The organism is Flavobacterium rakeshii, from assembly GCF_009741375.1.
GTDB classification, from domain to species: domain Bacteria; phylum Bacteroidota; class Bacteroidia; order Flavobacteriales; family Flavobacteriaceae; genus Flavobacterium; species Flavobacterium rakeshii.
This window is the reverse complement of the sequence record NZ_WOWP01000001.1, coordinates 1-57,671: the sequence shown is the minus strand read 5'-3', so window position 1 is coordinate 57,671 and position 57,671 is coordinate 1. Positions and strand designations below refer to the sequence as shown.

Annotated in this window: 57 protein-coding genes and 1 tRNA gene; 25 read left to right on the top strand and 33 right to left on the bottom strand. The window is 37.0% G+C overall.

All coding sequences use genetic code 11. The annotated features are described in order from the left end of the window. Entirely contained in the window at positions 1-504 is a 504-nt protein-coding gene (locus GN157_RS00290) for a hypothetical protein (protein ID WP_157481102.1), read from the bottom strand. A 106-nt stretch (positions 505-610) separates the two neighbouring features. Between GN157_RS00290 and GN157_RS00285 the strand changes: the two genes are divergently transcribed. The 3 genes from GN157_RS00285 to GN157_RS00275 all read left to right on the top strand — a co-directional run bounded on the left by GN157_RS00285 (position 611) and on the right by GN157_RS00275 (position 1,887). Next, the gene (locus GN157_RS00285) at positions 611-1,408 is read left to right on the top strand and encodes a polysaccharide deacetylase family protein (protein WP_231749015.1); all 798 of its coding nucleotides are present in this window, start codon (positions 611-613) and stop codon (positions 1,406-1,408) included. A 25-nt stretch (positions 1,409-1,433) separates the two neighbouring features. After that, positions 1,434-1,628 carry a hypothetical protein gene (locus tag GN157_RS00280; RefSeq protein ID WP_157481100.1) on the top strand — a complete coding sequence of 65 codons (195 nt, stop codon included), beginning with the start codon at positions 1,434-1,436 and terminating at the stop codon, positions 1,626-1,628. Between the two features lie 76 nt (positions 1,629-1,704). Beyond that, positions 1,705-1,887 carry a hypothetical protein gene (locus GN157_RS00275; RefSeq protein WP_157481098.1) on the top strand — a complete coding sequence of 61 codons (183 nt, stop codon included), beginning with the start codon at positions 1,705-1,707 and terminating at the stop codon, positions 1,885-1,887. Between the two features lie 144 nt (positions 1,888-2,031). On the opposite strand, the gene GN157_RS00270 is transcribed toward GN157_RS00275, so the two are convergent. The 6 genes from GN157_RS00270 to GN157_RS00245 all read right to left on the bottom strand — a co-directional run bounded on the left by GN157_RS00270 (position 2,032) and on the right by GN157_RS00245 (position 9,874). Then, positions 2,032-2,550, bottom strand: coding sequence for a hypothetical protein (locus tag GN157_RS00270; RefSeq protein WP_157481096.1), 519 nt, complete (start codon positions 2,548-2,550; stop codon positions 2,032-2,034). Between the two features lie 532 nt (positions 2,551-3,082). Next, entirely contained in the window at positions 3,083-3,646 is a 564-nt protein-coding gene (locus GN157_RS00265; RefSeq protein ID WP_157481094.1) for a hypothetical protein, read from the bottom strand. A gap of 239 nt (positions 3,647-3,885) precedes the next feature. Further along, the gene (locus GN157_RS00260; RefSeq protein WP_157481092.1) at positions 3,886-4,851 is read right to left on the bottom strand and encodes an HNH endonuclease; all 966 of its coding nucleotides are present in this window, start codon (positions 4,849-4,851) and stop codon (positions 3,886-3,888) included. Positions 4,852-4,943: 92 nt separating this feature from the next. After that, entirely contained in the window at positions 4,944-8,603 is a 3,660-nt protein-coding gene (gene purL, locus GN157_RS00255; protein WP_157481090.1) for a phosphoribosylformylglycinamidine synthase, read from the bottom strand. Positions 8,604-8,749: 146 nt separating this feature from the next. Continuing rightward, entirely contained in the window at positions 8,750-9,253 is a 504-nt protein-coding gene (locus GN157_RS00250) for a hypothetical protein (RefSeq protein WP_157481089.1), read from the bottom strand. Positions 9,254-9,400: 147 nt separating this feature from the next. After that, positions 9,401-9,874 carry a hypothetical protein gene (locus GN157_RS00245; protein WP_035132732.1) on the bottom strand — a complete coding sequence of 158 codons (474 nt, stop codon included), beginning with the start codon at positions 9,872-9,874 and terminating at the stop codon, positions 9,401-9,403. Positions 9,875-10,001: 127 nt separating this feature from the next. On the opposite strand from GN157_RS00245, the gene GN157_RS00240 reads away from it, so the two are divergent. Both GN157_RS00240 and GN157_RS00235 read left to right on the top strand, forming a co-directional pair. Then, positions 10,002-10,775: a hypothetical protein gene (locus GN157_RS00240; protein WP_157481087.1), complete on the top strand. Its 774-nt coding sequence runs from the start codon at positions 10,002-10,004 to the stop codon at positions 10,773-10,775. A 67-nt stretch (positions 10,776-10,842) separates the two neighbouring features. Next, entirely contained in the window at positions 10,843-11,619 is a 777-nt protein-coding gene (locus tag GN157_RS00235) for a hypothetical protein (RefSeq protein WP_157481085.1), read from the top strand. A gap of 18 nt (positions 11,620-11,637) precedes the next feature. Here the strand turns inward: GN157_RS00235 and lpxD are convergent, their stop codons facing one another. The 4 genes from lpxD to GN157_RS00215 all read right to left on the bottom strand — a co-directional run bounded on the left by lpxD (position 11,638) and on the right by GN157_RS00215 (position 15,734). After that, the gene (gene lpxD, locus GN157_RS00230; RefSeq protein WP_157481083.1) at positions 11,638-12,627 is read right to left on the bottom strand and encodes a UDP-3-O-(3-hydroxymyristoyl)glucosamine N-acyltransferase; all 990 of its coding nucleotides are present in this window, start codon (positions 12,625-12,627) and stop codon (positions 11,638-11,640) included. A 265-nt stretch (positions 12,628-12,892) separates the two neighbouring features. Then, complete coding sequence (locus GN157_RS00225) at positions 12,893-13,240, bottom strand: hypothetical protein (RefSeq protein WP_157481081.1); 348 nt, start codon at positions 13,238-13,240, stop codon at positions 12,893-12,895. Between the two features lie 226 nt (positions 13,241-13,466). Next, on the bottom strand, positions 13,467-14,111 hold the full coding sequence (locus tag GN157_RS00220; protein WP_157481079.1) for a DUF1579 domain-containing protein: 645 nt from the start codon (positions 14,109-14,111) through the stop codon (positions 13,467-13,469). Positions 14,112-14,177: 66 nt separating this feature from the next. Then, positions 14,178-15,734, bottom strand: a complete 1,557-nt coding sequence (locus GN157_RS00215; protein ID WP_157481077.1) for a hypothetical protein — start codon at positions 15,732-15,734, stop codon at positions 14,178-14,180. 205 nt (positions 15,735-15,939) lie between these two features. Here GN157_RS00215 and GN157_RS00210 point away from each other — a divergent pair, with 205 nt between their 5' ends. The 7 genes from GN157_RS00210 to GN157_RS00180 all read left to right on the top strand — a co-directional run bounded on the left by GN157_RS00210 (position 15,940) and on the right by GN157_RS00180 (position 21,742). Continuing rightward, on the top strand, positions 15,940-16,365 hold the full coding sequence (locus GN157_RS00210) for a PaaI family thioesterase (RefSeq protein ID WP_157481075.1): 426 nt from the start codon (positions 15,940-15,942) through the stop codon (positions 16,363-16,365). 108 nt (positions 16,366-16,473) lie between these two features. Then, positions 16,474-17,535 (top strand): chorismate-binding protein, encoded by a 1,062-nt coding sequence (locus tag GN157_RS00205; protein WP_157481074.1) that lies wholly within the window; start codon positions 16,474-16,476, stop codon positions 17,533-17,535. Between the two features lie 855 nt (positions 17,536-18,390). Then, the gene (gene bshB1 / locus GN157_RS00200) at positions 18,391-19,107 is read left to right on the top strand and encodes a bacillithiol biosynthesis deacetylase BshB1 (RefSeq protein ID WP_157481072.1); all 717 of its coding nucleotides are present in this window, start codon (positions 18,391-18,393) and stop codon (positions 19,105-19,107) included. Between the two features lie 75 nt (positions 19,108-19,182). Continuing rightward, positions 19,183-19,258, top strand: a tRNA-His gene (locus tag GN157_RS00195). Between the two features lie 110 nt (positions 19,259-19,368). Continuing rightward, positions 19,369-19,929 (top strand): hypothetical protein, encoded by a 561-nt coding sequence (locus GN157_RS00190; RefSeq protein WP_157481070.1) that lies wholly within the window; start codon positions 19,369-19,371, stop codon positions 19,927-19,929. A gap of 288 nt (positions 19,930-20,217) precedes the next feature. Further along, the gene (locus GN157_RS00185) at positions 20,218-20,568 is read left to right on the top strand and encodes a hypothetical protein (RefSeq protein WP_157481068.1); all 351 of its coding nucleotides are present in this window, start codon (positions 20,218-20,220) and stop codon (positions 20,566-20,568) included. Positions 20,569-21,241: 673 nt separating this feature from the next. Further along, positions 21,242-21,742: a hypothetical protein gene (locus tag GN157_RS00180; protein WP_157481066.1), complete on the top strand. Its 501-nt coding sequence runs from the start codon at positions 21,242-21,244 to the stop codon at positions 21,740-21,742. Between the two features lie 36 nt (positions 21,743-21,778). Here the strand turns inward: GN157_RS00180 and GN157_RS00175 are convergent, their stop codons facing one another. From GN157_RS00175 to GN157_RS00160, 4 genes are all read right to left on the bottom strand, one after another. Then, positions 21,779-23,371: a hypothetical protein gene (locus GN157_RS00175; RefSeq protein WP_157481064.1), complete on the bottom strand. Its 1,593-nt coding sequence runs from the start codon at positions 23,369-23,371 to the stop codon at positions 21,779-21,781. Beyond that, positions 23,368-23,856 (bottom strand): hypothetical protein, encoded by a 489-nt coding sequence (locus GN157_RS00170; protein WP_157481062.1) that lies wholly within the window; start codon positions 23,854-23,856, stop codon positions 23,368-23,370. The genes GN157_RS00175 and GN157_RS00170 overlap by 4 nt, the downstream gene beginning before the upstream one ends. A 592-nt stretch (positions 23,857-24,448) precedes the next feature. Continuing rightward, a complete protein-coding gene (locus tag GN157_RS00165) occupies positions 24,449-25,327 on the bottom strand; it encodes a hypothetical protein (RefSeq protein ID WP_157481061.1) in 879 nt (292 codons plus the stop codon). Positions 25,328-25,845: 518 nt separating this feature from the next. Continuing rightward, positions 25,846-26,778 carry a hypothetical protein gene (locus GN157_RS00160; protein WP_157481060.1) on the bottom strand — a complete coding sequence of 311 codons (933 nt, stop codon included), beginning with the start codon at positions 26,776-26,778 and terminating at the stop codon, positions 25,846-25,848. Between the two features lie 346 nt (positions 26,779-27,124). Here GN157_RS00160 and GN157_RS00155 point away from each other — a divergent pair, with 346 nt between their 5' ends. The 5 genes from GN157_RS00155 to GN157_RS00135 all read left to right on the top strand — a co-directional run bounded on the left by GN157_RS00155 (position 27,125) and on the right by GN157_RS00135 (position 30,114). Beyond that, positions 27,125-27,640: a lipocalin-like domain-containing protein gene (locus GN157_RS00155; RefSeq protein ID WP_157481059.1), complete on the top strand. Its 516-nt coding sequence runs from the start codon at positions 27,125-27,127 to the stop codon at positions 27,638-27,640. A 172-nt stretch (positions 27,641-27,812) separates the two neighbouring features. Further along, positions 27,813-28,088 (top strand): hypothetical protein, encoded by a 276-nt coding sequence (locus GN157_RS00150; protein ID WP_157481058.1) that lies wholly within the window; start codon positions 27,813-27,815, stop codon positions 28,086-28,088. A gap of 215 nt (positions 28,089-28,303) precedes the next feature. After that, complete coding sequence (locus GN157_RS00145) at positions 28,304-28,492, top strand: hypothetical protein (RefSeq protein WP_157481057.1); 189 nt, start codon at positions 28,304-28,306, stop codon at positions 28,490-28,492. A 454-nt stretch (positions 28,493-28,946) separates the two neighbouring features. Next, on the top strand, positions 28,947-29,405 hold the full coding sequence (locus GN157_RS00140) for a hypothetical protein (protein WP_157481056.1): 459 nt from the start codon (positions 28,947-28,949) through the stop codon (positions 29,403-29,405). Between the two features lie 127 nt (positions 29,406-29,532). Beyond that, a complete protein-coding gene (locus GN157_RS00135) occupies positions 29,533-30,114 on the top strand; it encodes a hypothetical protein (protein ID WP_157481055.1) in 582 nt (193 codons plus the stop codon). A gap of 7 nt (positions 30,115-30,121) precedes the next feature. Here GN157_RS00135 and GN157_RS00130 read toward each other — a convergent pair whose 3' ends face one another. The 10 genes from GN157_RS00130 to GN157_RS00085 form a co-directional block, all read right to left on the bottom strand. After that, positions 30,122-30,763: a DUF6549 family protein gene (locus GN157_RS00130; RefSeq protein ID WP_157481054.1), complete on the bottom strand. Its 642-nt coding sequence runs from the start codon at positions 30,761-30,763 to the stop codon at positions 30,122-30,124. Continuing rightward, a complete protein-coding gene (locus GN157_RS00125; RefSeq protein WP_157481052.1) occupies positions 30,757-31,131 on the bottom strand; it encodes a YcbK family protein in 375 nt (124 codons plus the stop codon). The genes GN157_RS00130 and GN157_RS00125 overlap by 7 nt, the downstream gene beginning before the upstream one ends. A gap of 3 nt (positions 31,132-31,134) precedes the next feature. Further along, positions 31,135-31,602, bottom strand: coding sequence for a hypothetical protein (locus tag GN157_RS00120; RefSeq protein WP_157481050.1), 468 nt, complete (start codon positions 31,600-31,602; stop codon positions 31,135-31,137). 33 nt (positions 31,603-31,635) lie between these two features. Continuing rightward, positions 31,636-35,064 (bottom strand): pyocin knob domain-containing protein, encoded by a 3,429-nt coding sequence (locus GN157_RS00115; RefSeq protein WP_157481048.1) that lies wholly within the window; start codon positions 35,062-35,064, stop codon positions 31,636-31,638. A gap of 3 nt (positions 35,065-35,067) precedes the next feature. Next, positions 35,068-35,565, bottom strand: a complete 498-nt coding sequence (locus GN157_RS00110; protein ID WP_157481046.1) for a DUF6712 family protein — start codon at positions 35,563-35,565, stop codon at positions 35,068-35,070. Then, the gene (locus GN157_RS00105) at positions 35,540-36,697 is read right to left on the bottom strand and encodes a hypothetical protein (protein ID WP_157481044.1); all 1,158 of its coding nucleotides are present in this window, start codon (positions 36,695-36,697) and stop codon (positions 35,540-35,542) included. Before GN157_RS00105 ends, GN157_RS00110 begins: the two co-directional genes overlap by 26 nt. After that, positions 36,697-37,113: a hypothetical protein gene (locus GN157_RS00100; RefSeq protein ID WP_157481043.1), complete on the bottom strand. Its 417-nt coding sequence runs from the start codon at positions 37,111-37,113 to the stop codon at positions 36,697-36,699. The genes GN157_RS00105 and GN157_RS00100 overlap by 1 nt, the downstream gene beginning before the upstream one ends. After that, entirely contained in the window at positions 37,113-37,712 is a 600-nt protein-coding gene (locus GN157_RS00095; protein WP_157481042.1) for a hypothetical protein, read from the bottom strand. Before GN157_RS00095 ends, GN157_RS00100 begins: the two co-directional genes overlap by 1 nt. A gap of 385 nt (positions 37,713-38,097) precedes the next feature. Next, on the bottom strand, positions 38,098-39,156 hold the full coding sequence (locus GN157_RS00090; protein WP_157481040.1) for a hypothetical protein: 1,059 nt from the start codon (positions 39,154-39,156) through the stop codon (positions 38,098-38,100). Continuing rightward, positions 39,156-40,181, bottom strand: a complete 1,026-nt coding sequence (locus tag GN157_RS00085) for a head maturation protease, ClpP-related (RefSeq protein WP_157481038.1) — start codon at positions 40,179-40,181, stop codon at positions 39,156-39,158. Before GN157_RS00085 ends, GN157_RS00090 begins: the two co-directional genes overlap by 1 nt. 529 nt (positions 40,182-40,710) lie before the next feature. On the opposite strand from GN157_RS00085, the gene GN157_RS00080 reads away from it, so the two are divergent. From GN157_RS00080 to GN157_RS00060, 5 genes are all read left to right on the top strand, one after another. Beyond that, on the top strand, positions 40,711-41,157 hold the full coding sequence (locus GN157_RS00080) for a hypothetical protein (RefSeq protein ID WP_157481036.1): 447 nt from the start codon (positions 40,711-40,713) through the stop codon (positions 41,155-41,157). A 33-nt stretch (positions 41,158-41,190) separates the two neighbouring features. After that, the gene (locus GN157_RS00075; RefSeq protein WP_157481034.1) at positions 41,191-41,484 is read left to right on the top strand and encodes a hypothetical protein; all 294 of its coding nucleotides are present in this window, start codon (positions 41,191-41,193) and stop codon (positions 41,482-41,484) included. Positions 41,485-41,486: 2 nt separating this feature from the next. Next, positions 41,487-41,795, top strand: a complete 309-nt coding sequence (locus tag GN157_RS00070; RefSeq protein WP_157481032.1) for a hypothetical protein — start codon at positions 41,487-41,489, stop codon at positions 41,793-41,795. 117 nt (positions 41,796-41,912) lie between these two features. After that, on the top strand, positions 41,913-43,010 hold the full coding sequence (locus GN157_RS00065) for a hypothetical protein (protein WP_157481031.1): 1,098 nt from the start codon (positions 41,913-41,915) through the stop codon (positions 43,008-43,010). Positions 43,011-43,015: 5 nt separating this feature from the next. After that, positions 43,016-44,779 carry a hypothetical protein gene (locus GN157_RS00060; protein ID WP_157481029.1) on the top strand — a complete coding sequence of 588 codons (1,764 nt, stop codon included), beginning with the start codon at positions 43,016-43,018 and terminating at the stop codon, positions 44,777-44,779. A 29-nt stretch (positions 44,780-44,808) separates the two neighbouring features. Here the strand turns inward: GN157_RS00060 and GN157_RS00055 are convergent, their stop codons facing one another. Beyond that, entirely contained in the window at positions 44,809-45,051 is a 243-nt protein-coding gene (locus GN157_RS00055) for a hypothetical protein (protein WP_157481027.1), read from the bottom strand. Next, positions 45,052-45,291 carry a hypothetical protein gene (locus tag GN157_RS00050; protein WP_157481026.1) on the bottom strand — a complete coding sequence of 80 codons (240 nt, stop codon included), beginning with the start codon at positions 45,289-45,291 and terminating at the stop codon, positions 45,052-45,054. Between the two features lie 113 nt (positions 45,292-45,404). Between GN157_RS00050 and GN157_RS00045 the strand changes: the two genes are divergently transcribed. Next, complete coding sequence (locus GN157_RS00045; protein WP_157481024.1) at positions 45,405-46,199, top strand: hypothetical protein; 795 nt, start codon at positions 45,405-45,407, stop codon at positions 46,197-46,199. A gap of 113 nt (positions 46,200-46,312) precedes the next feature. After that, entirely contained in the window at positions 46,313-47,152 is an 840-nt protein-coding gene (locus GN157_RS00040) for a hypothetical protein (RefSeq protein WP_157481022.1), read from the top strand. A gap of 65 nt (positions 47,153-47,217) precedes the next feature. Here GN157_RS00040 and GN157_RS00035 read toward each other — a convergent pair whose 3' ends face one another. Further along, the gene (locus tag GN157_RS00035; protein ID WP_157481020.1) at positions 47,218-50,046 is read right to left on the bottom strand and encodes a hypothetical protein; all 2,829 of its coding nucleotides are present in this window, start codon (positions 50,044-50,046) and stop codon (positions 47,218-47,220) included. 9 nt (positions 50,047-50,055) lie between these two features. Continuing rightward, entirely contained in the window at positions 50,056-52,248 is a 2,193-nt protein-coding gene (locus tag GN157_RS00030) for a hypothetical protein (RefSeq protein WP_157481018.1), read from the bottom strand. A 458-nt stretch (positions 52,249-52,706) separates the two neighbouring features. Here GN157_RS00030 and GN157_RS00025 point away from each other — a divergent pair, with 458 nt between their 5' ends. Then, positions 52,707-53,252, top strand: coding sequence for a hypothetical protein (locus GN157_RS00025; protein ID WP_157481016.1), 546 nt, complete (start codon positions 52,707-52,709; stop codon positions 53,250-53,252). Positions 53,253-53,615: 363 nt separating this feature from the next. On the opposite strand, the gene GN157_RS00020 is transcribed toward GN157_RS00025, so the two are convergent. The 4 genes from GN157_RS00020 to GN157_RS00005 form a co-directional block, all read right to left on the bottom strand. Beyond that, positions 53,616-54,758, bottom strand: coding sequence for a hypothetical protein (locus tag GN157_RS00020; protein WP_157481014.1), 1,143 nt, complete (start codon positions 54,756-54,758; stop codon positions 53,616-53,618). Next, positions 54,745-55,221, bottom strand: a complete 477-nt coding sequence (locus tag GN157_RS00015) for a hypothetical protein (RefSeq protein ID WP_157481012.1) — start codon at positions 55,219-55,221, stop codon at positions 54,745-54,747. Before GN157_RS00015 ends, GN157_RS00020 begins: the two co-directional genes overlap by 14 nt. After that, positions 55,211-55,660 (bottom strand): hypothetical protein, encoded by a 450-nt coding sequence (locus GN157_RS00010; RefSeq protein WP_157481010.1) that lies wholly within the window; start codon positions 55,658-55,660, stop codon positions 55,211-55,213. Before GN157_RS00010 ends, GN157_RS00015 begins: the two co-directional genes overlap by 11 nt. Before the next feature lie 275 nt (positions 55,661-55,935). Then, entirely contained in the window at positions 55,936-56,475 is a 540-nt protein-coding gene (locus tag GN157_RS00005; RefSeq protein WP_157481008.1) for a hypothetical protein, read from the bottom strand. Positions 56,476-57,671 lie beyond the last annotated feature (1,196 nt).

Below are 57,671 nucleotides of genomic sequence, written 5' to 3'. Positions count from 1 at the left end.
TTAAGGCATAAAAACAGATGACGATTTGATGCATTTATTTTCTTCGGTAACCTCAGCAACACATGCTAAACTAGTACCACAAGTCCAGCCTTTTTCACCGTCTATCACAAAAAGATGAGGTTTACAGTCTTCCACTCCCTCGCAACTTGTATAGCTGTATTGATAGGGCTCGGTTTCATTAACAGGATCAATATAAAGTTTACCGTTATAATTAAACAGGTATTTTACCAATGTTTTGTTAGTGATAGAGGTGGTGAATTTTAGATAGTAAAACTCCTCTTCTTTTTCTCCCATTGTAACTCCCTTTACTATTTTACACTTTTCAAGTTTTGTTACATTACTGCCAAAATTATTATTTATTTCGGTAACAAGAGTAGATTCTTCAATAAGCAAAACAGGTCCGTTTGGTGTAACTTCACCCATTAATGTTTTACTGTTAAAATCAATTTGTGCCTGGCATAATGCAGTAACCAGTAATGCAATGGTAAGTAATAGCTTTTTCATTAGGCGTGATTGAAATTGGTTATTGTAAAAATAATCATTTTACCAGTTCGTTTAACAGTAGCTGTAAAAACCTTACATTTATGGTTCCATCTTTTAATAGTGTACCTTGAAAAAAATAAGCTTTAAGAATATGGTTTTGGCTATCGCCTTAACCATTAACGGTATTGGTTTTGCACAAACCGACTGGAACGGAAAAAAATGTGCCGTTGTACTAACTTACGACGATGCATTAAACGAGCATCTTGATAATGTAGTACCTGCTCTTAACGATTACGGACTTAAAGGTACGTTTTACCTTATAGGAGCTTCGCCTGTTGTGGCAAAGAGGCTGGATGAATGGCGCAAGGCTGCAAAGCGGGGACATGAGTTGGGTAACCATACCTTAAACCACCCGTGTGATGGTTCGCTGGAAAACAGGGAATGGGTGCCAACCGAAGCCGATTTGTCCCGATACACTGTTGCCCGTGCCGTAAACGAGATAAAGGCTACAAACGCCCTACTTAAGGCTATAGACGGAAAGGATAAGCGCACTTTTGCTTACCCGTGTGGTGATCTTACCATAAACGATACCCTGTTTTACAAAGAGGTGAAAAACGAATTTGTAGCAGCAAGAGGAGTAGCATCGGTTTATGCATCAATAAAGGAAATTAACCTCAACAATGTGTGCGCATTTGGGGAGTCGGGGACTACAGCCGGGCACATGATTGCCGAAATTGAAGAAGCCGAGAAAAAAGGGAGTTGCATTGTATTTATTTTTCACGGAGTAGGAGGTGGGCATCCGCTTAACATTGACCTTGAAGAACACCGTAAATTACTGGAGTACCTTAAAAAACATAAAAAGGACATTTGGGTTCCTACCATGCTGCAACTTGGTGAATATGTAAGGGGAAAACAAGGTAAATAATTCTTTAATTAGTATCTTTAAAGTTATGAAAAAACAAATAGCCATCGCTACACTAGTATTAGTGGTTTTAAAATTTACCTATAATATTTACAGTGTTGTTTACAATGTACAGCAACCATTACTGGAACGCTACTTTAATTTAGCAATACTGTTTATATTATTTTACTATGCCTTTACCGGTGTTAAAAAACGTAAAGTAAAAGCTAATTATAAAAACTAAACATTGTTTTATAAATTACTGAGGTAATTTTTGAATGTTATTTTTACAAACCTGAAATTTTAAAAATAATCACACCATGAAGCCATGTTTAAGCTGTGGTAATATGCTTACTCAGGAAGCCTCTTATTGTTATGTATGTAATACTAATCAAGCACAAGGTTTTGAGCAATTTGAAATAAAACCCAAAAAGAATAATACATTTCTTGTAGCGATGTATGTGGTGGTTATACTAATACTGCTTTTTATATTTTTTGGATAACCTATCATCGACGATAAGAAGAATTTTTTTCCATTTCGACCGAAACGCAGTGTAGTGGAGAAATCTCAAATTGTGTTTTGTCCTTTTGCCCTGAAACAAAAGAACGAAAAATTCAAGACTCGAACCATCAGGACTAAGTAAATACTAATTTGATGCTTTACGTTTCTTTTTAACTTTTGTCAATTTATAGTTTGCAAAAGTAATATGACTATCGTATATGACTAATGTATCATTCACTAAATTATATATTATTCCATATTTAATTTTATTTTGAAGTTTAGCTTCTTTTGAATTAATAGCGACGGGAGGTAAACATGAATTTTTGTAATCCGGAATTATGATATACGAATCGGGAATGCTATCTGCCAGATTTTGCATAGTCAGCTTCCTGAATTTAATCCTTTTCTTTTTGAAGTTTTCGTTATATCCTATAGCCTTCTTTAGTGAGCTAACAGAATATTTACACATGAAGGTTGTGTTTTGATATTTTTCGGGAATCTTATCACAATAAAAAACCTGATTTACTTCGCATAAACTATCATTTTTAAAATCAATAGATATTAACCTTTCATTGTTTTTAAAAGAGTATTTCCCGTTTATCTTTTTTGTTGAACTACAACTTGTAATGAAGAGAATGAAAAGTATATAAATTAATTTTTTCATTAGGTAAAAGGTGTGAGTTTCTATCAAATATAAGCAAAACATTTGTTCTCAGGTGGACCGCAAAGCAATCTTCTTTCAATTGTCATTGCGAGGAGGGACGACATGGCAATCTCTATGAAGTTTGAATGGTTTGTCATCCTGACGTTAGGAAGGATCTCTTAGTGTAATTGTCCTTTTGTCTTGAAACAAAAGAACGAAAAGTTCAAGGCTCTAACTCCTTAGGCTACAAATTACGGCACTCGGCTAAACCATCCGAACTCGGCTGTCGCCTCAAACACCGGATGCTTATTAACGCCTCGTTTATAATTTGCTTACGTCACGGCGTTTTATGCCTGAGCTTCACTGTGCTGTTGTTTCCATTTCGACCGAAACGCAGTGTAGTGGAGAAATCTATTATATGTAAAAGTTCCTACTGTCATTGCGAGGAGGTACGACGTAGTAATCTCTGGGCGGTCATGGGTTCGAATCCTGTCGCGATTATAATACAAAAGCCCCGCAAGTCGCGGGGCTTTTGTTTATACAGTATTTATGCCTATTTAGGAATATTATTTATAAAATCCCATTTAAGATACTCCATATAAATGGTTACATTTTGCCATCCTTGTGTAGTATACAGTTTGTGGGTTAGTGTGAAATATGCAATATTATTTTCCCAGTGAACATCGGTAAGAGTGCCATATAAGGCTTCCATTTCCTCATTCCTGTCATTTATAGATATTTCTTTACTTTCCTCATCTATGTCATAGCCATAAAAAACCATTGCATCCTGTAAACATGTGTTATATGTTTCTGTTTCATGTTCATAATCAGAGTAAGGAACATTAAGCCAAAAAGTTTTATAATCACCCCATTCGTTATAAATAAATTCAGCCATATAAATTTGAAAACTTATATTGTTAAAGCATTCTGCTTCCAGTATAAGGTCTGTTTGAGGTACACCATCTCCATTTAGGTCGATAGCTACATCAGTATATATAGACTTTAATTTATAAGTGCTTACAAGGCTATCACGAAATTCGTGTGTTTCCTGTAAGGTGTCGTCATTGTTGCAAGACACTAAGGTAATTAAAGTAAGCAGAAGTAAGAGTTTCTTCATTGTAAGGCGTGTTTTTTGTAAAGATAGCTATTTGTTTTAAATGGCAATCTTTGAGATTTATTACATCAGTCGGCTTTTCAGCCTCGTGCCTCATTGCGCTACGCTTCATATCGAAATGATGCAAGGTTTTGTCATTCCGAATACGTAATGAAATGAAGTGAGGAATCTATAACTAGCACGAGCGGGACGCTCGAGCCAGCAAGGGGAGTTAATGTGGAAGTTGGTAAGTTTAGATTAAATTAGATATAGTCGGCGTTTTTTTCTTCAAATTCGTTTATCTCACTATTAATTGTATCTAAATGATTATTAATGTCATTTATTTTTGGGAGTAATAAGTAAGGCTCACCTCCTCCATACATGCCATATTCATCTACAATTAGAAATTTTCCGCGTTCCAAATGGAAAAATGGATTAAAATCTTTTCTTACTTCTTTGACAAAAAGATTCAAAAAATAAACAAATTTCTGTAGTAGAAAAAAATTCTTTTTTATCCATAGCTGATTTCTATCACTGATTGTATGATAGTCTGGATTTGGAAATATTTTTTTATATGTTGTGTCTTCTCTATAATATTTAAAACCAGGTTCTTGTGGACTAGAGTATTTTAAATAATGAGTAATATAATCAGTAAATGATTTCATAAGGTTAATAATAGACTTTTCAAGTTCTACATTTGTATTTGGCCAATCTATTGCGATTAGTCTTTCCTCGAAATAATCAGCGGCATCTATAAAATTATTATAGATAACATTTCTCACAGCATTAGACATAAACCAGTTGTATAGGTCTAATTGGAGTTTAATATTGATATTATCAATAATATTTGAATACACAAGTTCGGCAGGTGTAATAGTTTTTTGTGAAAGAGTTTCCTCAACCCACAATTCATGTTCATCTTTTACTTGGTGTAGAATTTCTATTGGCCAATCATTAATGTTTTTATCTATTTCTGTGTGATGATGTGAACATAGAAGTATTAAGTTAGAATAATTATTTCTATCCTCTTCAGGCATTGAGCTGATACCTCGAGGCGACTTGTCAGAGTTTGTTTCACCAATTATATGGCACATTTCTCCTAATGCATAACTTTCAGTTTCTTTACTACTGTCCATTGTAAGTTTACGTCTACATTCTTTCATTGAGCAACGTCCAGCTCCTCTTGACCAAAGAATTTTTACATCTTTTGTTTTAATTGTTCCACTCATTGTTAATATCTTTTATCTCAAATATAAACAAAAAAGCCCCGCAACTGCGGGGCTCTTGTCTATTATCTAACGTCTATATTCTAAACGTCTTATTATTTGTTCTCAATCCACTTACGTGCGTTAACAAACGCTTCGTGCCAAGGCGTAACCTCATCTTCACGACCTTCAGGATAGTAAGCCCAGTTCCACTGGAACATAGAACGCTCAATGTGTGGCATCATTACCAGGTGACGACCGTCGTTGCTTGCCATCATCGCTACGTTATAGCTCGATCCGTTAGGATTTGCAGGATAACCTTCATAACCATATTTGGCAACAATGTTATACTGGTCTTCGCTATAAGGCAGGTTAAACTTACCTTCACCATGCGAAATCCAAACACCCAGCGTACTACCGGCTAGGGTAGAAAGCATTACAGATGTGTTTTCCTGTACGGTAACCGATGTAAACGCACTTTCGTGTTTGTGGCTATCGTTATGAAGCATTTTCGGTTTGTTCTCGTGGTCAGGGTTTATAAGCCCAAGCTCAACGAAAAGCTGACAACCGTTACAAATACCTACCGATAGGGTATCTTCACGCTTAAAGAAGTTCTCTAAAGCCGTTTTAGCCTTTTCGTTGTAAAGGAAAGCACCAGCCCATCCTTTAGCCGAACCAAGTACATCTGAATTAGAGAAACCACCCACAGCACCAATAAACTGAATATCCTCAAGCGTTTCACGACCCGATATAAGGTCGGTCATGTGTACGTCCTTAACATCAAATCCGGCAAGGTACATAGCGTTTGCCATTTCGCGCTCTGAGTTCGAACCCTTTTCACGAATAATAGCCGCTTTTGGTCTTGGTTTACTGCTGTCTATAGCTACTTTTTTACCATCAAAATGGCTAGGGAAGCTATACGTTAGCGGTTGGTTTTTATAATTGTCAAAACGCTCCTGCGCTTTTACTTTTCCACTTTGCTTCTGGTCTAGCAGGTACGAAGTTTTGTACCATGTATCCCTAACCTCGCTTACGTTAAAGCTAAGGTTGCTTTCACCGTTTTTAACGGTAACTACAGCACCTTCTGCCGGCTTACCTATAAGGGTAAAGTCAACACCGTTTTTAGCAAGTTCTGCCTCTACAGTTGCATCTGCCTGTATAACAAGGGCAATGTTCTCGTTAAATAGGGCTTTAACCGTATCGGCCTCATTAAGGGCAGTAAGGTTATACTCAGCACCAAGGTTCACCTCAGTAAAGCTCATTTCAAGAAGCGTAGTAATTAAACCACCACTACCTATATCGTGTCCGGCAGCAATTTTACCGTTTTTAATAAGCTCCTGTATAGTATTGAAAGCTGTTTTAAATTTGGCAGCATCCTTAATAGTAGGAACATCGTTACCTACTTTATTAAGTACCTGTGCAAACGACGAACCTCCAAGCTTAAATGTATCGCCCGATAGGTTAATGTAGTAAATGTTTCCGCCGTTCTTTTTAAGTACAGGCTCTACTACCTTGTTAATGTCGTTACAGTTACCTGCAGCCGATATAATTACAGTACCCGGAGCGATAACATCACCGTTAGGATACTTTTGTTTCATTGATAAAGAGTCTTTACCGGTAGGGATGTTAATACCCAGCTGGATTGCAAAGTCGCTACATGCCTCTACAGCATCATAAAGCCTTGCATCTTCACCTTCGTTTTTACAAGCCCACATCCAGTTTGCCGAAAGCGATACACTTTTAAGTCCGTCTTTAAGCGGAGCCCAAACAATGTTACTTAAAGCCTCTGCAATAGCAGTACGGCTACCGGCAGCAGCATCGGCAAGGGCAGCAACAGGCGAGTGGCCTATAGAGGTTGCAATACCTTCTTTACCTGCAAAGTCAAGCGCCATAACACCCACGTTGTTAAGCGGTAATTGTATAGGTCCGGCAGTTTGCTGTTTAGCAACGCGTCCGCCCACACAACGGTCAACTTTGTTAGTTAACCAGTCTTTACACGCTACAGCCTCAAGCTGAAGTACCTGGTTAAGGTAGTTGTGAATGTTTTCCTGAGAGTACTCAGGGTTAGCATATTTAGCGTCAACCGTTTTATCGGTCATTATTGTTTTAGGCGATGAGCCAAACATATCTTCCAGAGCAAAGTCCATTGGCTTAGCTCCTGTAGTAGCCGACTCAAATGTAAACCTATGGTCTCCCGTTACATCACCCACAGCATACATTGGCGAACGCTCACGATCGGCAATACGCTTAAGGGTATCAATATCTTTCTGACCGATAACAAGTCCCATACGTTCCTGCGACTCGTTACCTATTATTTCTTTAGCCGAAAGGGTAGGGTCACCCACAGGCAGTTTGTCTAAATCTATTTTACCTCCTGTTTCCTCAACAAGTTCTGACAGACAGTTTAAGTGTCCGCCCGCACCGTGATCGTGAATAGAAACAATTGGGTTTTCGTCGCTCTCCACAAGACCTCTCACGGCATTTGCTGCACGTTTTTGCATCTCTGGGTTAGAACGCTGTATCGCATTAAGTTCGATACCCGAGCTGAATTCTCCCGTATCGGCCGATGATACCGCAGCACCACCCATACCAATGCGGTAGTTTTCACCACCAAGGATAACTACTTTATCACCTGTTTGTGGTTTTTGTTTTATTGACTGACTCTCTTTACCGTAGCCAATACCACCTGCAAGCATGATTACTTTATCGAAACCAAGTTTGCGTGCATCTTCTTCGTGCTCAAATGTTAGTACCGAACCCGAGATAAGCGGTTGCCCGAATTTGTTACCAAAGTCAGACGCACCGTTTGATGCCTTGATAAGGATATCCATTGGGGTTTGGTAAAGCCATTTACGCTCATCCATACCGTTTTCCCAAGGGCGGTTTTCCTCAAGGCGTGAGTATGATGTCATGTACACTGCTGTACCTGCTAACGGAAGGGAACCCTGTCCGCCGGCCAGCCTGTCACGAATTTCACCACCACTACCGGTTGCAGCACCGTTAAACGGCTCTACAGTAGTAGGGAAGTTGTGTGTTTCAGCTTTTATCGATATAACCGAGTCAAACTCCTTAACGTCATAAAAATCGGGCTTATCGGCAGTTTTTGGAGCAAACTGTTGTACACGTGGGCCTTTTATAAAGGCTACGTTATCTTTGTAAGCCGAAACGATATCGTTAGGGTTTTCCTGCGATGTTTTCTTGATAAGTTTAAATAGTGATGATGGTTTTTCCTCACCGTCTATCACAAACGTACCGTTAAATATTTTGTGACGACAGTGCTCTGAATTCACCTGAGAGAAACCAAACACTTCAGAGTCCGTTAGCTTACGGCCCAGTTTTGTAGCAAGGTTTTCAAGATACTCAACCTCATCAGGGCTAAGTGCCAGTCCTTCTTTCTCGTTGTAAGCCGCTATATCTGTAATTTCCAGTATAGGTTCCGGCTGTATGTTTATGGTATAAATATCCTGGTTAAGTCCGTTATACTTTTGCGAAAGCATAGGGTCAAAATCAGTATTGTCTTCTGTAGTTTTTTCAAACTCTTCAATCCTTACAATACCCTGTATACCCATGTTTTGAGTAATCTCTACGGCATTGGTGCTCCATGGCGTTATCATTGTGGCGCGTGGCCCAACAAAAAAATCCGTCAGTACGGATTTCTCTATCTTATGTGCGTTGCCAAAAAGCCAGTTCAGTTTTGAAATATCCTCTGTAGAAAGTTCGCCTTGCGTTTGTACTGCAAAAACGGTATTCGTCTGGTTTCCGAAGAAATGGATCATTAGAAAAAGTAGTTACGTTGTTGAAAATGCAAAATTAATCTAATTTTCCATAACTGGCAATACCATAAATGCCTATTTATACATTTGGTTTTTTGTCGATTTGAAAGTGTATAATTCCCATTAACCTCAGCAGGAAATATGATACGTTACTCTTTATTTATTGGGTAACTAAAGCCAAAATTACATTTATCAAAACAGTCTGTATCATTTAGTGTATCTCTAAGAGTTCCATATTTAGTACGGTTTCCATAGCCAAAATAAAAAGTGTCTGTTTCAATAAGCTGATTTTTTACTACATTATCATTCTTCATGTGATTAATTTTTTTATTTACCCACATAAAGTTGTAATCACCAAGAAATTCGGTTTCAAGATGGAGTTTACAGGTGTCAAAATCAATGTTACGCAACACATGTTCAAACTTTATTACAAAATCTGTAAAGTGATCTTCTATGTTTTTATAGCTGGCAGCAAAAGCAATTATAGAAGTAAAGTATTGATGGGGTACTTCTTTAGTACCTGTGCTAAACATTTCGGTACGTATATAAGGATAAGTATCGTCGTTTTTTAGAGTTTGTAAAAACGCGACTGTTTTATCATGATTTTCAGGTTGTACTGTTATTCTTGCCGATACCAGTGAGTGTCTTCCCATTTGGCAGTTGTGATTAAGGTGTTATGAATAATTTCAAATGTAGTGATAAATAGAGTAAGGAATGTATTATATATTTATTTTGGACTACTTTTTTAAATATAAAAATCCCGCAATTTTGAGGGATTCCATATAAATAATAGTGTTGTTTTATGAAGACGGAGATAGTTTATGTTCTTTTCCGTTAACTAAAACACCTGTAATTTTTTCATTCTTGTTTATTGCAGGTTTAAATGTCATTGTAAATGTTTTCTCTTTGTTGGCTTTTAGTTTGATGTCAAGCTGTCCCTGTGCCATACCGCCTACTTTTCCCGATTGTACTATCGCAGTTGGTTCGTACTTTTGGTTTTTGCTGTCCAGCAGGTAAAACTCATTAAGGTTTAGCTCCTTGTCTTCCTGAGTATTATTTTTAAGTGAGAAGATGGTTTGTAATATACGTCCCTCTTTTCCTGCTATGTATTGATAATTAGGGTCTTCGCCCAAATCAGAATATTTGCTAAAGTTCACATACTTAATTTTAAACTCCACACCATCGCTAAAAGGGTAATAGGTATCGGCATATTTGTTTACAGAACACGATAGTACTAAAAATGATGCAAATAGTAGTAAGGTAATTTTTTTCATATTTACTTGTTAATTGGTTAAAAGTAAATATATGAAAATAATATTTTAATGTAAGAGTAGTAGCAAGTGTGTGCTTTGCAAACATGTAAATAAGTTTTACTTTCGCACTACTAAAACCACACTTACTATGTCTAAAAGAAATGTAAGCTTATCTGTTTTTTTTAAAATTCTATTCGGGAATATTACCAACTCTGTACTTTTTGGTTTTGGTGTTGTTTCTATGGCTTTTTCATTTTTGTTTATAGTTATAACTTCATTGGTTGTTATAAGTACAAATTCTAAAAATAATAAAGATTATGATGACTATGATGTGTCACTAATTTTAGAAAAAGGAATTGAGGTAAATGCTAATGTTGTTGCTATTGATACAATAAAAAATATTAAGATTAATGAAAGAAATCCTTTAGTTGTTGTCTATAATTATGAAAAGGATGGTGAATGGATAACCGACAGATTTAAAACTATTGACCATATAAAAACACAGGAATTATTTGAAGACGGTAATGTACCTGTTAAGTATTATAACGGGGAGTCTGTAATTATAGGTTTAGATAGGTATAGTGGTATAGGGCATATCTTTTTATTTATAAATTTTGGTTTGATTTTATGGAGTTTTCTTCTTTTGTATCTTGGAGGAGGAAAACCTTTCAAGACTTATAATTTATATAAAACAGGAATTGTTAAAGAAGCAGAAATTGACACAATAGTACTTTTTCCAAATAAAGGAATAAGGGTTACTTACCATTATGATTTGACAGATGGATATGTAGCATATGGTAATGGTTTTTCAAAAGATTATTTACTTTTGAATAAAGAATCGGGTGATAAAGTAAAAATATTTGTTGATCGTAAAAAAGAGAGTAACTCAGTTTTAGTTCCGTCATATATTATTATACACTAGAGCTTTTTACAAAAAGATTTTAATTTAAAATCTTTACTTTCGCACTACTAAAAAAACACACCTCAATATGCAAACTCAAATTGGATTTCCGTTATTTTTTAAACTTATAAAAGGCAATAAATTATTTCTCTTAGGGGCTATTTTTACCCTACTGTCTATTGTAGTAATAGTGCCAACATTTATGATGGTTTCATCGTTTATAGAACCTCATCAAAAATATGATTACGAGCTTATTTATAGTAAAGGCACCGAAAAAGAAGCTGTTATAGATAAAATGACATTTGTAACCAATGTGACTATTAATAATGAAAATCCGGTTTTAATATCTTATTCGTATAAGGATAACGGACAGGTGGTACATGATAAGTTTGAAACATTTGACCTTAATGACAAGTACAATACTTTTTTAAACGATAAAATTAAAATACACGAACCTATAACGATAAAAGTGTACAATGGTCAGTCTGCTTTGGTAGGGCTTGAGCCTTTTGTTTTTCCCTTTAAACTGTTTTACATATTCTTTGTTTTTCCTTTAGTCGGAATCATTTTGCTTATAATAGGGGTGATGCCCGGACTTAAAATATACAGGGTATATAAAAACGGAAAGGAATATGAGGCTACCATATATGATTTAGCACCTGTAACATCGGGTTTCTTTCTTTTAGCTAAAAGAAAAGCAGCAGTAAATTATCATTACCTGTCTAAAAACGGTACTAAGTTAAGTGGTGAGGCTGTGCTTCCTGTTAACTTTTTAGTGAATCATGTAGTAGGAGATACTTTTACAGTATATGTTTCCCTTGGTGACGAACATAAATCGTATCCGTCACCAAAGTATTTATTTTAATAAATAAGGAAACTTTTTTTATGAGGTTGCCATTCTTTTAAGGATAGCCCATTGTTTAAGCGCAACTCTTCCATCAACAGCAGGGTAACCTAAAACGGTTTTTCCTGCAGCAACATCTCCTGTAACGCCCGAACCGGCTCCTACAACAGCACCGCTGCCTATGGTAACGTGGTCTTTAATAGAAGCACTTCCGCCTATAACCACTCCGTCACCAAGTGTAACCGATCCTGCCAGTCCGCTGTTTCCTGCCATAATGCAAAAACGTCCCATAACACTGTTATGACCTATTTGTACCAGGTTGTCTATTTTACAGCCGTCACCAATAATGGTAGAGCTAAACTTACCGCGATCCACACACGAACCTGCACCAATTTCTACCTTATTACCTATTACTACATTACCAATTTGTGGTACTTTAACCAGTCCCTGTTGCGGGCATGGTCTAAACCCAAAACCATCGGCACCAATAGTACAGTTAGGGTGTAAAATACAATAGTCGCCTATTATACAGCGTTCACGCACCACAGTACCCGACCATATTGTTGTGCCATTACCTATAGTGCTGTCATCCAGTACGGTTACATTAGGATAAATAACAGCATTATCACCAATAGTCACATTAGCACCTATATAGCTGCCTGCGCCTATTTTTACATTTTTTCCTATGTTAGCACTGTCATGTATGGTAGCAGAACAATGTATATTTTTATCAAAACACGGAGGTGCCGAAGCAAACAGCTCCAGTATTTGTGACATGGCTAAGTCGGCATTATTAACCTTAATAAAGGCTCTGTTGTCTCCCGGTTGTATAGTAATATCTTTGTTTACTACAGCTATACAGGCATTAGAGTTTTGCCACAGCTTTTCATACTTTTTATTACCAATAAAAGTTATTTGGTTAGTATTAGCCAGCTCCAATTGTTCGGGAGATGTTACATTGTTAGTAGTGTTTCCTTCTATTACGCCGTTAATAACATCGTTTATTTGTTGTAACGTGTATGATTTCATATGTACATGTGGTATTAGTCCTGCAGGTAGGGTACAGAAAGGATTAAAAATATTAGATAATTACCTGTTTAACCAGATAACTACTAATTAATGATTATTGTTTGTTTTTTTATGTTAACGTCAAATTAACATATAATATTTTTAAAAAACTACTGTGTCTGCTATTAAATAATAAAAATATGATAATTTAATAATGCTTATTTGAGCGGTTTTGAAGTGAGCTTTTCAGCAAAGTGAGATATGGCACGGCATGGGCGCTGTAGTATTAAACATATCCGTTTTCCTTTAGCCAGGCTTTTTCTTCCTGAGCCAGTTTTATTTTAATAGACATTTGGGCATATTTGTTTACCACATAGAGTGCTCTTGTTTTCATAATGTCAGTAGGGCGTCCGTATTCCAGTATAAAATGAGCAGCCCATAAATCTACCAGATATTGTGATTCGCAAAAGTATAGAGCAAAGCCTTCGTTTCCTCTTTTTGCTATAAGTTGTTGAGCTAAGTTACAAAGCGTTTGGTAGCTTTCAGAAGGGTGTAAGATTTTGTTTGACGGGGTATAGCCGTCAAAATACATTTTTCTGCACAGGAATAAAAATGATGTTCCCGGATCGCTCATTATGGGGTATGATTTGGTTTTTAGTAAAATTAGGCATTGTGTTTTGAATAATACTAATAAAATTAACACTTTTTAACCGAATTTACCTACACTTAGTCGATATTGTGTTTGTTTTATTGCGGAATACCGTAATATGGTGAATATAATTTATAAAAAAAATCCCGCCGTTTTCGGGCGGGATTGGGGATTTAAAATTATTCGGGGGAATAATTCTAAAAAATAAAGATTATTTTCTTGTCATTATAATTTCCATGCTTTTGTATTTCTTACCACCTTTTGGGGTTTCAAACATTTGCATTTTACGAGTGTTTTCATCAACTATATCATAAAGCTCACGTACTTCTTTCGCGGTTTTGGTAACAGGGTCTACCATGGTACCGTTTAGGGTAGTGGTTCTGGTATTACCGTTAAAGGTACCTCTCATTACCATCATACCAGTCCCCATGTTGTCTATCCATGTAGAGACATATTCATTTGTAGCATTGTCATAAGCAACTGTTGAAATACCTTCAAAAGGCATTCCCATCATTTCGCCACTGTAAGTAGATTGCTGGTAGCGACCTCCCAGTATCATTTTTACCTCACATCCAGAAGTGTATTTTTCTCCGGGCATATCAGGTCCCATCCAAAAAGTCATTTCGCAGTTCCATTTCCCTTCTTCATTTGCCATCATCTTGTGTGCTTCACCGGGAGTCATATATTCGTTCCAGGCATTTGCTATAGTAGCAGAATCCATTTGAACCATAGGTGTCGGTTCTTCAGTAGGAACTGAATCTTTCATAATGGGTTCTCCCGAATCCATTTTTTCTTCTTTTTTACAGGAAGCAAAGCACAGAGCTACGGCCGATAAGGTAATAAATATTTTTTTCATAACTGATTGTTTTTGTGAGTTGTTGAACAAAATTATGAAAAATATATTATTTCCTCTGTATAATTGTTAATCTTCTTCGAAAACTGCGCTTTCGTAAGCTCCGGCGTCTGGAGCAGAAAGGTCTCTAAGACTTTGTGTTATATCATAAGGTACAGTAGCTGCCACAGAAGGTTTTCCTAACGCATTAGCTGCCGACTCGTCACTAATGTTAAGTTTATTGTTGTTAGGGTCTTCAAAAAACGGTTTATAGGTAGTACTGTTTTGTGCTATAGTACAAGCTGTAAATAACGACTGATCGCCAAAGTTATACATAGGGTCGTTTGTAAATCGATTTGCAGTATCTATAAACTTGATAAAGCAGTTGGTAAATGTATATTGAAAAGGAAGATCTCCCACGCGGTCAAACAGTATACCAAAATTAGTTGAGCCATACATTATACAGTTCTCAAAGCTGGCATTAAAGTTATTTACTAAAATAGCATCTGTCGTTTCTAAATAATCACTTAAAAGTACAGGTACCTGATTAAAGCTGTTAAAGTAATTAGCAAATGTACAGTGTTTAAACTGGTAAAACCCACCCAGTGTACCTGCAAAAGCAGCCTGTCCTGCCGAGTTTATTACTACATTTTCTCCATATATTGTAGAGTTACGTGAAAGTAGCCCCACGTTAGTAGAATTATATATTTGTGTATTGCGAAGTCTAAGTGATATTGTGGTTCCGTTATTACCTTCGGCTAAAATACCTACCGTCGCATTTTTAATAACAGTGTTGTTAATCATGGAGGTAGAGCCTTCCTGTAACCAAAGTGCGCCCCATTGTCCCGGTATATCGGCAAAGTCAGGTTCAAGTCTGTCGCCTTCTATAATTACAGTGTTGGCTTCTGTTGCCGGTTCGTTAATATTACCAATGTTTAGGTTGGCATTATCACGCACTATAAGCCCTGAATTGTCATGAAAGTGTACGCGTGCACCTTTTCTAACATTAAGTGTTTTTCCGCTTGGTACTGCTGCGTATCCATATATTACATAGGGCTTTGCATCGGTCCAAATCAGTTCGTTGCCGTTTTCATCTTCATTAAGGTTAAAGCCATAAATCTGGGTATCATCGGTTTCACTAACGGGGATACTTTCATACATGCCCTCGTCGTTACGCTGAGGGTATAAAAACACAGCATCTTGCACCAGTGTAACCAGTTCTACATTTTGCGGAGCCATTTGTGTACTGTGAAACTCTATCTTATCGGTATATAAAAAAGTATTTTCGGTATTAACAAACTCGTCATAGTTTATAGTAGTTTCTATAAAAACAAACATACTATCGTGAGCCATAAGCTCTACATTGTTAAATACGCGCCCAGGTACACCGTCTACCATCAGTCGGTATTTAGAATCCTCTCCCTGTCCAAGGGTTAGGGTAGGTATGCTAATATCTTTATCGCCACGGTTGTATACTTTTAATGTATAGGTGCTGGACCCAATATTGGTAAATACAGTGTCAAGATAAACAGTGTCTCTGGAAAACTCCAGTCCGCCCTGGCTTGGTTCAAACTCAAAATCATCACGGCATGAGGTAAACGTAAGCACAAATACACCAAAGAAAAACAATAGTAAGCTATAGCGCATAAATAACAATTTTTGGTAAATGTAGCATTAATTTAAAAAGTAAAAAAGCGGCTGTATGGTAAACGGAGAAAATTGTCATTTAGTTTATGGATAATCCGCACAAAATTTAAATTTCATTACTTAAAACATTCTTCAGTCTATTATCTCATGTCATTTATATAACTGTACAGGGCTTTTTGTAACTTTACCCTTTAAATTATTATACATGGCATTTGATAAAGAAAAGGCACTGAAAATGTGCAACGATTTTGCGAAAAATACCTTAATGGAAACCCTTAATATAGTGTATACCGATGCCGGCGAAGGCTTTCTGGAAGCTAAAATGCCGGTTAATCCAAGTGTGCACCAGCCAATGGGACTGCTGCATGGCGGTGCTACGGTAGCCCTTGCCGAAAGTGTGGGCAGTGCGGCATCGTTACTGTTTGTAAACCCCGAAGTGCAGGAGGCAAGAGGTATAGAAATAAGTGCCAACCACGTGCGTGCTAAGCGCGACGGAGTGGTAACCGGTACGGCAAGAATAGTGCACCAGGGAAGGAGCCTGCACCTGTGGGAGGTTAAAATAACCGATGAGCAGGGACGCCTTATTTCGCTTTGCAAGATTACCAATATGATTTTGCCAAGAAAACGATGATTTGTTAATTCGGTTATCTGTTTATTTGAATGCATGTATGAGTTTCCCGCTTGGGGGACGGAGTGTATCAAATAACCAAATAATCAAATCCACGAATACACATAAATAATGACCGATTTACTTTTAAAAATACAAAACCAGTTACAGGAGCAGCGTCCGTTTGCTGTTTATAGCAAGCCGGGCAGTGCTACCGTAACCGGAATTTTCCAAACCAATATTGAGGAATATTACCTAACCGATTTTACCCAGCAGGGCTTTGTGTTCGCTCCGTTTGAAGGTGATAAATACCTGTTTATCCCAATGCAGGAAAGCGATGTGATAACGGTAACGATAGAGGCAAACGGGTTTGCTCCCGCCGAACCTCAGCCTGTGGCAATAAACCCTGAGGCTAAGTTGGGCTTTGAAGATTTGGTTACCCGATGTGTTACGGCTATAAAAACAGGAGCATTTGGTAAACTGGTAGCATCGCGCAGTGAGATGGCGCAGCTTTCGGTAACCGATATAACTAAGGTATACCAAAACCTACTGTATGCTTATCCCAATGCATTTAAGTATATGTTTTTCCATCCCGTAAGCGGATTGTGGATGGGGGCAACGCCGGAACAGCTCCTTAAAGCACAAAACCATACCATACATACCGTAGCCCTTGCCGGAACCCAGCTGTATAGAGAAGGGGAGGAAGCCGTTTGGGAAAATAAGGAAAAGGAGGAACAACAGTTTGTGACCGACTTTATTTTAAACGAATTAAAGGATTACACCACCCAGATTACTACCACCCAGCCTTACACCTTTAGAGCGGGTAACATAGTGCATATTAAAACCGATATTTCGGCAGAACTTAAGGAGGTTTCCCTTTTAAAGGAAGTACTGCAAACCCTGCACCCAACACCTGCCGTATGCGGACTCCCAAAAACCGAAGCTAAGCAGTTTATACTGGACAACGAAGAGTATGACCGCGAATACTATTCGGGTTTCCTGGGGGAGTTAAACCGTGATTTTGCAACGGGTAAACCTGCCCAAACAGATTTGTTTGTAAACCTGCGTTGCATGAAGGTAAACGGCAATGTGGCTCAGTTGTTTATAGGTTGTGGTATTACTAAAGACAGTAACCCCGAAAAGGAATTTATAGAAACAGTAAACAAGAGTATGACCATGCGAAGGGTACTTTAGTTGTTTTTATTCTAAATGGTGAATTTTAAATTTTAAATGAGATTCTCCTTTCGTCAGAATGACAAAGCACTCCGTTATTACTAGGCACGAAGTAAACGATTAAAGGTACTGTATGTCATTTCGACGATAGGAGAAATCTCTTTGTATTTAGATTTCTCACTCCATTTCATTCCGTATCGAAATGACAAAGCACTACGTCATTGCGAGGAACGAAGCAAACTATAAAAGGCACTCTATGTCATTTCGACGATAGGAGAAATCTCTCTTTATGCATAGATTAGATTCTTCTTTCCGCTATCGCTGCAATCAGAATGACAGCAGGAGTAAGCAAACGGCATTACCCCTGACTTTTTGGTTCTTTTGTGTCAAGACAAAAGGACAAAGACATTTGTCATTGCGGGGGAGGAACGACGTGGCAATCTATTTATGGCTCTGCTTGTCATTCTGACGGCAGGAAGAATCTCATTTCCATTTCGACCTTGTGGAGAAATCTCTTTGTATTTAGATTTCTCACTCCATTTCATTCCGTATCGAAATGACAAAACGCTACGTTATTACTAGGCACGAAGCAATCTATATAAGGCATTCTATGTCATTTCGACGATAGGAGAAATCTCTTTGTATTTAGATTTCTCACTCCATTTTATTCCGTATCGAAATGACAAAGTGCTACGTTATTACTAGGCACGAAGCAATTTATAGAGTACAGTATGTTATTTTAAGCGCAACGAAGTGGAGTCGAAACACGAGGCTGAAAAGCCCAACTGATGAAATAATCTCAGTATATACAAGCATCTCTAAGGTTACTCTATATAAACCAAAGTCCGTATCTTTGCAGCACTCAAAAAAATAATAATGAAACTCGATATACTTGTATTTGGCGCCCATCCTGATGATGTGGAGCTAAGCTGTGGAGCAACCATAGCAAAAGAAATTTCCCTTGGTAAAACCGTAGGTATTGTTGACTTAACCCGTGGCGAACTGGGCACACGCGGTACTGCCGAAATTCGTGATGAAGAGGCTGCCGAAGCGGCTAAAATTCTGGGAGTTTCCGTAAGGGAGAACCTGCGTTTTCGTGACGGATTTTTTACAAACGATGAAAAACACCAGCTTGAGGTTATCAAAATGATTCGTAAGTACCAGCCTGAAATCGTTATTTGCAATGCGGTAGACGACCGCCATATAGATCACGGTAAGGGTAGTAAACTGGTTAGTGATGCGTGTTTCCTTTCGGGGCTTCGCAAAATAGAGACCCAGCTTAACGGAGAACCTCAGCAGGCTTACAGGCCTAAACTGGTATACCATTACATACAGTGGAAAAACCTTACGCCCGACTTTGTTGTAGATGTTACCGGATTTATGGATACAAAAGTGGCTTCGCTTATGGCATATAAGTCGCAATTTTATGATCCAAACAGCGACGAACCTGTTACACCAATCGCTACAAAAAACTTTAAAGAAAGCATTTTGTACCGCGCGCAGGACTTAGGAAGGCTAATAAACAGCGAATATGCCGAAGGCTTTACGGTTGAAAGGTATGTGGCTGTCAATACCTTAAGTGATTTAGTGTAAAAAAGTGCAATTTTTTTTGTATATTTATTTGCAGGAAACGTAGAGCTATACTATATTTGCACTCGCAAAACAGATGGTGATTGTAGCTCAGTTGGTTAGAGCGTCGGATTGTGGTTCCGAAGGTCGTGGGTTCGAGACCCATCATTCACCCCTAAATAGAAACCCTTAGAGAAATCTAAGGGTTTTTTGTTTTTCATAACTTTTAAAAGTAATACCTAAAAAGTGTAACTTTACAATATATGTGATTAACACCTTACAGCTATGAAAAACATTAAGCTTCTTTTAGTACTACTGTTGTTTCCTTTGTGTGTGTATTCCCAACAAGGAAATTCTTTTCTGTTCTTTTTACTGTTGCCAAAAAGTATTCCGGCTCCGTCGTTAATATACTATCCTGATACGCTTTCGGGTTATATTGTTTACAATAACCAAAAAATAACATCACGTTTTGTAATACAAAACAGCCATATAAAAACTCCCGACACTGCTATTTACCTGGGCGATAAAAATCTGAAGTATATGGATTTAAAAGCTAACGAAAAAAATATAAGACTGGAACGAACTGAAGAAAACGGATATTTAAAAAATGTGGTTGCTGATACTCTGGGTTTAACCATTTACAATAATTTCTCGTTATCAGATAAACTTCATAAAAGATCTATATTCTTTAAATATAAGGATGAGTATTACTATGTGAAAAAGTCCCTGTTCAGGAAGATAGACAGGAGTATTATGTTGGCATTAAACAACATTAGCTTTGATGATCCTCATCTTAAAGATTTTATTATTGAAAAATTAGCCATAAAGCAGGAGGAAGAACAATAGATAAAGTATAATACACCACGTTATTTCGAAGCACGAAGCAATCTATAAAAGGCACTGTATGTCATTCTGACGATAGGAAGAATCTCATTTCCATTTCGACGATAGGAGAAATCTCTCTTTGTACATAGATTTCTCACTCCATTTCATTCCGTATCGAAATGACAGCAGGAGTATTAGCATAAGAGTAAGGAACCGTCCTTAGGCTCTGTAGCGTAAAGAAACTCAAAATACAGTACTTTTTTCTTTGTTGTATTCCCTTAATTTTTACATTTGGGAAAATTTATAATTATGGAACTTTTTGTAGTAATGGGAGCGGCTCTTGTAATTTACTTTGTTTCCCGCGAGTGGAGCAAAAGAAATTCAAGCTATATAAAACCAGGTAATAAACCAGAATACAGTGCAAATCTACAGGAGCTTGTAGAGAAATTTGGGCTACGTTATGCCGATAAACTGGAAATGATACCTCAGCCCGATGGTACAACTGTACTGGTGTATGCTAAGCAGGACACCTCAAAGCAGGATCAGCTTGCTGTAATAAATGATAAAGACCTTTACAAAAGGGTAAAGAAAGATAAAGTATATGCAAAAGTAGCTTCGGTTGCCGGAGGTACTATGAAAATAGAATTCTTCGGGAATTAATTTTTCTGTCATATTGAGCGAAACGCAGTGTAGCCGAAATATCTAAAAATTTAAAAATAAACAAAACCCCTTAGCTTTCACTAAGGGGTTTTGTTTTAGTAGTCTATTATAATACCTCTGTGTCATTGCGAGGAGGAACGACGTGGCAATCTATTATTAGACTCTGTATATTATTCTGATGATAGGAAGAATCTCATTTCCATTTCGCCCTTGTGGAGAAATCTCTTTGTATTTAGATTTCTCACTCCATTACATTGCGTATCGAAATGACAGCACACAACGTCATTACGAGGTACGAAGTAATCTATTTATGGTTCTGTATGTCATTCTGACGATAGGAAGAATCTCATTTCCATTTCGACCTTGTGGAGAAATCTTTTTGTATTTAGATTTCTCACCCCATTACATTGCGTATCGAAATGACAGCACACAGCGTTATTACGAGGTACGAAGCAATCTATTTATGGTTACGGTTTGTCATTCTGACGTTAGGAAGAATCCCATTTCCATTTCGACCTTGTGGAGAAATCTCTTTGTATATAGATTAGATTTCTCACTCCATTGCATTGCGTATCGAAATGACAACTCACTGCGTTATTGCGAGGCACGAAGCAATCTTTTCTTGGCAAACTATTTGATTGGTATTCCCTGAAAACCAATTAAAAACCACCTTATGAAAAAACTGCTGTTACTTTTATTGATGTTGCCATTACTGAGTTTTGGTCAGCATAGATTTACTATTGTAAAAGAAAACCTGGTTTGGGAGAAAGTATTTCCGGGAACGGTAACCCCTGAGGAGATGATGAAACAAATAAAACTAACGGGCAAATGCCAGTATGTAGACTTTAATTACGACGTGCTCGACTTTTGTATTTCCTATACGCTCGACGATTTAAAACGTTTCGGTTACAGGCAAATCCTCGATCCGTCATTCTTTTCAGAGGGTGGAATATGTACCGGTATGATTGAGTTTAAGGAGGGGAGGTATAAGGTAACTATTTTCAAACTGGAATGTTATGACCCTGCCGACGGCATACTAATATACCCCATTAACAATTATGTATTAAAGAACGGAGAAATACGCGACAGCGAAAGATACTACCGTTCGCTAAGTTACTACGACCAGTACTTTAATTTTATATTCAGCATAATGCCTCAGGGTAAAGACTGGTAAAATAAATCCCCTTTTACAGGGGATTTTTAATTGTTTTTAATTTACCACATTTAGTTTAATACTTTTTATATCAATACTTTTTAAACGTTTAATATCTTTATCATCAACCGTTTTCTTAACTACATCTATAATTTCATCTTTGTCATTAACAAAAAAGAGATTAAAGTTATCACTCTGTAAGTTTTTTATTGCAGGATTAAGCAATACTTTTTGTATCCAGTTTAAAAAAGCAAATGGGTTTTCGCCACTAAGTAACCTAACACTTTTACTGCTTTTCTCATTTAATTCTATGTACAGGGTATAGCTTACATTATAATTATCTTTTGCGATAATTTCATATTCCTTTTTAGTAAATTCATTTTTGTTTATTGTAATTGTATTGGCAGCTTTTTTATCAAACCAGTAAAAGGTTACCTTATCATCATACTCAAGTGCATTATTACTACTTTTGATACGTATTGCTTTAGTTTCAACAGCTCTTATTGCTCCGGCATATTGTACATTCATTATTATGTTATTTGCTGATGAGTTTTTTATATAAGAAATGGTTCTTTCGTTAACCTCTATCTCACTTGCGGGCTTGAAAAGGGTTTTATTAAATAATTTATTAAAATTATGAATGTCAGTGTCTTGTACATAGTTCATTTGCTGGTCATTATTATTATCTAACTTGAGAGTGGCAGTGACATATATATTATCTGATATATCTCCCATAGGCCTACCGCGCTGACTTATAACAAGTTTTTTTGGATCTAATGAGAAGCCAGTCTTTAACCTTTTTAATTTAACCGCGACAGCTTCGTTAATGGTTACACCATTTACATACTCTAAACTCGCTTCTGCTCCTAAATTTGCATTTTGTGATGCAGTGTTTTCGTTTGTACTGCTTTTGGATTTATTTATAGTACCATTTCGGCCAATGCTTCCCAGTAAATTCCCGTTTTCATCATATACATTTTTAACGTTAGTTGTACTTCTATCCAGGTCTGTATTACTGTTGTTTCCCTCTATATAAGTATTATTTGTTCCGGCTCCGGCAGTTCCTGTTAGTTTTGAATTGAATTTTACATCCTGAGTACGCTGAGCGGTTCCAAAATCAATTTCTTCAAATTCATTTTCCATTTTATCTACAGAATAAATAAAGGCAGGTCCTTGAGTAATTTTCAAACTGGTGTCTAAAAACTCCAGTCTGGTATTAGGATGCATAAAGTCTTTGTGCTTATAATATTGTTTTGTGTTTGAAAAAACAAAACGAATTTGGAAAGTAGTAAAATCGGTTTCTAATTTTGTTGGATTATCTTCTTTTTCAGAATCACTAATAGGTAGTTTCAGTAAGTCTATAAATTTTTTAGGATCTTTTTCTTTTTCAGATAGTAATTTCATGTATACATGTGGTAATGAATCTCTCAAATCGGTTAAGTATACAGGTTTTTCCTCTTTTTTTTGAGATGGTTTTGGTAATGGCAGCACTCCTACATTTACACTTACTATGTTTGAGGTTTTTTCATCAAGAGGTTTGTACTTGTATTTCCCTCTTATAAGGTTGCTAAATTTAGGGCTTGCACACGATCCAAATAAAATGGCAGTACAAACAATAATGGCACTTTTTATAAAAATATTTTTTTTCATAGCTCCTGTGTTAATTTGTAAATACTATACCACATTGAAGTATTACCACCCTCACAGGTTTCGTTTTGAGTAGATACATATTCACTATGAAAACTTTTATTAAGTTTTCTTCCCTGACAAAAAATTACACCTCCACTAGCCGTATCACTTACCGAATAATACTTGGTTCCTTGTGATATTGTTGTATTAGTAGGTATGTCCGGATTGTTTAATACTCTAATGTATTCATTTACTTTAGGTAGGGGTAATAGAAAATTATGATGAGCCTTAAGTTCACTATTTAATTTTCTTTTGATATAGTTTTCATTATAACCGGAAAACTTAGTGACTTTTGCAGTAATTTTTGAACTGTTAGTCAGATCAATTTTGGCCTCTACCATTTTTGGTTCGCCTCTGTAAACCGTACTATATTTAAAATTAATAGTACTGGGTTTTGTTTTTGCTTCCTTCGCTTTTAACAGCGCATCATAAAGGTTGGTTTTCATTGTTTTAAAGTAATAATTAGTTGGATAATGTAAAGTTATTCAATTTTAATATTTCCTAAAATACCCATTAAGGTGTATTTTACAGATGTAGTAAAACAGAAAAAACCCCTTAGTCCATAGTAAGGGGTTTTTATGTGTACACGTAAATTTACTAATTAGGTTTGCTTATTAAAAAAGCTAGTGTCAAAATCATCCTTAATAAGCTTTAGTCGGTACGTGTGTGGTTACACTCTTGTGAGGGATTATAACCTAGTGTCAAAGGTACTGATTTCTATTGTTTTAACCTTGGGGAATACTACTTGTTTTGTTAAAACAGGTAAAAATACGTGTAAGATAAACCTGTAATAATGTTAACTTGCAAGTATATAAATCAATTGCAGGTGTTGAAATACCTAATATTAAGTATTTTAATATTCAGCAGTTATTTATTAATTTGCTTAAACCAAGCATATCAAATCATCATTCTTACTGTTTATCTCTTAGAGCTTAACTGGCAGAATAGAAAAATAATATTGTATTTCAGTACTTGCATTTGTTAATCAAAAAGCCCCTTAGAACATCTAAGGGGCTTTTTTCTAAACACATAAATATACTAATTAAAGTAGCTTAATTCTAAGCGGCTTTCCAGTATAGATACCGCAGGGTAGTATACTTGGCCCATTTTGTTAAGTCTTTCAAGGGATTCGGTAACAATTCGTTGATTTTCACTCATACCTCTTGTAGCCATTCGGGTTCTGTTGGTAAACCCTCTCTTGTCAACCCTTGCTGAAAGGCGCTGTATAGCAAGTTCTGCTTCTTCATCTCTTGTCATCCACTCTTGGATCCCCATTTTACCATTCGCAAGCATATCAGTATATGAAGCCTGTATACGTTTCATATTCATTAGGTTTTGTATGTCTATGGCAGCCTCATCAAATTGTTTTTGGTTTTGGAGATCGTCTATGCTGTAAATAAGCTGATAGAAAATAATTGTTGATGTGATAGATTCGTTTCCAAAGGTTTCCTCCTCCAGTAAACTCGCCGATGTAGCCGAAAGAAAAGCATATATACCGGGAGCAAGCCTGTTCATGGAGAAAGAAAGGCTGGCTGTAGCTGTTGATTTTGTCTTGGCAGCCTCAGATACCGAATTAACCAAATCAGTATACGATTCTACAGCTTCATCGCTAAAGGCATCCTGAAAACTTTTTGAATCTTTGTTAACCGCTATGGCCTTTAATGTATCTTTAATCACGCTTGCAATTTTGTCCAGGCTAAATTCGTAGCTGTATTCTACTTTTATATAGTCGTTAGAACCTAAAAGTGTACCGTCACTAACACGGGCTTTTTTAAGGTTTTCGCCTACTTTACCGTCAAATTCATTTAAAAGAGTATCTCTTTGCGCTTTAACCGATTCGGTTAGTTTGTCGAGTTGCTTTTGTGCATTAACAGATTTGTCTGCTACTCGCTCTACAGATGCAGTTCTACATGCCATGATATTAATTTTTTAGTTGGTTATAGTTTCTTACTCTTTTGGCTTTTCAGATTCCGCCCCGGTTTTTTTAAATGGTTAGGTTCCATTTTCAAAGCATGCATTTGGGGGAATACACGTGTAATATTTTTAATGTATTGAATTGTAGCTGTTTAATGTTTTCAAAGTTACGCCTGCCTGTTGGTTTGAAATTGCGTGATAACACCTGTTTTTTAAAAACCCGTAGTATTACTTAGGTACTATTTAACATATAACAAAAAAGCCCTTAGCATTGCTAAGGGCTTTTAAAACCTACTGATTAAATCTATTATTAAACAACAAAAAGTATTAATAGGGAATAAAAAAATAAAAAACCCCTTACGACCAAACAAGGGGTTTTTAATAAGCTAGAATACACATTTATTATGAACTTCTCATTATCTGCCCATAATTAAGACAAATATAAGTAAGGGGTATAATATGAAATAGCGTGATAATACGTGTTTTTTACTAACAGGTGTTTTTACGTAAGATTTTCCTATCTAATTGTAATAACTATGAAGTACAATACCTTCGTTATACATAACAGGCGACATGTACACTTCGTTGTTCTTATTATGTCTTTGGCAAATAGGTATAATAAATACTGTGTTACTACCTTGGGGTACAATGCCCGGTTTTTTGCCTAAAATAACATGTCCGCCAATAATGGTACTGCTGCAGTTAAAAGTACCCTCTCCATAATTATAATGTTTTGAAGCACAAACATTAGCCTCTCCATAGTAGTGATTCCAAAGCTGCATCCAGGGGTAGCCACTTATTTTTGGGTCGGTTGCTGCATTGGTAATATTGGCAAAATTAGCATCCGGACGTAAAGTTATCAGTCCGCCAAAAACAGCAGATGCCGAAAATACTTTGTCGCCTGTTTCATATTCATTTTCAGGATCATGAAGTTCTAAAAATACCCCGTTGCGGTATACCGCCCTTAAATCTTCCATAATAATATTAGAAAGTCCCGGCTGGGGGCTGCGTACAATTACATTATAGTGCTTTTTAGCAGTATTAATTATAAGTTCGTTAGCTTTTACAGCAGTTTGTTTAAGTAGTCCTTTAAGCAGGGAGTCGTTAGCAAAACTAATATGCTTTTCACTTTCATGTTCTCCATATGAATATACATTAAGGTACTGTTGTGTACCTTTTGGACTCAGGGTAATATAGGTACTGTCGGTACTGTCGTAATCACTACCGCACAGTGTTATGGTATCTGTACTTGGATCAAAACTGTACCAAAATGTTAATGATGCCATCATAGGTGTGGGCATTCCTGTAATGCGTCCTGCCTCAACAGGGGTTAGTGTTACAGTATTTGCACCGCTTTTCAGGCTAATGTTAATCTCGGTTTCAGTTTCTTCCAGTATCAGGTTATCGTTGTTATAGTAGGGTGTATTCGCAATTTTTAGTTTTAGATTATTCATTTAGTATTATTTAAGGTGCAGAATATTCAAAAATAAGTCATTGCGTTACACTTTTGGAAGGGAGTATTTACGGGTTTTAAAAAAACAGGTGGTTTTACGTGTTTCACACAATTTTGTAACAATCAGTGTAAAATTGTGATAAGCTAATGTTTCACTAAATTTATACATTAGTATATCGAAATAAACAATTAGTCAAATAATACCGTAATTCCTTTGTTTGCCCGCCTTGTGTATGTTTAACATTAGTGCGGGAAACGTAGTTTTACCTAAACTTTAAGAAATTATTAATACATAGTTTAACACCATTCTTATAGATTAGCGGCTGTATCTGTAAAAATTAAAAACTATGAAAAAATTTGTTGCCGTATTGTTTGTGGCACTGGCTTTTGCTGCTTGTACTTCAGACGATGACGTAGAGAATGTAGACAACGGTTTGCACAACCCTTACACGGGTAGCATACTGGGAGAATGGAAAGCTATTGGAGTATCTTACCAGGGAGAAGAGTTTCCTTTAGGATGTGAACTTGAAACTCCAACCGAACAGGATGTACTGTTTACCTTTTTTGAAGATAATACGTTTACTGTAGTGCATAACTGTGGAGAAGAGTTGCCTTATGACTCTGGTACGTATACAAAAACAGGTAATGTGCTAACGCTTTACTTTGCAAATGAAGAAGAAGAAGATATTCAGGAAAAAGCTCATATGGTAGTTATTCAGGAAGATGATCCTGAAACCGAAGAGGAAGAAAGCTTTATACTTGAGTGGAGATTTGGCATAGGTAACAGCGGTATGCTTGAAGATTTTGATGTTCAGGTTGAAAAGCAAATTCCTTTAGAAGAAGATCCGATTGTAGAAGACTAAGGTTCCCTGCTCCCAACTAAAAAACAGCGCATAAACTAAGATTGCGCGCAATAACAAGTATAATAACCAACTTAATAAACCTTAAAAGGCTCTGTACATATGTGCAGAGCCTTTTTTTAGCGCAATAAAAGGAGTAAAATAATTATCTTTATCGCCACCAAACAACAAACTTATGAGTACTCCTGATTATACCGAACTTGAAAGCAGGTTTCACTGTGCCTGCGAAGATGCTATAGGCGAACTGTCTATGCAATATAAAACGCATTACCACAGTGCCGGGAAGCTGGAAGATTTTTTTGGACTTATCCAAACCGAATTTGAAAGGGTAGTGGAAATATTTACCCATAAAAACAATTTAGTCGAAGATAAAGAGGCGCAACGCCGCATTAGTGCCATTGCAAAAGAGTATGCTAAAAAATGCGTTGACGACTACGGAAAAGTGAATTAATATAGTTAGCATGAAAAAATAAACCTTGTTTTTATTTCTATTTACAAATTATGCTTTTTCACAAAGTATGTATTGTTTAACAGGAGAAGAAAATACAACTACGGGTAGAGTTTCATTTATGATTTCGCATGCTAGATCAATAAAACATGATATCCTGACATTACAGATAACGAGTCTACTGCTTATGCTATTATTAAAAATCTGTTTCCAATAATGTGAAGTTTCAACATTTTTCTCTAGATAGAGAGATACTTGGAGGTCTTTTTAAAGCCGAATATGAACCTCTTAACAAGGCTTACGATATTTGGATTAATGATCAGTCAAAACAAAATGAGCTCGAATTAATGAGATTAATGGTTAAACAGGAAGAGCAGTTAAGAGCAGTTGAGAGCAATGCTGCCTAAAAAACAATATCTTTTATATATAGAACTTGTAAATAAATATGGAGTTCCTGATTCAAAGGAACCTATTATTAAAACATTTTTCCTAACAGACAAAAAACTTAAGCGGTTTAAGCGGAAATTGAAACGTGATAAGATTGATTAAGAATATAATATAGTTCTATATCAAACTAGCCAGCCAAATGATTTTTTATATTATCTAATTATTTAAAATTCTGTACTGTAATTAGTATTTGCTTGTTTATTAGTTTTTTATGGTTTTGTTTTTATGGTTTTTGATTTTTGACATCATTTTGTAAAATATTATGTTAAATTAATAAGTAATTGTCAATCTTAAAACAAATCAACATGAAAAAGTTTTTTACTATTGTAGCCATTATGGCTTCTTCAATCATTTTTGCGCATAATAACAACAGCGACAAAAAAATAACAAATTACCTCTATTAGTGCCAGAGGGATGTATTCAGAACCATCGCAGTTTGGGCTTTCATTTGAGTTTGAAGGTCTTAAATGGGGTTACAAAAACACCCAGATTGTGAATATCTCTTATGGAGTTATGAACTATGATGTTGGTCTTTTTGATGTAGACGGACAGGGATTTGCTATTGAAATAGGTGGACGAAAATATTACAACAAAGGCACTAAACTCGAAGGACTTTATACGGGTAACTACCTTTCTTACGGAAATATAAAGTTTGATGAAAATTTAATGTTTGGCAAGTTTGACGGCACCTATAGTTACTTTTCATTCTTTAGCCCTGAAGTTGGATTTAAAATGGCATTCGGAGATTTCTCTATAGATCCTTTTATTGGTATTATGTGGAAAATTGAGGTAAAAGGTAAAGGCGATATTGATAACAAATATGTAGATGAATGGACTCCGCGTGGCGGACTGAAAATTGGCTATACTTTTTAAGCAGATGCAATTTTTACATACCATTATAATAAACACAAAAAACCATGCAAAAGCATGGTTTTGTTTTTTTTAGATATAAAAAGGATGTATTTTTGAAAATTCCAACCACACACCTTTTACCTTTTTTATGACACGTTGTGCATTATATATCTTGTTATTTGCACTTTTCAGTGTTTCCTGTGAGAAAACCCACGAGGAAAGACTTGAAGAGAATATTAGCCATTATATAAATCACAGCATAACAAACTCATCGGGTTATCAGCCTATGCTCACAATTATTCAGGATACGATAACCGTAGGGGAGTTTGCCGAAATGATTCTACTCATTAATGAAAATGATATTTTAAAATACAGAGAAGAAATTGATGCGGATAATCGTGAAATAAATAAATTACAAAGTAATGATACCGTTATTATTGATGAGTTTCTTTTAAAATCGTATAAAGAGTCACTTAATAACTGTGATAAAAGTATAAAAGCCAGACAGGATCAAAACAATAAACTTGAAGAGTTACGACATAGTAAAGCTGTTGCTTTTTATGTGGCGCAACACAGATGCAGGTTAAAAAACGGCTTTGGTGTTTTAGACGAAAACCGTTTTTATATTATTGCTGATGATAAAGACGAGATACTTAACGTATCTGACAATTATTCTGAAAGCACTCTTAAAATGCGCGCTATTTTTGATGCCAGATACTTGAAAAAGTAATTAGAAATTATTTTAGCAATAAACCGGCTGTTACTCCGGAAGCTAACCATACATACCATTTTTTAAACCAGGGATTATTTACCGTAACGGTAATTGATTTTAAATTAGTAACCGTAATATTTGGGTTTGTAAAAGTAACATCGGTACTAATGGTCTCCTTTCCCAAAAACCATTTGCGTTTGTTTCCGGTTATAATACTGGCATCGGTGTAGATTAGGAGCGGGGCAATGGTAAGGCTGTCATTAGTAATGGTGTAATTAAGGCTAAACCATTTGTTTTTTTTCTCTCCGCTCATCTTAAACCTGTTTTCGGTAATAATAGGTTTTTCCAATGGAATATAAATGGTATCGAATTTGGTTACTGTGGTGTATTTCACTACAGATTGCACTGAACTGAACTCTTTTGTCACTGCTTTTAATTCTTCATCTTTATTAATAATATAGTCGTTGAGCTCGTTGTTTTTTAACCGAAGTGTTTTGATTGTAGCCGTTTGTGTACCCGTCTTATTTTTATAATACTTAACCGTATCGGTAAGTGCGTCCAGATTACTAAGATAATTACTTTTATTCCTGCTATTATGATTGCACTGAACAGTAAGTATTACGAGCAATAAAATACTTAAGGCATAAGGAGCTATATTTTTTACCATCTAGCCCTAGTTCCGCGAATATCATAATGAACAAAAGTAGGGTAAACGCCCATGCCTCCCTGTTGCATTTTTCCTTCTTCAATGAGGGTTTCAATAGCCTCGGCAATTTGCATAGGGGAGAGTCCATGTACCGAAATATCGGCTGCAGATGCTGTTAAATGCTGACTTTTAGGTGCTCCGCCAACTTCAGTATTGTGTTTTTTTGTACGATATCCGCTCCCAGAGATAATGATAGGGTGCTGTAGGTATTCGCGAAGTACTTCGAGGTTTTCGGCAACTTTAAGAACATTTGGGTGGTATTTTTCCGGTACATTTGTACCATCTTTACAGTTAAATTCTTCCAGCGAGAAGTTTTGGGTAAGTTTCATAGTTTAGGGTTTTAATAGTTTTTGATATTTTTCGGGAATAAATGATAATATTCGTTTAAAAATATTGATTCCGCCTGCCCGCTCAATATTTTCTCCTATGCTCCACATTTCAATAAAAGCAAAAAGATATACGGCAAGTACCGGCAGGGTTAATTCCCTGCCAAGTACTTTAAATAAAATCATGTTTTTAAGAACACATTGATCAATAGCAAAAGCCATAATGAGGTAAATGCCATATTCCCACAGCATTTTTTTCATCCAGTTTCGTAGCCCTGTACTCGATATTTCTTTCCAGAAATAACCTTTTACCGGATTAAACCTAAGGCCTTTAATTGTAGCCTGTGCGTGTATTGCAGTAGCAGTATCAAGGGTAGTGGCTATGGCAAACAGAATAAGTGCCAGATTAAGATCGGTATAACAGGAAAGTACTCCCGCTATAATGGTTGACAAAGCAATCCATATTTTTTCCACAATGATAAGATTTGATGAAATCTTTACAAGTATTTAGAATACCGTACTACCAAGAAATACTAGCCATCCTGTATTTGTTTTTACATACATATTGCCTTTTCCTACATTTGGAGCTATGACTGTAAAAGTTGATTTGACCGATGGGTAAAGCGCATTTAATGAAGCAGCAGAAGGAGCAGAGGTTAAAGTATCATTTATAATTCTCTCAGAAGATTTAGCTACTCTTTCCCAAGAGTTCCACCCCCCTCCCGAAGGATTTGAAGTACGGAAATAAAGTTCATTTGAATTATAATTGGTATAGGTTTGAGAATGATTATTACCGTTGCTGGCTACAGTTAAAATACCTTTATCTTCAATCGGTAAGTTTGCAGTAGTAGAGCTTTCGGTAGAATAAAAACCATTTACAATATAGTTATTAATATCATCATTTGAAGAGATAATTCCTTTGAAAGATAGGGTATCGTTAACTTCGGCTTTGTCATCGGCTTTGAAGTTTTCATCTGTCCATATTTCCCTCCATGGTGTCCATGATGCGGAACCGGTTTTGTAATGGCGATAAAATATTCTTACAACATCTCCAGGATTTACCGCCTGATATTTTTGTGTTATATATGTAGAATATCTTTCAACGGTTAATGCCCCACCTGCATTTGTAGGTATATTTAAAATAGTATTAGGAACAGTGTAAAAACCGTTAGGAACAGTTATGCTGTTTAAATCAGTTTCGGGATAAATTAAAGTAGTATTTATTCCTAATCCATAATCTTTATAATCCCCTCTGTTATATGCTGTGTTCCAGTTTGAAATGTCTGTAGTTGTAAAGTTTTGACTGGTCCATATGTTAACCCAAGAACTCCAAGTATTAACAACTCTTCTTCTTAACCAATATTCATCTGTTCCGCTTCTCATTGCAAATTGAGTGGCATTAGTTCCTTGGTCTATATGCATTAAGCTTATACCGGAATTGGTTGTAGGAGCTCCAACTGTATTACCTTGAGAATAATAAAAACCAGTTTGAGTTATAGTATCAAAGTTGTTTAATGATAAAGCATTAGTCCCTAATCCAAAATCTCTAAAATCACCCCACCCAAAAGCAGTGTTCCAATTATCAATAGATGATTGAGATAAGTTACCATCATGCCATATTTTCTGACATGAATTAGTTACATTATTCCTAAAAGAAATTGCACTAGAACCTCCATGAGAAATTGCTATTTGAGCTTTAACTGTTGACACAGCAGGATTACCAATATTAATAACCTTTGCTGAATTAGTACCAACAATATTTGTATCTATACCTGAAACAATATAAAATCCAGTATTATTACTAATAGTATCTAAACCATCAACACCGACATTTCCTAAATTTTCATAACCACCTAATCCATATGTTCTAAAATCTCCCCAGCCAAAAGCTTTGTTCCAATTAGCTATATCCAAAGTACTTATATTACTTGACGTTAAGACAGAATCCCAAGAACTCCATGTACTTGTCGTACGTCTTCTAATGTAGTAGTTTGAACCTCCACTTCTAAAAGCCATTTGTACTGCATTACCGTTTACTTCCATATGAAGCATAGCGATACTTCCTACAGCTAATGGAATACCAACAGTACTACTGTTTGCATTTCTATAAAAGCCTGATTGTGTTATATTATCCCAATTAGAACTTATTTTACAATCTGTTCCTAATCCATAATCCTTAAAATCCCCCCAACTGAAAGCTGTATTCCAGTTACTAATGTCTGTATGCTCAAAATCTCCACTACTCCATATTTTTACCCAACCACCATAAGTGCCACTATAAGATCTAAACCATAATTCGTTGCCGTCTCTCGATCCTAATATTTGAAAGCCTACATTTGTAGATCCTACAGAAATCAAACCGCCAACCTGAGTAAATGGTTTATTGGTTGTTGTAGTTGACATATAAGTCATATATGTTCCCTTATTCATAGTGTTCATGTCACCGTTAAATGTTTCTGAGACTGCAGGTGAGCTTTCTCGTCTTGAAACATAATCCGTAAACGCTTTTTGCCAGTCAGTAAGATTACCTGACGTTATACTGTTAGAGGGATGAGAAGTACTTATTTTACCATCAAGGGCGTTTTGTAACCCTTGTATATTGGAAATAGAAAAAGATACTGAATCAACTACATTACCTTCGGCATCTTTAAATTCAAGTGTTTGTGGTGTGGATCCGTTAAAGTTAACCGACTGCATTAGGTTAGCCACAAAAGCACTTACAGGTACTTCACTAAGCACTTCACCATCGTCATTTTTCAATTCCAGTTTTTCACTGGTTTCATTGTAAAAAAACGTAGTTCCTTCATTATTAAGGAACCCAAGGTTAATGGTTGCCAGTGTGGTTCCGTCTACATTTTTGAGGTATAGTTCGCTGGCCGACTGGTTGGCAACAATAGTAATACCGTTAACATCACTTTGCATGGCAAATATATCATCAGTACTTTTGGCCGGTATACTGTAGGTTACATCTTCAGTGTTTGGCTGATAATCCAAGGTGGTAGTATCACCGTTTACCGAAGTATGTTTTATAGAACTGCCAGAAAAGGTAATATTATCTCCCGTATTATTATCGGTTAAGGTAATAGGGGAATCTGTGAATGAATCAACAGCAGTAATATCCTTAAGGGCAGGGAGATATAATCCGGGCTGGACATTACTGTTAGTAGCATCATTAAAGTCGGTTTCAGTAAGTACTGTTTGCGTTCCGTCATACTCGCCTGGCTGACCCGTAAAACGTTTTAAGTACAAAACACTATCAAGCGAATAGCTGAAGTAATGTAGTTTTGATGTATCGGTAAGATCTCTAACTGCACTGTTTACCTTGGTTAGGAACTCGGGTTCATTTGTAACCTGTCCTAAAGAAATTACATTAGATTTGCTGTTAGCAGTAATATCTTCCGGCAGTAACGATTCGGGTGGTAACTGATAAAGATGTGAGGGAAGTACAGCACTTCCGCCAGCCCCCCAGGTTCCTTTTCCTCCCATAAACTGAAAACGAAGTTTTTGGGCAACCGAAGCTGTAGAAGCCGACTTATATGCTGTAAAGAATACCGGGTTATCTGTAGCCGAAATAAGTGTGGTTTGCGAGTTTATATCTCCTAGTACCTGAGTTAGTAAATCACTGCCGCTAACATAATCAAGGTAAATAACCTTGCCTACATTGTTTTGTTCTACAACTTCTACTTCGTCACTGCCCAGTGTGGCTCTGGAATAGATTACGGTTTGTAGTACCGACTGTAAATCGGTGGCATTACTGTATGTTATTCCGTTAAGGCTAACCTCGCTGTAATGGGTTAACGGGAGCATTACATCATCTCGCTCATAGCAGTTAAATATCTCTATCCTTTCACCGCGAACAACCGATATGTAGTTCCTGAAATATTCTATCCCGTTAAAAGAAAACAGGGTGTTGCTTACGCTGTTTATTATAATCATGTTTTATCCAATTTTAGTAAATCGTAGTCGTTGAGGTGTACTGCTGCCTTTACAGTCAAAATCAGGATGAGAGGTGCGTAACAGATAGTTTTTTACATTTTCCCAAATTTTAAAGGCATTGTCCCTGTTAAGGGTATATATGGCTTTTTTTGCCGATGTATCTGCTGTACGGCTGCTGTCGTTAAGCTTTTCTACTACTGAGTAAGGCGTATCTGTAACCGAAGAGAATATTATGTGCCTGGCGTAAGCAAAATAGGAGAGCACCATTTTAAGTCCGTAATTGGTATAGGTTTCACCTTTGTGATCGTAAGTGCCACCATCCATTAATTCGGTATAATCCTGAGGGGCAAAAATTATCTTATTATAGAGCTTTTCGCCTAAAAGCGGAGCCAGATCCTGAATTTGGGCATCCAGTATCATTTCATTCAGTTTATCGGTATTTGGGGTTTTGGATATCTGCCTGTATTGGGCTATATCACTTCGGGTTATTAACAGCTGCATCGTCTATCAGTTTTTGTGGTTCAACTTTAAGGCTTGGGTAGTCCTGCGATTTTTGTAGCAGTTGGTTAATTATGGAGGTGAGCAGGTTACGCTCTTTTGTGGTGTTTTCCCAGTAGGTGCGTTTCATTTCCCTTATGGCTTCGCCGGAATTGCCAAACAACGAAGTTTCGTTGGTTTTTATAAGTCCGGCAGGGAGGTTGTTAAAGGCTACCAATATATTTTCACGTACACTGGTTTCGGTATAATTAAACAGTTTGTCGTCTATTTTGCTTTCAATTTGTTTTATCAGGATGGCATCGTCCAGTTTTTCTCCGGCAAAATCCATTTCAAGGCATAAAACTCCGCCGGTACTTTCGGCACCCAGACTATCTTTTATGGCCTGTTGGAATTTTTCCCTTTCGCTTTCGGCTTCTATAAGAGCTTTGCTGCCCGGTTCGAGACCATCGCCAATAAGCGGACGGGTGACTACCAGTGTATTCCCGAAAAAGCCTTTGCGTAGCAGCCTGTTTTTGTATACCGATGCCTGTGCCTCGCTATCACAATCGTTAGCTACACTGTCAATACGGGAAAGGGGATAAATAAGCCCTGTATCCATACTAATGTAAAGTACCTGACCTTTGTATTTGTTCCATCCGTCTGCTTTTTCAACCTGTGCATCAATAACCCTTTTATCAGGGTTGTATACATCTATAAGCTGAATATCGGTTTTTTTAGGTTTTAGCCACTCTTTGCATACGGCAATTTTACCGTGATAATCGTTACTATCGGCTTTGCCCAGCCTGCACCATTCGTAAGGAATAATGCTAAAATCGGCAATTTGATACAGGGCGTTCCAGTTAATATGAATATACACCCCGCGTTGTTTTACCAGTGCTTCGGCCACATCGCAGGCAAAATCTATAAGTTTAGTGTTTTTGCTTTTGTTTAGAATAATGGTATCGTTTTGCTCCCCGTAGCCTTTACCTATAAGGTATTGTACCATTATGGCTGCTGCCGATTTTGCCGTTACACTGTTGTTTATGAGCCTGTCCATGCGTTCAGGATAGGCATTATCAGTATCGTTGGCGTATACGTCGGCCGACTTACTCCACGGGGTGAGCCTTTTCCATACGTCTATTAACAGGGTTCTCATTATGCTTTATTTTGGTTGTTGTTTTTTCTTGGTTTGCGTTTTGGTTTTGGCTTTTCTGCCGGTTCTTGAGTTATTTCCTGCGGGATATGGGCAAAATAGCGCTTGCCGTTTTTATGCTGTAACAGTTTTTTGGCATATGCTGTAGTGATGTTGGCATTGTTTACCAGTATGGGAGATCCAAACTCCAGCGGAATGTTTTCATATTTGGCATGCAGCCTGTATGGTGTGGTGTTTTCCATGCTTTTAAAATGGTTTTTGTACTTATCTAAGTAAGCGGTTAAACATTTAGGGCAGGAGGGGTTTACCCTTTCGTTAAATATTGAGGTATACTCTTCCAGAAAAAGGCGGAGATACCGCACACCATCACCCGTTACTGAACGGGCGATGGTGTTGATATCCATTTGGGTAAAATCCATTATCCTGCTGCCTGAGCGAACTTGTTATTAAATGCTGTTTTAGTAGCAGCATAGTCAACATCAAGAAGTGTTTGTGGCATGGTTACTTCTTCATAGCCGTCTACAGAGGCTAATTCAAACATAATCATGTTGTCGTTCTCTTTAGAGTTGTTTGTCATGGTAGACAGTTCAAGACCCGATGTTAATCCAAGTATCTCAAAGGCATCCTTATTAGCTTCGCCTTTCCATACCTGCTCAATAACTACTACATATTTAGCTCCCATAGCAAGTTGATTAGCCTGTTCTTTATTTGAAGCAGTAGGGTTAAATATCACGCCGCTAAAGGTGTGTTTAAACTTATCGGGTGCGTTTTCTTTTTTAACCAGTTCCCACGCTTTTCCGTTGGATTGTTTTACTCCGGTTAAAAGGTAACCCGTAGTACCAGGTTTTAGCTGAAGGTTGTCAATTACGACTCTACTGTCAGTACTTGTTGCTGTATTGATATAATCAATATCTTCTTTTTTGATAAGTACAACATTTTGTTCGATACCTGCTACCGGTGCATTAGCGCAGTCAAATACAATATCGGCTGTTAGGTTTCCTGTGCAATCTATTGGCATATGTTTTTGTTTTAAGATTTAAAGATTGAATTATTGCAGATGTAAGATGATAGAGAAGAGATTTTCTCTAAAGAGAAATAAAAGGCAATGCACAATCACACGGTGTAGTAAGGAATGCCGGGCGGGCGCGGTGATGGCAAAGGCTTTTTTAATTAGTTGTTTTAGAAGTATAAAAGTTTGGTATTCTTCTTTTGTCTTGACACAAAAGAAGGAAAAGGTCAAGGCTTGGACTCCTTAGGCTAAAAATTATTTCGTTCGGCTAAACCATTCGAACTCGCCTTTGGCTCAAACAGCGAATGCTTTTTAACACCTTATTTATAATTTTCTTTACGCCACAGAGTATTATGTCGTTGCTTCACTTCACTTTTATTATTAGGCTTTATGATTAGTAAGCTGCTACTGTCATGTAGCTTTCAAGGTGCTTGGCATCTATAGTATAGGCAGCATCCATGATGTTTGTTTTAAGGGTTTTGTCGTAAAACACATCCAGTTTATAAAGGTCTTCGTCGCTTAGTGTACCTACAGGGATGTTTGATTTTGTAGTGAATACAGCCCTGTGCGGAAGGTTGTGGATGGTACCGTTGTCCTGGTAGGTTTTGATGTACCTGTCCCAGTCATAACGTACTTTTACCTCGATACCGTCGAAGAACAGACGCGGACGACCTTCTTCTACCACCTCAAGGAAGCCAGAACCTAAGTTCTTTTTTCTTAGTGTAGCACGGTAGTTATCGGCTAGGGAACGTGATGCAAGAATGTAAGCATCATCTGCAGATACAAGGCGCTCATCAGCGGCGGTTACCATTTTTTCGAAGATGTCTAAAGCTGCATCTTCGGCAAGAGCCTGAGAAGCATAGTCAACACCTGCGTTTTTATCGATGCTTACATAGTTTGCCGCTGTGGTAGGTACTTCGGCAAAAATTTGTTTAAACAGTCCGTCAAACGAGTTAAAGTAATCCAGGTCGGTTCCGTTAGTAAACACACCATTGTTATCTACAGTTTCGGCAGTGGTGTCGTTAAACCATATTTTACGGTGCATGTTTTCGAGCATGGCACTCTCTACTGCCGATATGATTACGCCAAACTCTTCGGTACCTACAGCATCAAAGAAATCAGGGTTAATGCGTTTTGACTTTTTGAACAGCTTTAAAAGAGCCGGCATATCTGCCTGACAGTGAGAAAGGCGGAAATCTTCCAGTACCGGAGTCCAGTATTTCTCGGTTAATTCAAAGCCGCCAGCCTCGTTTGGTGTGCATCCTACGGCTTTTTTGCCCAGTAGTCCTAATCGTCCGGCAAAGGCAATTTGTGTACTTACATCGATTCCGGTTTCAATATCGTGGAATTCCTGCAGATCTGAATCGTTATAGACTCTGCTGAAAATCACCCCGCTTACCGTTTCGGCCTCACGAGGATTTAGTGTAAGGTTGTCTGCATTTACTAATGCCATTATCGTGCTTTTTTAGATCTCAAGTATTCTTTCATTCCGGCTAATTTGTCGTTTTCGGCAGGTCTTTTGTAAGCTGCCCTTTTTCCGTCAAGGCTATAGTTGCTGGTAACCTGCCTTTTAAGCGCCATTACCTCACCTTTAATAACATTAAGCTGTTTTTTAAGCCTTTTGTTTTCTGCCCTTAGTGCAGCGGCTTCTTCAGCCGGGGCATCTTCTTCGGGTTCAATAATTTCGGTTAGTTCACCTTCTGTAAAAATGTAGGTAAATCCGTCGGGCATTGTAAACTCGCCATCTGCCGGAAGACCGTCTACAGTTGCCATTTGTCCGATTTCGATTACGGCGTCGTCTTCCAGATCGGTAAAATCAATTTCGGTTCCGGTGGCATCCTGCACCACTTTGTTAAACATGTGGCTGTGCTTAAATTTAGCCAGCACTTTTGTAAACAGGCTTTCCATCCAGTGCCTGTCTTTCTCGGTAAATTTGGTCATAGTATTGGGTTTTAAATATGCTTTTGCAGCTATGGCTACCTGCTGCGAGGTGGTAAAGCCTAAATCAGTTAACTGTGTAGCGGTAAGCCATGTTTCGTTTTTAAGGAGGGGGAGTATGGCCTGCTCTTGTATGTTTAGGGTGTTTTTGTAAAAACCAACGAGCTTTTTCTCGATGCTTTTTAGCTGTGTGGCAAATTTTGAGAGTTCATCTGCCGTTCCCATGGAGCCGCCCCAGGGCAGGTGAATCATGAAAGGGGTATTTTCACGAATGAGCCTTTTGCTGCCTGCCATGAATATTACGGTGGCTATACTGGCTACTATACCGCTGCCTATGGTGGTTATGGGCTTGCTCAGCGATTTGAGGTAGTGGTAGATGTCGAAACCCACATCTACGAGTCCGCCCTCCGAATTGATGTGTACGTTAAAAGCAGTGGCTTTGGGTTGTTTTTTTACCTGGCTTACAACGTCTATAAGCTCTATGCCGGGGGTTCCGTCAAACGAGCCTATCTGGCCGGAGATGTAAATGTTTCCTGTCATTTCATTGTGTTCATTTAAGATTGAAAGATTGAAAATTTAAAAGTGAGGATTGCAGAAAAGGATTGCAGTAAACAGTGGGGAGGGGAATTGAAAATTGAAAGATTAAAATATTGAATAAAGATTGGTGATTATGTAAGGGTGGATTCTTTAAATCTTAAATGTTTTAATCTTTAAATAAGAAGTATTTGTTATCTCATTTTCACAGTACAAAGATACGGTGGGTTTTTAGTGTTTTACTGAAGCGGCTTTTTCAGTAAAATGTTTTTATATTTGGAGACTTACAAACCACAACTTATATAATAATGAAAATCATTAACCGCTTCAGGTTCTATTGGTGGGCCTTTTTTACCATTTTTTTTGGATTGGAGGCTTTAAGTTCTTTTCGAAATCAATATGTTTATGTATGGACTAATATATTTTTAATAGTTATATTTTTAGGATTTATACTCATGCCTTTATTCTACCCTAATAATATTGGCATAAAGTTTATTGATAAGGAATAGTTTTTTACAAATACACACCTTAGTTTATGTCTTTTTTTACAGACGTTTTATTGATTTCTGTATCAATCCTTTTGGTTTTTGTATTACTACGTTATTATACAAGACAGAAGTCATACAAAAAGTTTATTGCCCAAAACGAAGGCAAAAAGTTTTTTTGCTATAACGACAGGCTTGTAACCAAAGCTTTTATTGAAACCCATGTATTGCCAATACTGCCTAAGGAGGTTGAGGTTGTATGGGTAGAGAATCGAAAGCCAATATCACTTAATTATAAGCGGGCAAATATCTCTACTATGTTATATGAGATTAACAGCCTTAAGGGGAGTTTTCCGTTTTTGGTTACTATAGAAAACGGAACGGTAGATTATATTTCGCTACAACAACAAACCTATAAGGCGATACAGGACCCAGGTAAAACTCAATGGTTGCTTGATGTTATACTCGGTATTTTTGATGACAGTGATAAAAGTTAATTGTTATATTTGGACAACCAACAAACACACCTAATGATTTTATTTTTTTTTACCTCAATAGAGAATGAGGCTGTATTGGCTAGTTCTATTTTTAGTAATTATATCGTTATGATAGTAATGAGATGGGTAGCCATTATTGTTATTGCTGCCTGCTTTATAAGGTATATTGGGGTTCCGCTGCAAAACGTACTCTATAATTTTATTGAGCACCTTTTGCCTAATTACAATAAAAGAATGAAGAAGCTAAATAATGATAATTATGAGGCGTATTTAGCATGGGCAAAAAGTAAGGGATATGAACCTGTAATTGAGAAAAAAGAAGTGTAATTATGGGAGATATTAAATACATTTTTTTGTATGCTTTAGAAATTAGTGTGTTGATTTTAGCTATATGGTTTGGCTTTATAATTATATCGGGCATATTTGCCGTTTTTGGGCAATTTTTTAGTTCTGATAAAATGGAAAACTTCACACCAAAAAGAAATGATTATATAAAGCAACATCAAAAACTTATTGCGCGGGGGTATGATACTCGTATTGTTAATGATGCAGGTATTACTGAATTAGTTTATAATGAAGAGGAGGAAAACGCAGAGGATGTAATTATTGAAAAAAAGAAGAAGAAAAAGAAAAAGTAATATACTGTTATGAAAATCATGTAAAAATATAGCCTTATACTCAAAGCCTTTTTATAAGCGGTAATAAAATTTTAACATTTTGCGTTATATTTGGTAGCAACCAAAACAACACAAAACATGAACCTTACCCGCTTTGTTTTTCTGTTTTTGACTTTATTACTTTTATCGTGCAAAAAGGAAACCCAAAATTCGTTACACTCTATTGAGGTTGTCGATTTAAACCTTAATGGTGATCCAATCGCTGATTTTATTGAAGGTCACAGCCGTGAAAAAAGCTTTGGTGAAGCGGTTAATCTCAGCTTTTTTAAAAATACTACTTTTTTTACTACTCCGGCAGGTACTTTAAGCAAAAATAAAAATGCCATTTACTGTCCAACTCTATTAATGGCATGGGAGCAAATAGTAAAAACATATAATAAACCTATTGTTGTAGCTAGTAATTACCCCGAACTGGAAAAACTAAACGGTTATAAAGATTACAAAGGCTGCCTTACCGAAAACGAATATCAAACCGCTGTACAGATAATTGTTAATACTTTTGAGATAAAGGCTGCTGCCCGTTTTACAAAGCAACTTCCGTTTAGTGAACCTATGGAAGTGTATAGAGAACCGTTTTTGTTTAATAATGAAAACGTAGAGGCTTTTTATACATTGGGAGGTCATGGTGAGAATCGTGTAAATGTACTTGACTACAATAGCGATAACGACTTTATGGTAAGGCTTAACCCTAAAGATAAAAGGCATGAGATTTTGTTATGGATGCCTACCCAAAAACCACAATCATTACAGCAGGGTATAGAACAGGTAATTGAAACCATTAAAACAAGAGGAATGTTTAAACCAACTCTTAGTGAGGCCTGGAGATATACGTTTAGTGAAGAAGACCGTTTGGTTATTCCTAAAATATACTTTAACCTAAAATCTAACTGCCCTGATCTTACCGATAACAGGTTTACTCTTAAAGGACAACCTGAAGAATATAGAATTAAAGAGGCTTATCAGCGAATTTCCTTTCAGTTAGACGAAGAAGGTGCTGTTGTAGAGAGTGAAGCAATAATTGAGGCTGCTGCACTTGAAGAAATGCCTGAAGAGAAAATTGTACCTAAAAAAATGTTTGTAAACAAACCATTTATGGTACTGTTAAAACGCAGGGATAGTGAGAGTCCGTATCTGGCAGTATGGATAGAAAACACCGAGCTTTTAATTAAAAACTAAACCCCATGAAAAAGTATCTTACGTTATTATTGCTACTGGTTTCTGTTTGTTTTTACGGACAGGAGGAAGAGAAGGAAATTGTAATTGAAGGTTTTTATAAAGTATCTCTTGGCGGAGGAGGCCATGCCTTATTTCCGGTGGTGAATAATACCGTTAAAGGACCTATTAATCTGGAAATTGAACACTATAAAATACCCCATGGTTTTGTTAACACAGCACGGGTTAGGGTTAAAGGAAAAATATCAAGAGCAAAATATGGCTATGATTGCTATTATGTGAAAAACCGAATAGTGGTTGATGAGGTTACGCTAATTGACACCACTATGCTCATGGAAAAGTTTTTAAAAAAACATGCCGATGAAAAAAAGGAAGTTTTAAATGAAGGTGAAGAAAGAATTGAATATTTTGAAAGCGAAGGTTTTTACAATGAACGCTATGAGGAACTTTATTATGTTGAACTTAAAGACGGAGAAATTGCAGATACTTTAGGTATTTGTTTTGAAGGGCGTGCTTCAAGTAAACATAGCGAAGTATACCCTGATAAGTATAATGCAGACGGAGTGTATATAAAAGGAACGGGATTTAAAATTACCGGTCGTAGTTATGGTTTCCCTGATTTGTATGATACACAGTTTAATATATGCGAATTAAAAGTTATCGATACAAACTACACTTTTTATAACTACCAGCAGGAGAGGAAAGATAAAGAGAAACAAGGTATTGTTGAGATTGAAGGATTTTATAAAATAAATGGCAGGGAAAATCTTTTTTTTCCATTAAAGGACAGTCTGGTACAGGTGCCAATAATAGTAAATCTTAAAAATAATAAGCTTCCAGATAGTTTTGTAAATACATCTTTTGTTAGGCTGAAAGGGAAATTAATAGAGCAACGTTCTTTTTTTGAAAGTTACTTTACGAAGTATACTATAGAGGTCGACGGCATTGTGGAGGTTGATACTAATATTTTATTGGAAGATTATTTAAAAAAGTATCAGGTATATAAAACAGAATTAAAGGAAGATGAAGAGCGAGTGGCATACTTTGAGAAAGAAGGTTATTATGCAGGTCCGTTTGAAGGACATACGTTTGTATGGATTAAAGATAAAGAGTATGAGGGAGAAGGCTGGGCTTTTTTTGATGAAGATGTTAAACAAAGTGTGGTTGTTGAAGGCAAAATGGGATTAGGCATTAAAAGTTCGTTTAACAAGGGAATATATATGAAGGTAAAAGGTATTCGTACTTATGGGAAGCGTTACGGACATTTTGGAGGATGGAAAAGTCAGATTAATATTTCTAAAGTAGAAGAATTTGATATTAATAAATCATTATGGGAGTTTATTGAGCTTAAAATAAGAAAAAATGGTTTTTATAAAGGCAGAAGACAAAAACTGATTTTTCCTAAAATACTCGAAGAGGGTAAAAAGTATACTTTTAAAGCAGTAGCTGTTTGCAACTGCATGCTTGAAGTAAAAAGAACAGGCGGTTATATTGATTATACCTTTACCGAAAAAGATGGAGCAGACATAAAAAACAGTTTTAGCGGCAGGCTTGTAGCAAATCCCTGGACATATGATAAAGAACCAAACAATAATACATGGGATAATTATCAGGTTACCTACGAGAGTATAGAAACCGAAAGTCGGGTTTATGACAACTCTAAGTTTACAGTTCAGGTATATCGGGAAAAAGATGAAAACGGTAATATAAGAATAGCTATTGAAGACTATATAAATAACAGAGAGTTTGGCTTAACCCAAGTAAAAAACTAGAAAAAGAGGCTTATATAAAGCCTCTTTTTTTATCCCTCCATAAAGGCAACTACGTTAAACATGGTACGTTCGGTAATGTTATAGTTTTCGGCAACCTGTTGTATCATGTGGGTTTTACGCACTTTCTTAAAGTACTTTTTATGATATTCGGTTTCCTTAAGGTAGGCTTCATAGTATACTTTCCAGTCCAGTACATGCACAGGGATAATATTTTTTGCCACAAGCTGCATAAAATTTTCCTGTAGGCTTATAAGTGTTTCATAGCGGGTCATTTACCATTTATTTTCAGGACAAATATCATTAGAGCGCACCTTTGCCGATAACGGGCACTTACATACATTACAGTAAGTTCCCTGTATTTCTTTAAGGTCGTCTTTTATAAAAACAAGTAGCTTTCCCTTTGTAGCATGTGGGCATACGGCACACAGGGCAGCACGCTTTCGGGCAGTGTTTTCGGTTACTTCGCTTTTTTGGATAAAGTTTTTCCAACCGCTAAGTATCTCATTTAACATGAGTTAAAAATATAGTCAAATATTGAAAAAAGGGCACTTAAAAAGTTTTACAAACTTAGAAAATTTTCTCTATATTTGAAAAAAATCATATAACTAATTAAAATCACACCAAAATGAAAAAACTTACATTATTATTATTATTGGTATTTATGAGTGTATTAGCTAATGCACAAAACTATCCTGATTTTTTTCCTCAGCTTTTATTAAATAAAGAAGTTAAGGTTTTAGAAAAAAAACCAGAATCGGTTAAATATGGTTATGATAATTTTTATGAAGACAAAAGTCTAAAAACTAAATACGCCTGCTGTGACAGTTATAATTCTAAATATGATAATTTAGTAAACAGAATTTTTACAGTAACAAAGGTTGATATGATATCAGGGTACTTTATTTTAACTCTTACAGATGATAAAGAAACTCTATATTTTAAATATGAACCCGGGTATAGGTTTAAATATCCTTTTGAGGTAATTGGCGGATTAGAAATTCCAGATTATTATTATTGCCATCATATTTCTAAAAAACCAAGCAGTCAGGATCCAACCAAACATTTTTTTATCTCTGAAAAAGAGGAAGGAATTAGTTTTTTTAAAATGAAACTTGATGAAATTACTGTTTATATAGTAGATTTTACTTTTCCTTCTAAAGTACTGTCTGATGCTAAAGAAGTATATTTAAAATTAGAAAATGGTGCTATTATTAGTGGTGTGAATCCAAATATAAAAATAGAGCCTAAAAATGAATATGGCAATTATCTGTACAATGCTAATATTACCCTTAAAAGTGAAGATATAGAGCTTTTGAAAAAATATAAAATAGTAGAAGAATCTATAGGTGGAATTAAAGAGGAAGTTGAATATGGAGATACTCATATAGGAGTTTTTAATTGCCTTGTAACAAAAGAATAAAGCCTATTTACAAAAAGATGTATCAAAATTATTTTTGGTGCATGTTTTTTATTTTGAAGCCAACAAACAATCTCTATATTTGAAAAAAATCATACAAACAAACCACATCAATAATGAAACAGTTTACATTAGCATTAGTTTTACTATTTAGTGTGCTTGCAATAGCACAGGAAGAAAAAAAACCAGAAATTTTTCCTTTTAAACGCCCGGAGCTTTTAGTGGGTAAAACCGTAAAAATAAGACCGCTTACTGATGAGGAAATAAAAGTACAAAAAGGCTATCATAATTTTTATAAAGATAAATATAATATACATACCTATCATGAAATAGGATTTGAAACTTCTGACCCAAAATCTCTGGAAAACAGGGTTTTTAAAGTGGTTTCCAGTGATCCTAACTATACTGTTAAACTAACACTTGAGGCAGAAGACGGAGAAGTTATTTATTACAGGCTACTTAAAGGTTATCCTGATTACTATTATTTTGAAGTAGAAGGGGGGCTTGATTTTCCAAACGATTTTTATTGTGATTATTTTGAGTATGGTTATGATAAGGGTAATAAGAACATCTTGAAATGGGCTGCTTTTTATAACATAGAGGTTCATCTGGGTACAGGAGCCATGACTGGACAGGAACTAGCAGTTGGATTGTCATTTGAAATGAAAAGCCCGGCCGATTATGGACTTACAATTATTTTTGATAATGGTGAAAAAATTGAACTTCCGCAAGAACCATTGATATATAGAGAAAAGGATGGAAAGAAACATGCTCATTTAGAGTTAGAGAAAGAAAGTGATAAAAAGCTTTTTAGCGAACACCGTATAACTACAGTTATTTTTGGGAAAGAAAAATCTCAATGGGGTAGTGATTTTACACCTCATGAAGGAGAGAGAGCAAGAGGAATTATTAAGTGTGGTTTAGATACTATTGAAGAAAGAATGGCACAAAACTAAGTGCTTTACAACATTGGTTTATAAATAAAGCCTTTAGCATTTGCTAAAGGCTTTATTGTTTTTACTTAAAAGTTAGCTCCTTCTCTTACCTGTACATAGCTGTTACCCTGTGTAATAATATCTTCTACAGCTACAACAGGAGGTGGTATACTTTTAACGGCTTCGGCAGTGAGGTTAGCCAGTTCCTGCATGTTTATTTGTGAAGGGGCTATATCACGCGATACTATACCGCCACTCTCAAAATAATTGCCTGTTGTACTGCCGCCCCCCGCAGGGAATGCATTGTTAAATGCCATAAAGTGACGAGCGGCATTGCGGTTCATTACGCCTATAAGTTCACCCTTTTCGGCTTCAAAGCGGGTGCCGTCTTCACCGGTAAACATAGTACCCCCGGCACTGTGCCTTTGCCCGCCAATATTAAACAGTGCACCTTTTTCGGCCTTAGGGGCTTTGGTCGACTTAATTTTTTTTACGTTTGCCAAACCTGCCGCTACGGCTGCACCTGCCGCAGCCGCACCAAGTGCCGGACCTACAAATGGAATTTTTGCCATTGATCTGTATGCCGCAACTGCCGACTGGTAGGTATCAATAGTAGCCTGTGCAATAGCAAAAGCTTTACCGGCTTTGCTCTCTTTACCCAGTATGGTACTAAGGTTACCAAAGGTGCTTGAGGCAAGACCCAGTTTAAAGTTGGTATTTTCCTGTTCAATCTCTTTTTGGTTTTTGGCAGACTCTTCTTTTTGCCCCTCAAGAAGTGTGTTATACTGTTCATCATCAATTAACCCCTGTGCTTTTCGTTCGTCAAGTTCAGCTTTTTCGGCAGCAAAGCGCGCCTTTTCAGCTATAACTTTTTCCTGATATTGGGTTTCGGCAGTTGCCATTTTAATATCAAACTGCAACTGTTCGGCCTCTGCCTTTTTTTGTATTTCCTCTATCTCTTTTGCTACACTGTCTTTATTGGCCTGTTTTTTAGAATCTTCAGCAGCCTTTTCGGCAGCTTGTTTAGCATTATCATATTCCTCTTGTATTTTTAAATACTGGGTATACAGTTCAATTTCGGCGTTTGTTAACTCCTGGTTAGTAGCTCTTTTTTGGGCTATTGCTGCTGCATTTTTTTCAGCATCTTTTCCTAACGTATTTAACTGTAGTTCTCTTAATTTTTCTAGTCTTGTGAGTTCCTCATTATACATTTGAGCTGTAAACTCTTTACCGTTATTGAGTTTGCTTTGGTTTTGCTGTTTCCACAGTTCCAGTTCGGCATTGGCAAAGTTTACGGTAGCCTGAAATCTTTTTGCCTCAAATTCACGCGTTATATTTTCCATTTCAGTATCATACTGTAACCTGCTTATTTTTTTCTGTTTCAGCTCTTCATTCAGCAGGGCTATAGATTTTGTCATGTACTCTTCCTGATAGTCGAGTTGCTCATTTAATGTTTTTGCCACACCATTGTTTTGGGCTACATACAGGTCTAAAAGCTCTTTTTGTTTTTGGAGCATATGGTCTACATATTTGTCCCACTGTTCCTTTCGTTTGTTTAGTTTGTCTTCCTGTTCGTCTGTAAACTTATCTGTAAGGGCATTAATATTGTCGTGGTTTTTTACGGTAAGGTCGGCATCTTCCTGCTGTATTTCAATACGTTTTAGTTGGGCATCTTTGAGTGCCTCTATTTCTTCTTCACTAAGGCTTTTTGTTTTTTGTAGTTTTTGTGCATACTCATAGCCCTGTTCCTTTAGCAGTTGTTTTTCTTTATCATTAAGGTTGGCACCGTTAGCGAGGGCTTCGGCTGCTATCCTGTAAGCTTCTTCTGCATGGTCTTTACGCTCATTAAGGTTTTGCTGTTCAAGTTCATTAGCCTTTTTAAGAGCTGCTAATCTTTCCTCTTCGGTTTTGGTTTGATCTTCAGAGGCACGGGTGTATGCCTCAATGCTTTTTTGTGCCTCGGCATTTTTTATTTCCTGTAGTTCCATTTGCTTGGCAAGTTCCTGTTGTGCCCCTTTAAGTTTGTAGGCTTCTGCGGCGGCTTCGGCCATGTTTTCTCCCATATCTGAAAACCAACTGCCTATTGATTTTGCTCCCGATAATACATTAATAAAATCAAGTATTGAGTTTTTAATAGACTCAAAAGCTGCACCTGCCGCCGCAGTAACTTTTTCTACGGTTTCTACAATTGGCTGAAAGGTTTTAAATATATCTACAACTGCCGATGCTGCAATTGCTACGGCTGCAAGTATTAACCCAAATGGGTTTTTTACAAATTGCCATGCGGCTTTTGTCATCCCTACAATACCCGAGGTCATCCCCGAAAAGGCACTTTTTAGCAATGCTCCTGCACCTCCCATTTCCTGTGAGCGCGATATTAGTCCGCCGATACCTCCGTTAAAAATATTTATAGAGTTGTAGCTTTCGCTAAGCTGATCTTTAAAGTCGTTAAAGGTTACTATAAGTTTGGTATTTTCGCTACCGTTTTCTTCCAGCCACATTTTGTTATCCTGTAGCTTTCGGTTTATTTTGTCGAGACTTTTCTGGTAGTTATCATCAGCACTGTTAAGTTGCTTTTTTATAGCAATAAGGTTTTTATTATTTTCCAGATAATCGTTTTCACTTTTATTGGTTTCATTAATGGCTTGTTTTATTGCCTTTTTTTGTGAAAGAATTTTACCTTCCTCATCAGTGTATGCAGCAAGTGTTTTGGTTTGTTCCCTGTAGGCTTGCCTAAGCTTAGTTAGTTCAACTGAGTTTTTTACAAACTGAACCGAAGATTCTTTTCCTTTTTTGATAAGCTTATCCTGCTGATTTTTTAGCCTTTCTATTTCTTCGGCCATTTGTGAAGCACTTTTTACAAGGCTATTGGTATCAATATCCAGGGAGGCCAGAATTTTTTTGTTTTTTGCCATTGTTTTGTGTTAGTCAAGTTTAAAAATATTGGAGTAGGTTTTGGTACTGTTGTACAGTAGCCTGAAATGGGTTGCTTTTACACTGGTTGTTAAAACATCCTGTTGTTGTGGCGTTACAGTTATTCTGCCTGTTTTCCAGTTAACACCATCGGGTGAGTACTGGTGCAGTACATCAAACCTTGTAGGGAAATTGGTATAATAGCCTACATGGTAAGTAGTAGGTGTAAGCCTTACTACATTGTTTATGGTTAATGACGGGGTACGCACTATTGGACCTAAAACAAAATTGGTTTGTGGTGGCGAATAGTTGACTCTTACCAGTTCGCATTTTGTAAGTTTACCCGGTATGTAGTTGTTTATTTTATTTACCAGAAAATAGCCTGAAAGGGCATCTATGTAATACAGCTTTTTAAAATCGAAATTGGTTATATCTGTATCATTTAAAAACATTTCGGCATTAACAATAAGCGCTTTTTCGAGTATATTTTTAAGTGGAGTGTAGTAGGTATTTATAATATCAAAGAAAGATAACCTTTCAAAGGTTTCCTTATAATATTTAGAAGTGAAAGTATTCTCAGCAAGAGCCATGCTCCATACTCTTGTAGTGTTAATAACCTGTTTGGAACGCATAAGATAAAACCTTTTATCTAATGATTTGTAGGAAACTGTAGCCTCGTTTTCCTCGGTAGCTTCTACAACTTCTTTTTCCCAAAACTTATAAATATTGGTGAGTCCATTAAGAGGACTTGTGTAAGATTCCGGACTGTATATTTTCGATTTTATACTGTCTTTACTTTCATTTAAATTTTCGTTACTAACCCTTATATAATGATCGTTATGTGTAGCACCTTCGCTGTTGTATTTATACCTAAACCAGTTTTGCTGTGCATAACTCCCGTATATATATTTTTCGTTTAATTTACGGGCAAATTTTTTACTCCAATCTACACTTTTAGGTGTGGTTAATTGTTCTGTAAGGGTTATAAATTCATATTTATTTTCATTTTTATCCTTGTACAAAACCAGCCCGAAACGGTATATTATTTCTTTTAGGAAATCTTTTATTGAAAAGTCAGAAAGGACATCGGTAAAATTAGTTTGCCCTATTTCCAGCTGGGTAAATGTAACAGATAACAAGGGGGTATTCCAAAACCTGAATTTATTGTTCGCATTTCTAAATACAAGGCATACGGTTTCGCCTTCTTCAAGTCTAAATGTTTTTGAGGTACTAAAGTCAGTAAAAGGTTGTATGTTTTGTTGTGCTACATAAAACTCAGGAATCGGAATAGCATCGTAGGCAAGAAACTCGCCGTGAGCATCGGCATTTTTACAAACAACCAAATCTACGGCTGTATTAATTTCGCCAAGGTTTCCGCTTATATTTAACCTGTACATACCCGATTGCGGAGCTTTAAGGTAACGTATACGCTCGGGGTCATCATTTTCACTCCAGTTTACTTCCAGTTCATTAATTTCGGGTTGGTAATAAGAAGCAGAGTAAGTTTTCCATTCGGCGTTATAACGTTTTTTCCAGTGCCATTTTTCGGGCGTACTTTTAAAAAGTATTTCACTAGTGTTTTCTGAGCCTTTTGGGTAGGTTAACCAAAGATTTTTGAAATCATCTGACTCAAATATGGATCCCGAGTATTCAAATCCGTATTTTTTAAATATCTTATCCCATAACCATGCTACGTTAATACTTGGAACCAAATAGTCTATAAAAATTATAGGGGTGTGATTAGGGTTATTTCCTTTTAGGTAAGTATATTGCCCGTTATAGTCAGCAAGTATATAACGATAGGGCAGGTCCTGATTCCATGAGTTAATTACACTAGTTATATTTTTAATGTGCTCTATATTTTCAAGGCTTAAATTAGCCAGAGAATCGTTTTCTATAGTCTTAAATAAGTCTACTATACCGTCGTAAACTACAGCTTCATAGTAATCGCCAGAGTCGGTTATCACAGTATAGCCGTTATTTATAAAGCATTCCCCTAAGTCATTATACAGTGTACACTGATTTTTTTTATAAGGTACGTTTGAGGCATTTCCGGTAAGAGTCATGTGGTCCAGAGCCCTTACATTATTTGCCGTTTTAGGAAGTTTAAACTTGTTGGTAAAGCTGGACTGACGGTCTTCAAGGCTGTTAAGGTCGTTTACCTGTTTGGTTTGGGCAATAACCTCGCCTGCGTCTAAGTCCATTAACTGCCCGTTAATGTAAAGTAAGAGAGACAAGTTGTTTTGTTATGGTCAAATATTTTTTTAAGATGGGAGATAATAGAGAATAGAAAGGAGACTGTTATTGCGAGGAGGAACGACGTGGCAATCTTATCTCAGCTCTTCTTTTGTCCGTGACACAAAAGAACCAAAAAGTCGGGTTTAGATGCTTTAGGCTAAAAAATATGGCTCTCGGCTAAACCATCCGAACTCGGCTATCGCCTCAAACAGCGGATGCTTTTTACGCCTCATTTATAATTTTCTTTACGCCACAGCACCTTAGGCCGTTTTCACTGTTGTGTGCTCACTCGTGCCTGTCATCCTGACGAAGGAAGGATCTCTTTTTCCATTTCGACCGAAACGGAGTGTAGCGGAGAAATCTTCAGTAACAATGATGTTTATTTTTAATTATATTTGGTTTACAGCTTTTTAACCTTACCCTTATGAAGAGATATGTTTTACTTTCGTTTTTGGTAATATCCTGTACTGTAAAGCAACAGCCGCAGCCTGAAAGTTTAGTACTCACAGTGGGTAGCGGCATAAACCTCAACGAACCCCGATTTGGGATTGAACTAAAAGGGGATACCCTTTTTTACTGCGAAGAGATTAATCCTCGTGATTCTTTTAAAGATACTTTTCTCTATAAATATTCCTACTGTATTATAGGGAAAAAGAAAATAAATGAAATGTTAGACCGTAGTAAAGCTGTTTTTGATGCCAAAGTTGATTATGGACATATGGCAGATGCAAGTTACTACCAACTGGATATTAATACTCAGGCAGATAGTGTAAAAACTACGTTTTATATACCAAATCTAGAAACCGATAGTCAGAAACAGGTAGTATATGATATTATAGCCCTTAAGGACTGTGATTTAAAGCCTATAGAATTCCATGATTTTAAGAGTGGTATACTTCAGTATAAACTACCACCTCCGCCACCTCCCTTGATTATGGATAAGGTTCCGGGACTTATAGAAGAGGAGTAATTTTAATATTAGCTTTTTACTGTGGTGTGGTTACTCCTGTTGTCATTTCGACCGTAACGAAGTGGAGTGGAGAAATCTAAAAATAAGACTGTTCTTTTGTCCGTGACACAAAAGAACCAAAAAGTCGGACTTAGATGCTTTAGGCTAAAAAATATGGCTCTCGGCTAAATCATCCGAACTCGGCTATCGCCTCAAACAGCGGATGCTTTTTGCGCCTCGTTTATAATTTTCTATACGCCACAGCACCTTAGGCCGTTTTTCACTGTTGTGTGCTCACTCGTGCCTGTCATTCTGACGAAGAAAGGATCTCATTTATTCCTAAGTTTAAAACATAAGGACTTTATGACTTTTGACTTTACAACTTTACAAACTTATTGTATATCGCTGCGGAAGCTCAATATCAAACGTAAAGTTGGTTAACGGCTGTTTCGGGTTTTTAACGCGGGCGCTGCCTGTTTTAAGCGTAACCTCTACCCAGTTGTTTTTGTTGTTTTGGCTAAGAGGTTTCCCTGTAAAAAAGTATACTTTTGGGCTTTCCAGAATTCCTTCAACAATACGGCGTTCGTTTTCACTAAGTAGTTCGGCAGTGATTTTATAGGTATCAAGACTTTCTTTTCCTATTTGTATGTTACGGCCAAAGGAACGATCTATATTACTGTAGTCGTTATCAATTTCGCCCATGTATTTTGTGCTTCGGTCAATACTATAGGTGTTTTCAAAAAGCCAGTAACTGTAACCGCCAAAGGAGTTGAGCCATTTTAGATAAGCCCCTTTTTTATACGGAATTTTTTCGAGCGTTATAAAAGTATCGTTATCACTATCGGTACTACTGGCCTTAAATCTCAGTTCGTTATGACCTTCAATAAGTGGGAGTACGTTTTCCAGTGTTTCATCGGTACGTCCGTCGCTAAGTACCAGTCTTGATACCCTGCCGCGTGTAAGCATTTGTGTAGATAGGGTAGTGGTGTTATTTTTTAAAGTAAAATACTGTGTGTTTGGCATGTGCATGGTAATATCAAACGGATAGCCTTCCCAGTATTTAAGGTAAAAATGCTTCGTACTGTCGGACTTCGAAGGAGTAAGCGGAAAATAATCAGTAATTGAACGGCGGTAATAATCAGTGTGCTGATTAACCCCTGCGAGCCATGTTAGGTTATAAGAAGCCTGTGTTTGGGTATCGTTTTGAAAGTAAATGGTAAAATGGATTTCCTGCTCCAAATAGGTACCATCACTAAAGGCCTTTACGTAAGTAGACGGACTTATACCACCTATTGACGGACTCAATGTATCTTCAAAATTGCGGGTGTTTATAAGCGATGTAACATAAGGCTTGAGGTTTAGGAAAAAAGTCCCGTCGGGAGCAGGGAAAAGCCTTATGGGTGTTTCTCCCAGTGTGATGTCGCAGTACTTTGGCTTTATCAAAAAGTTGTCGTAAAAGCTAAGTACGTCGTTATTATATGCCATCCTGAGGCGGGTGGTATCAATAGGGGTTTTAAATACTATCATAAAAAGAGTTTAGGAGATTAGTAATATCACTTGTTACAAGTATTAGTTCATTTTCACTTACCTTGTCAATAATAAGCTGCATTCGCTGTGGGGTAATTACACTGCTTATCAGTTCGGTGCCGCCATGGTTTGCTCTGTCCCAGCCTTCGCGACCTATTTTTCGGGCAATAAGGTAGGCAAGGCTGCTAATGGATATATCGCCTTCAATTTGAGCCGAAATTCCTTTTGCAATAATCCATTGCTCTATGGCCTCACTGGGTGGTTGCTTACCGGGTTTGTAACCGTTTTCCAGAGCTTCGCTGTATGCAGCACCCGTAATTTGTGCACTATAGCTTTCAGCTTCAACTTTAAGTGTATTAGCCCAGTTTCCGGAGGCACGCATACCTAACTCATCATATTTTGCAATGAGTTCTTCTTTAAGAAGGTTGAATTCGGCTTTTAAAATAGCTGTACTACTGCTCATAGCCTACCGGGATTCTAACGGAGTAGGAGCAAAGCAGTCCGTCCATATTAGCATCGAGGGCATCGGTAACATCTATGTTTTCCCACTGATGTACGGCAATACCCCTGCAGGCAATTTTGTTACCCAGTGTTTGGAATACTGTAAGTAACGGCTCTATGTTTTGGGTAAACTTCCCGGTTTGGTTTGGGTCGCGCTCTGCAAAATACTGCTGGTCTAAGTCCGACTGTTTTACAAGGAAGAATTTACCCGAGTAATTATCGGCTACGATTTTTGTTCCGGTGTCGTTGTATTCGCTTTTACGTTTGGTAATTTCATGAAGGAAATAAGTTGTGTTAGGTTCGCCTTTGCCTTCCAGTAGGTTTAGGGCGGCTTTTTTTCCGTAGTGGTAAATAAGATTTTGGCCTTCGGCTATTTGCTGAAGAAAACGTACAATGTCCATGTTGTTTTGGGTTTTGAGTTACTTGTTTTTTGTTGCGGGTTGTTTCTGTATTACGTTTATACAGGCTGTCATTGCGAGGAGGAACGACGTGGCAATCTCACCTGTTCTTTTGTATTGAAACAAAAGAACCAAAAGTTCAAGGCTGGGGTGCTTTAGGCTGTTTGAGATTAATTTGAGATTTTTCGACTCCACTTCGTTGCGCTCAAAATGACAGAGTGCGTTTGTCATCCTGACGGTGGAAGGATCTCATTTACTGAATTAGCGATTACTAAACACTACTTACTATTCAGTTTTTGGTAGTCGTGTTCCACTTCGTTTTGGGTTTTGGTTTGTACCAGCAGGCTAAATATTTCGCCATAAGGTTTCCTGCCTAAATCAAATGGGTATTGACCAAACAGTTTTCCTAATTGAAGCAGGGGGAGTGTGTCGCTGTAAGGCTTTAACCTGTCGGCGCCCGCCATGTGCCACAAATGCGCATCGGTTGACTGAGAGGCGAGTGCCTTACTTTCGGTAGTAATGATTGTTTCAAACTCACTTACCAGGTATTTTTTTGCCGGAAAATATTCGGCTATCGGGCTTGCCCAAAACTCAGCTTCGGTAATATCAAAGCAAATAGTGAAGAGTTGGCAAATACCCTTCCAGCTGTTTATTTTTGGCAATAGCCTAATGCAGTACTTTACATTAGCATAAGGCATTTTGTTGGTATCCATGCTCCTGCCGGCAAAGGTATTTTTTTGGTTAAGGTGTTCCAGTACGGCATCATACATAAGGGTATCCTGCAGGGCTGTGTACTGTTTTATACTTATGTTTTTCATTGTAATGGGTATTGATGTTATTAGTTTAGGGTTAGTGGTTTGTAGTTGCTGGTTTGGTCTGTATGTTTGTCATCCTGACGGAGGAAGGATCTCTTTTTACTGTTTACAGCACGAGCGGGACGCTCGCGCCAGCTTGACGAAGGAAAGAGCTTTTCCATTTCGACCGTAACGAAGTGGAGTGGAGAAATCTAAAAATAAGACTGTTCTTTTGTCTTGAAACAAAAGAACCAAAAGTTCAAGGCTGTGATGCTTTAGGCTAAAAATTATGGCTCTCGGCTAAACCATCCGAACTCGGCTATCGCCTCAAACAGCGGATGCTTATTACGCCTCGTTTATAATTTTATATACGCCACAGCACCTTAGGCCGTTTGCTACAGCGGTTTGCTTACTTGTGTTTTAGTATATTATGTAATAGTGTTGTCATCCTGACGGAGGAAGGATCTTCTTCCATTTCGACCGTAACGAAGTGGAGTGGAGAAATCTAAAACTAAGACTGTTCTTTTGTCTTGAAACAAAAGAACGAAAAGTTCAAGGCTTTGATGCTTTAGGCTAAAAATTATGGCTCTCGGCTAAACCATCCGAACTCGGCTATTGCCTCAAACAACGGATGCTTTTACGTCTCGTTTATAATTTTCTATACGCCACAGCATCTTAGACCGTTTGATACTGTTGTGTGCTTACTCGTGTATTAGTATGTTATGTAATAGTGTTGTCATCCTGACGAGAGTAAGGATCTTTTTCTATTTCGACTGCAACGAAGTGGAGTTGAGAAATCTCAATTAAATAATATTTGTCCTTTTGTCCCTGACACAAAAGAACGAAAAAGTCGGGCTTAGATCCTTTAGGCTAAAAATTATGGCTCTCGGCTAAACCATCCGAACTCGGCTATCGCCTCAAACAACGGATGCTTTTTTACGCCTCGTTTATAATTTTCTTTACGCCACAGCACCTTAGGCCGTTTGCCACTGTGATGTGCTTACTCGGGCTTTAGTATGTTATGTAATAGTGTTGTCATTCTGACGGAGGAAGGAATCTTTTTCCATTTCGACCGTAACGAAGTGGAGTGGAGAAATCTAAAATTAATTCTTGTTCTTTTGTCCCTGACACAAAAGAACGAAAAAGTCGGGCTTAGATGCCTTAGGCTAAAAATTATGGCTCTCGGCTAAACCATCCGAACTCGGCTATCGCCTCAAACA

Bases quoted from the DNA above. Each gene is read 5' to 3' on its own strand.
- GN157_RS00290 (WP_157481102.1), bottom strand. From the start codon at position 504: ATGAAAAAGCTATTACTTACCATTGCATTACTGGTTACTGCATTATGC.
- GN157_RS00280 (WP_157481100.1), top strand. From the start codon at position 1,434: ATGAAAAAACAAATAGCCATCGCTACACTAGTATTAGTGGTTTTAAAA.
- GN157_RS00275 (WP_157481098.1), top strand. From the start codon at position 1,705: ATGAAGCCATGTTTAAGCTGTGGTAATATGCTTACTCAGGAAGCCTCT.
- GN157_RS00270 (WP_157481096.1), bottom strand. From the start codon at position 2,550: ATGAAAAAATTAATTTATATACTTTTCATTCTCTTCATTACAAGTTGT.
- GN157_RS00265 (WP_157481094.1), bottom strand. From the start codon at position 3,646: ATGAAGAAACTCTTACTTCTGCTTACTTTAATTACCTTAGTGTCTTGC.
- GN157_RS00260 (WP_157481092.1), bottom strand. From the start codon at position 4,851: ATGAGTGGAACAATTAAAACAAAAGATGTAAAAATTCTTTGGTCAAGA.
- purL (WP_157481090.1), bottom strand. From the start codon at position 8,603: ATGATCCATTTCTTCGGAAACCAGACGAATACCGTTTTTGCAGTACAA.
- GN157_RS00250 (WP_157481089.1), bottom strand. From the start codon at position 9,253: ATGGGAAGACACTCACTGGTATCGGCAAGAATAACAGTACAACCTGAA.
- GN157_RS00245 (WP_035132732.1), bottom strand. From the start codon at position 9,874: ATGAAAAAAATTACCTTACTACTATTTGCATCATTTTTAGTACTATCG.
- GN157_RS00240 (WP_157481087.1), top strand. From the start codon at position 10,002: ATGTCTAAAAGAAATGTAAGCTTATCTGTTTTTTTTAAAATTCTATTC.
- GN157_RS00235 (WP_157481085.1), top strand. From the start codon at position 10,843: ATGCAAACTCAAATTGGATTTCCGTTATTTTTTAAACTTATAAAAGGC.
- lpxD (WP_157481083.1), bottom strand. From the start codon at position 12,627: ATGAAATCATACACGTTACAACAAATAAACGATGTTATTAACGGCGTA.
- GN157_RS00225 (WP_157481081.1), bottom strand. From the start codon at position 13,240: ATGAGCGATCCGGGAACATCATTTTTATTCCTGTGCAGAAAAATGTAT.
- GN157_RS00220 (WP_157481079.1), bottom strand. From the start codon at position 14,111: ATGAAAAAAATATTTATTACCTTATCGGCCGTAGCTCTGTGCTTTGCT.
- GN157_RS00215 (WP_157481077.1), bottom strand. From the start codon at position 15,734: ATGCGCTATAGCTTACTATTGTTTTTCTTTGGTGTATTTGTGCTTACG.
- GN157_RS00210 (WP_157481075.1), top strand. From the start codon at position 15,940: ATGGCATTTGATAAAGAAAAGGCACTGAAAATGTGCAACGATTTTGCG.
- GN157_RS00205 (WP_157481074.1), top strand. From the start codon at position 16,474: ATGACCGATTTACTTTTAAAAATACAAAACCAGTTACAGGAGCAGCGT.
- bshB1 (WP_157481072.1), top strand. From the start codon at position 18,391: ATGAAACTCGATATACTTGTATTTGGCGCCCATCCTGATGATGTGGAG.
- GN157_RS00190 (WP_157481070.1), top strand. From the start codon at position 19,369: ATGAAAAACATTAAGCTTCTTTTAGTACTACTGTTGTTTCCTTTGTGT.
- GN157_RS00185 (WP_157481068.1), top strand. From the start codon at position 20,218: ATGGAACTTTTTGTAGTAATGGGAGCGGCTCTTGTAATTTACTTTGTT.
- GN157_RS00180 (WP_157481066.1), top strand. From the start codon at position 21,242: ATGAAAAAACTGCTGTTACTTTTATTGATGTTGCCATTACTGAGTTTT.
- GN157_RS00175 (WP_157481064.1), bottom strand. From the start codon at position 23,371: ATGAAAAAAAATATTTTTATAAAAAGTGCCATTATTGTTTGTACTGCC.
- GN157_RS00170 (WP_157481062.1), bottom strand. From the start codon at position 23,856: ATGAAAACCAACCTTTATGATGCGCTGTTAAAAGCGAAGGAAGCAAAA.
- GN157_RS00165 (WP_157481061.1), bottom strand. From the start codon at position 25,327: ATGGCATGTAGAACTGCATCTGTAGAGCGAGTAGCAGACAAATCTGTT.
- GN157_RS00160 (WP_157481060.1), bottom strand. From the start codon at position 26,778: ATGAATAATCTAAAACTAAAAATTGCGAATACACCCTACTATAACAAC.
- GN157_RS00155 (WP_157481059.1), top strand. From the start codon at position 27,125: ATGAAAAAATTTGTTGCCGTATTGTTTGTGGCACTGGCTTTTGCTGCT.
- GN157_RS00150 (WP_157481058.1), top strand. From the start codon at position 27,813: ATGAGTACTCCTGATTATACCGAACTTGAAAGCAGGTTTCACTGTGCC.
- GN157_RS00140 (WP_157481056.1), top strand. From the start codon at position 28,947: ATGTATTCAGAACCATCGCAGTTTGGGCTTTCATTTGAGTTTGAAGGT.
- GN157_RS00135 (WP_157481055.1), top strand. From the start codon at position 29,533: ATGACACGTTGTGCATTATATATCTTGTTATTTGCACTTTTCAGTGTT.
- GN157_RS00130 (WP_157481054.1), bottom strand. From the start codon at position 30,763: ATGGTAAAAAATATAGCTCCTTATGCCTTAAGTATTTTATTGCTCGTA.
- GN157_RS00125 (WP_157481052.1), bottom strand. From the start codon at position 31,131: ATGAAACTTACCCAAAACTTCTCGCTGGAAGAATTTAACTGTAAAGAT.
- GN157_RS00115 (WP_157481048.1), bottom strand. From the start codon at position 35,064: ATGATTATAATAAACAGCGTAAGCAACACCCTGTTTTCTTTTAACGGG.
- GN157_RS00110 (WP_157481046.1), bottom strand. From the start codon at position 35,565: ATGCAGCTGTTAATAACCCGAAGTGATATAGCCCAATACAGGCAGATA.
- GN157_RS00105 (WP_157481044.1), bottom strand. From the start codon at position 36,697: ATGAGAACCCTGTTAATAGACGTATGGAAAAGGCTCACCCCGTGGAGT.
- GN157_RS00100 (WP_157481043.1), bottom strand. From the start codon at position 37,113: ATGGATTTTACCCAAATGGATATCAACACCATCGCCCGTTCAGTAACG.
- GN157_RS00095 (WP_157481042.1), bottom strand. From the start codon at position 37,712: ATGCCAATAGATTGCACAGGAAACCTAACAGCCGATATTGTATTTGAC.
- GN157_RS00090 (WP_157481040.1), bottom strand. From the start codon at position 39,156: ATGGCATTAGTAAATGCAGACAACCTTACACTAAATCCTCGTGAGGCC.
- GN157_RS00085 (WP_157481038.1), bottom strand. From the start codon at position 40,181: ATGACAGGAAACATTTACATCTCCGGCCAGATAGGCTCGTTTGACGGA.
- GN157_RS00080 (WP_157481036.1), top strand. From the start codon at position 40,711: ATGTCTTTTTTTACAGACGTTTTATTGATTTCTGTATCAATCCTTTTG.
- GN157_RS00075 (WP_157481034.1), top strand. From the start codon at position 41,191: ATGATTTTATTTTTTTTTACCTCAATAGAGAATGAGGCTGTATTGGCT.
- GN157_RS00070 (WP_157481032.1), top strand. From the start codon at position 41,487: ATGGGAGATATTAAATACATTTTTTTGTATGCTTTAGAAATTAGTGTG.
- GN157_RS00065 (WP_157481031.1), top strand. From the start codon at position 41,913: ATGAACCTTACCCGCTTTGTTTTTCTGTTTTTGACTTTATTACTTTTA.
- GN157_RS00060 (WP_157481029.1), top strand. From the start codon at position 43,016: ATGAAAAAGTATCTTACGTTATTATTGCTACTGGTTTCTGTTTGTTTT.
- GN157_RS00055 (WP_157481027.1), bottom strand. From the start codon at position 45,051: ATGACCCGCTATGAAACACTTATAAGCCTACAGGAAAATTTTATGCAG.
- GN157_RS00050 (WP_157481026.1), bottom strand. From the start codon at position 45,291: ATGTTAAATGAGATACTTAGCGGTTGGAAAAACTTTATCCAAAAAAGC.
- GN157_RS00045 (WP_157481024.1), top strand. From the start codon at position 45,405: ATGAAAAAACTTACATTATTATTATTATTGGTATTTATGAGTGTATTA.
- GN157_RS00040 (WP_157481022.1), top strand. From the start codon at position 46,313: ATGAAACAGTTTACATTAGCATTAGTTTTACTATTTAGTGTGCTTGCA.
- GN157_RS00035 (WP_157481020.1), bottom strand. From the start codon at position 50,046: ATGGCAAAAAACAAAAAAATTCTGGCCTCCCTGGATATTGATACCAAT.
- GN157_RS00030 (WP_157481018.1), bottom strand. From the start codon at position 52,248: ATGGACTTAGACGCAGGCGAGGTTATTGCCCAAACCAAACAGGTAAAC.
- GN157_RS00025 (WP_157481016.1), top strand. From the start codon at position 52,707: ATGAAGAGATATGTTTTACTTTCGTTTTTGGTAATATCCTGTACTGTA.
- GN157_RS00020 (WP_157481014.1), bottom strand. From the start codon at position 54,758: ATGATAGTATTTAAAACCCCTATTGATACCACCCGCCTCAGGATGGCA.
- GN157_RS00015 (WP_157481012.1), bottom strand. From the start codon at position 55,221: ATGAGCAGTAGTACAGCTATTTTAAAAGCCGAATTCAACCTTCTTAAA.
- GN157_RS00010 (WP_157481010.1), bottom strand. From the start codon at position 55,660: ATGGACATTGTACGTTTTCTTCAGCAAATAGCCGAAGGCCAAAATCTT.
- GN157_RS00005 (WP_157481008.1), bottom strand. From the start codon at position 56,475: ATGAAAAACATAAGTATAAAACAGTACACAGCCCTGCAGGATACCCTT.